The organism is Streptomyces sp. NPDC092296, assembly GCF_044755465.1.
Taxonomy (GTDB): Bacteria; Actinomycetota; Actinomycetes; order Streptomycetales; family Streptomycetaceae; genus Peterkaempfera.
In genome coordinates, this window is record NZ_JBIVRB010000025.1 from 1 (window position 1) to 49,815 (window position 49,815).

Genomic DNA, 49,815 nt, shown 5'->3' on the forward strand with positions numbered 1-49,815 from the left:
ACCGAAGGACGTCGAACTCGCCGCATAACCTCAGCAACCCCGAACCACCCCAAACCCGACAGGAGCGCCTTGACGAAAGACATAGAGGCACCCCCCCGTTGGAGGCCCTGATGACCTCGTCCGAGGATGTCGAGCGGCAGGTCCGCGACACCGTCCACGCCGAGCGGGACGCGTACACCGGCGGCTCCGACCATCCGCTGGGCGGCTATCTGGGCGCCATGGGCGTGTACGCGGCGTCGGTGGCGGCGCTGGCGGCGGCGGCGCGGCTGGCCGGGCGACCGCTGCCGGAGCCGACCGTGTGGGACCTGGCGCTCTGCACCGGGGCCACCCACCGGCTGAGCCGGCTGCTGGCCAAGGACCCGGTGACCAGCCCGCTGCGGGCGCCGTTCACCCGCTTCGAGGGCACCACCGGACCGGCCGAGCTCAAGGAGGGCGTCCGGGGCTCGGGCGCCCGCAAGGCCGTCGGGGAACTCCTCACCTGCCCGTTCTGCACCGGTGTCTGGATCGCCACCGGGCTCTCCGCCGGCCTGGTCTTCGCACCCCGCGCCACCCGTCTGGCGGCACTGACCCTGACCGCGCTGGCCGGCTCCGACCTGCTCCAGTTCGCCAGGGTGCGCATCCAGCGGGCGGCGGGCGAGTGACCGGCCGCCCCGCCGAGCAAGGCGCAGCGGCTGCACGACCTGGGCGGCGACATCGGCCCCGCCGACGACTCCGGTGCCCGGAGCCGGAAGGCGAGCGCCGACCGGGACGGGCCGCCCGCCGGGCCGGCCGGCATCGGCGTGGGCAGCGACGAGCGGCCGCCGGGGCCAGTGCCAGGTGTGCGGCCCCGGGAGGGCACCGCCCGCCCGGAGCACCGGCCGCCGCTGGAGGCAGACCGGCCGACCGGGGACGCCATGCCCCGGGACGCCGTGGGCGGCCCCGGGGCGGTACGGCGGCGGAAGGAGCACGGCGGCCCCCGAGCGCCCCCGCTCCGCCGCCGCGCACCCCGCGTGTCCGGGGTGCGCGGCGCTGGCGCGCCGCCCCGGCGTGGGCGAGGATCGCTCTCATGAGGCGGCGTTCGCGGGCGACGGTGCGCGTGCGGTGGCACGGTGCGCGCCGGGGCGTGTCCCGGTGGCGGGAGGTGGCGCGGTGAACCGCGCGCCCTCCGCCACCGTCCTGGTCGTCGACGGCCCCGGTCCGGGCCGCCGGGCCGTCGCGGGCTGGCTGCGGCAGGCCGGGCACCGGGTGGTCGAGGCCGCCGACGGCGCCCAGGCGCTGGCCGCGCTCGCGGACCCGGCCGACCCGCCGGACGCGGCGGTGATCGGCGTACGGCTGCCCGACATGAGCGGGTACGAGGTCTGCGAGTACATCAAGAGCCGCCCCGGCACGGCGGCGCTGCCGGTGGTGCACATCTCGGCGACGGCGACCGGCGCGGCCGACCGCACCCAGGGTCTGGACCGGGGCGCGGACGCCCATCTGACCGAGCCGATCGCCCCGGAGGAGCTGCTGGCCACCGTCGCCGCCGTGCTGCGGTACGCGCGGGCCCGGCGCCGGGCCGAGCGGCTGGCCGCCCGGATGACCCAGCTGAACCGGGCGACGCTGGCGGTGTACGGGGCCACCCGGGTGGAGTCGCTGGCCGCTGCGGCGGCGACCGGCGCCGCCCAGCTGATGTCCTCACCGGCGAGCGCCCTGGCGCTCTCCCCCGGCGGGCGGGTGCTGCGGATGGTCTGCCCGGCCGAGGCGTTGCGGCCGGAGCCCCGGATGGCACGCCCGGGGCTGCTGGACTGGCTCTCCGGCTGGGCGCTGGGCGAGCGGATCGGCGCCGACCTGGCGGTGGTGCCGCACCACGTGTGGAAGGAGCAGCTGCCCGACACCGAGCTGGGCGGCGACGTCTGCCTGGTGCTGGCCCGTACCAAACGGGCCCGGCCGCCGGTCTGCCTGGCGGTGGAGGCGGCGGCCGTGGCGGACGCCGAGGACCGTGAACTGCTGAGCCAGCTGGCGCACGGCGCCGCCCTGGCCCTGGAGGCGCTGCGGACGTACTCCGAGGAGCACTCGCTGGCGCTGACCCTCCAGCGCAGCTTCCTGCCGACCCGCTTCCCGCAGGTGCCGGGGGTGGAGCTGGCGGTGCGGTACGTCCCGGCGTCCTCGCAGGCGGAGATCGGCGGCGACTTCTACGAGGCGGTGGAGACCGACGGCGGGTTGCTGCTGGCGATCGGTGACGTGGCCGGGCACTCGCTGGAGGCGGCGGCCGTGATGGGCGAGCTGCGGCACGCGCTGCGGGCGTACGCGGCGGAGGGGCACGGGCCGCGCGAGGTGCTGGACCGGCTGGACGCGCTGCTGGTGCGGTTCCAGCCGGGGGTCACCGCGACGGTCTGCCTGGTGCTGGTGGAGCCCGGGGGGCGGCGGGTACGGGTGGCCAACGCCGGCCACATCCCGCCGCTGCTGCTGGCGCCGGACGGCGGCGCCCGCTACTCCAAGGCGCGGGGCACCCTGCTGGGGCTGGGCCTGCGGCACCCCGAGCCGCTGGCCGAGGACGTGGCGGCGGGCACCCGGGTGCTGCTGGTCACCGACGGGCTGGTCGAGGTCCGGGGCATCGACCTGGGCGACAGCCTGGAGGAGCTGCGGCGGGCGGCGATCCTGGGGCCGGCCGGGCTTGAGCACCTGTGCGACACCCTGGTGACGGCCTTCGGCGAGGGCAAGGGCGACGACATCGCCCTGCTCGCCGCCCGCTGCGGCTGAGCCCCTCCCGGGGCGGGCAGCGCCCTGCACCTCCTGAGGCCGTGCGCGGTTGCTGACCGGTTGCGGGCCGGGGGTCGAGGTGGGTTGTTCGCGCAGTTCCCCGCGCCCCTGAGGCCCTGCCGGGTTGCCCACCCGTTGGCGGCCAAGGGTCGAGGTGGGTTGTTCGCGCAGTTCCCCGCGCCCCTGGGGCCCTGCCGGGTTGCCGACCCGTTGCGGGCCGAGGGTCGAGGTGGGTTGTTCGCGCAGTTCCCCGCGCCCCTGAGGCCCTGCCGGGTTGCCGACCCGTTGGCGGCCGAGGGTCGAGGTGGGTTGTTCGCGCAGTTCCCCGCGCCCCCGAGGCCCTGCCGAGTTGCCCACCCGTTGACGGCCAAGGGTCGAGGCGGGCTGGTCGCGCAGTCCCCCGCGCCCCTGAGGCCCTGCCGAGTTGCCCACCCGTTGCGGGCCAAGGGTCGAGGCAGGCTGGTCGCGCAGTCCCCCGCGCCCCTGAGGCCCTGCCGGGTTGCCGACCCGTTGACGGCCAAGGGTCGTGGCGGGCTGGTCGCGCAGATCCCCGCACCCCCGAGGCCCTGCCGGGTTGCCGACCCGTTGACGGCCAAGGGTCGAGGTGGGTTGTTCGCGCAGTTCCCCGCGCCCCTGAGGCCCTGCCGGGTTGCCGACCGGTTGCGGGCCGAGGGTCGAGGTGGGTTGTTCGCGCAGTTCCCCGCACCCCTGGGGCCCTGCCGGGTTGCCCACCCGTTGCGGCTCAAGGGTCGAGGCGGGCTGGTCGCGCACTTCCCCGCACCCCCGAGGGGGTGCCTCTGGGGGCGGCGGTGGGTCAGGGGGTGGGGAGCCCGGCGCGGCGGGCGGCGCGCAGGGCGCGGCGGCGGCGGAGGCCGGTGAGGTGGTCGAGGAAGAGGCCGCCGTCGAGGTGGGCGGCCTCGTGCTGGAGGCAGCGGGCGAAAAACCCGGTGCCCCGGACCCGCAGCGGCCGCCCGACCAGGTCGACCCCCTCGACCACGGCGTGGTCCAGGCGCGGGGTGCCGGCCCGTACGCCGGGGACGGAGAGGCACCCCTCCTCGCCGGTGATGCTCACCCCGTCCGCCACCGTCAGCACCGGGTTGACAATGCTGCCGAGGTGCCGCACGTCCTCGTCGTCCGGGCAGTCGTACACGAAGACCCGCAGCGGCACGCCGATCTGGTTGGCCGCCAGGCCCACCCCGTCCGCCGCGTACATGGTGGCGAACATGTCCTCCACCAGTCGGCCGAGGTCGGCGTCGAATGCGGTGACCGGCGCGCAGGGCTCGCGGAGCACCGGGTCGCCCAGCAGCCGCAGCGGGTGGACGCTGCCGGAACTGCCGGGGATTCGGACGTACGAGCTGCCTGCTGCCATGGAGTCGAGCCTAGCCGGGGCAGCGCGCGGCGGGTCGGCCGGGCGGGTGCCGGGAGGGCCGCGTGATCTTGCGGAGGGGTGCGGCGCGCGGCGTCGGCTCCGGGAGTCGGTAGGCTGACGGCGTCCCTGTTGCCCCAGTGGCCGCGATGCGGCCCAAGGGCGGCGCCGCACCGAGGAGGAACCACTGACGATGCCAGGCACCGGTCCGGAGGCCCCGGCGCAGGGCGGGCGCGACGCGTCGCTGCCCGCGCGCGCGAAGATCGCCGTCACTGCGGGCCGGGTGGCGGCCGCCGTCTCCCGCACGGCGGGTCGCGGCAGCGGCTCGGTCATCGGCGGCAAGGTCGCGCTGAGACTCGATCCCGACCTGCTGGCGAAGCTCGCCGACCACCTGGACGTGGTCCTGGTGAGCGCGACCAACGGCAAGACGACGACGACCCGCCTGATCGCCGAGGCGCTGCGCGCGGCCGGCCCGGTGGTCTCCAACGCGCTGGGCGCCAACATGCCGGCCGGCATCACCGCCGCGCTGGCGGGCGGCGGCGACGCCCGCTACGGCGTGATCGAGGTGGACGAGAAGTACCTGGCCGGCGTGGCCCGCGACACCCACCCCAAGGCCATCGCGCTGCTGAACCTCTCCCGCGACCAGTTGGACCGCGCGGCGGAGACCCGGATGCTCGCGGAGAAGTGGCGCGAGGGGCTCCAGGACACCGAGGCGGTGGTGATCGCCAACGCCGACGACCCGCTGGTGACCTGGGCCGCGTCCTCCTGCCGCCGGGTGGTGTGGGTGGCCGCGGGGCAGGCGTGGAAGGAGGACGCCTGGTCCTGCCCGGCCTGCGGCGGCGTCATGCAGCGCCCCGGCGACGACTGGTACTGCGCGGAGTGCGGCTTCCGCCGCCCGCAGCCGCACTGGGCGCTCTCCGGCCAGCATGTGTACGACCCGCAGGGCGCGGCCTGGCCGATCCAGCTCCAGCTGCCGGGCCGGGCCAACCTGGCCAACGCGGCCACCTCGGCGGCGGTGGCGGCGGTGTTCGGCGTGGCGCCGCAGACGTCGTTGCAGCGGATGCAGTCGGTGACGGCGGTGGCCGGCCGGTACGACGTGGTGACGTACCAGGGCCGTCAGGTGCGGCTGCTGCTGGCGAAGAACCCGGCGGGCTGGCTGGAGACGTTCTCGCTGATCGACGGCCCGCCGGCGCCGGTGGTGCTCTCGGTGAACGCGCTGGACGCGGACGGTACGGACACCTCCTGGCTGTGGGACGTCGACTACGAGCGGCTGGCGGGGCACCCGGTCTTCGTGATGGGGCAGCGCAAGCTCGACCTCGCGGTCCGCCTGGAGGTGGCCGGGCTGAACTTCCAGGTGGTGGACTCGCTGGCGGAGGCGGTCCGGGCGGCACCGGCCGGCCGGATCGAGGCCATTGCCAACTACACCGCGTTCCAGCAGCTGCGCCGCGCGGTCGCGGGCTGAGGGCGGACGGTCCGATGAGCGTGGGAAATCGAGGGACGAGGATGAGTGACAGCAGTCTGCGTCTGGTGTGGGTCTATCCGGACCTGCTGAGCACCTACGGCGACCGCGGCAATGTGCTGGTGGTGGAGCGGCGGGCCCGGCAGCGCGGCCTGGACGTGACCCGGATCGACGTCCGCTCCGACCGGCCGGTCCCGACCAGCGGCGACATCTATCTGATCGGCGGCGGCGAGGACCGGCCGCAGCGGCTGGCCGCCGAGCGGCTGCGCCAGGACCCGGGTCTGCCCCGGGCGGTGGAGAACGGCGCCATCGTCTTCTCGGTGTGCGCGGGCTACCAGATCCTGGGCCATGAGTTCATCAACGACCTGGGGCAGCGCGAGCCGGGCCTGGGCCTGCTGGATGTGCACAGCACCCGTGGCGAGGGCGCCCGCAACGTCGGCGACATCCTGGCCGAGGTGGACCCCCGGCTGGGGCTGCCGCCGCTGACCGGGTTCGAGAACCACCAGGGCGTCACCCATCTCGGCCCGGGGGTGGCTCCGCTGGCGACCGTCCAGCTGGGCGGCGGCAACGGGACCGGCGACGGCACCGAGGGCGCCTGGCGGGACACCGTGTTCGGCACCTATCTGCACGGCCCGGTGATGGCCCGCAACCCCGCGATGGCGGATCTGCTGATCAAGCTGGCGCTGGATGTGAGCGCGCTGCCGCCGGTGGACTCCAGCTGGTACGACGCCCTGCGGTCGGAGCGGATCTCGGCGGCCCGGCAGCAGCAGAACGCCTGACGCCGGGGGTGCCTCCGTCGGGGGGGGGCGGTGACCGGTGGGTGGGACGACCGGTCACGGGGGTCGCGCACCCGGAGCCTCGCAAGGCAGGCTGGGTGTACGAGACAACTGCATACGGGGTGCCCGTGCGATCCGCGGGCGCTCCGATGTCCTCCTGTGCGGGGGTGCCGACGGCGCCGCCTCCGCGGCTGCCCCCGTCTGGCCGGACGCTGGGGCCGGTATGATCGGATGACTCGATCCGACCGTTCCGTCACTTCGCGGCAACCTCCTCGCCAGACCGGCGCCGGAGCGGCCCGCTACGCTGGCGGGATTCGTTCCAATGTGGTGGTCCGGCCGTCCGGTTCTGCTCGGGAGTTGCAAAGCGATGCGTATTGGTGTGCTGACCAGCGGCGGTGACTGCCCTGGTCTGAACGCCGTGATCCGTTCCGTGGTCCACCGCGGAGTGGTCGACCACGGCGACGAGATCATCGGGTTCGAGGACGGCTGGCGGGGACTGCTGGAGGGCGCCTACCGCCCGCTCACCCTGGACTCGGTGAGCGGCATCCTGGCCCAGGGCGGCACGATCCTCGGTTCGACCCGGGTGCAGCCGAGCCACCTGCGCAACGGCGTGGCCAAGGCGAAGCAGTACTGCGAGGACCTCGGCCTGGACGGAATCATCCCGATCGGCGGCGAGGGCACCCTCAAGGCCGCCCGGCTGCTGAGCGACGGCGGGCTGCCGATCGTCGGCGTGCCCAAGACCATCGACAACGACATCGCCTGCACCGACGTCACCTTCGGCTTCGACACCGCCGTCTCGGTGGCCACCGAGGCGCTGGACCGGCTGAAGACCACCGCCGAGTCGCACCAGCGGGTGATGGTGGTGGAGCTCATGGGCCGCCACACCGGCTGGATCGCGCTGCACGCCGGCATGGCGGCGGGCGCGCACGCCATCGTGGTGCCCGAGCGGCCGTTCAACATCGAGAAGGTCACCCAGGTCGTCCGCGAGCGCTTCAACCGGGGCAAGAAGTTCGCCATCGTGGTCTGCGCGGAGGGCGCCAAGCCCGAGCCCGACACCATGCACTGGGAGGCGGGCACCACCGACATCTACGGCCACGAGCGGTTCACCGGGGTCGCCACCCAGCTCTCCCGCGAGCTGGAGCACCGCCTCGGCAAGGAGGCCAAGCCGGTCATCCTGGGCCACGTCCAGCGCGGCGGCACCCCGACCGCGTACGACAGGGTGCTCGCCACCCGGTTCGGCTGGCACGCCGTGGAGGCGGTGCACAAGGGCGCGTTCGGTCACATCACCGCACTCCAGGGCACCGACATCAACCTGGTCCCGCTGGCCGACGCGGTCGCCGACCTGAAGACGGTCCCGGCCGAGCGCTACGCCGAGGCCGAGACGGTCATCTGAGGCACCGCCGCACACCGTCCGCGACACGGTCCGCGACACCGTACGGGCCCCGGCGGGCCGCCCCCACGGGGTGGTCCGCCGGGGCCCGTCGCCGTCCGCCGCACCGCCCAGGGGGGCGGCTGCGGACGGCGGCCGGGGCGGCTCTAGTCTGGTGGGACGAAAGTCGGACGAAGCGGACCCGGCGGGTGCGCGCTTCGCCACCAGGGCTAGCTAGGGAAAGCGGGTTCCGCCCATGGGCGACGGCATGGCTGGAATGCACCACCACGGGGGGGTGCTGAAACCGTATTCGCTGTCGAGCGCCCTCGCCTGGTCGCCGGACTGGGTCTTCCTGCTCGGCTGCGTGGCGCTGCTGCTGCTCTACGGGGCGGGAGCGGTGCGGCTGTGGCGGCGCGGCGACCGCTGGCCGGCGGGCCGGGTGATCGCCTGGGTGGCGGGGCTGGCCACCGTGGTGCTGACCACCTGCACCGGCGTGAACGACTACGGGATGGTGCTGTTCAGCGCCCATATGCTCCAGCACATGGTGCTGAGCATGCTCTCACCGATCCTGCTGCTGCTCGGCGCCCCGATCACCCTGACGCTGCGGGCGCTGCACCCGGCCGGCAAGGGGCGCCGGGGGGTGCGGGAGCTGGTGGTGGCGCTGCTGCACAGCCGGTACGTACGGGTGATCTCGCACCCGGCGTTCACCATCCCGCTCTTCGTCGCCAGCCTGTACGGGCTCTACTTCACCCCGCTGTTCGACACCCTGATGAGCAGCCGCACGGGGCACATCGCGATGATGGTGCACTTCCTGGCGGTCGGTCTGGTCTTCTTCTGGCCGATCATGGGCGTGGACCCGGGGCCGCACCGGCCGGGCTATGTGATGCGCATCCTGGAGCTGTTCATGGGGATGCCGTTCCACGCCTTCTTCGGCGTGGCGGTGATGATGGCGAGCAATCTGCTGGTCGACACGTTCGCGCACCCGCCGGCCGGGCTGGGCGTCAACACGCTCGACGACCAGAAGATCGCCGGCGGCATCACCTGGGCGTTCGGCGAGATCCCGACCGCGCTGGTGCTGATCGCGCTGGTCTTCCAGTGGGCGAACTCCGAGGAGCGGCAGGCGCGGCGGCGCGACCGGGCGGCGGAGCGGGACGGCGACGCCGAGCTGGTCGCGTACAACGCCTATCTGGCGTCGCTGGAGGCGCGGTCCCAGGGCGGTGCGCCGCGCGCTGCCGCTGCGGCGGTGCAGCCGGTCGACGGACCGTAGCGGCGTCGGGTTCGGGACGGCGGCCGCCCGCGGCGCGCCCACGGTCGGGTGACCGGGCGCGCGGCGGGCGGCCGTCTGCGGTAGGTGTGGCTGCGAGACCTGTCCTGTGCCCCACCTCGCCCCCGTACCGTCCCGTTCCCGGAGGAACCCGCCATGCCCTGGAGCCGTGCCCTGCCCGCCGCCGCCCTGGCCGCAGCCGCCGCCCTGGTGGCCGTCCCGGCCCCGGGCGCCGCGGCCGACTCCCCCGGCCCGGCCGGCTCCCGGCTGGTGCTGACCCTGCACAGCGGCGAGAACGCCGCCGGGCGGGTGCTGGGCTCGGTCTCGCTGGAGTGCGCCCCGGACGGCGGCTCGCACCCCCGCCCCGGCGACGCGTGCGCCGCGCTGCGGGCCGCGCACGGCGATCCGGCGGCGGTGCGGGCCCAGCGGGGGGTGATGTGCCCGATGCTGTATGCCCCGGTCACCGGCCGCGTCGTCGGCAGCTGGGACGGCCACCCGGTGGAGTTCATCCGCACCTACGCCAACCGCTGCGTGGCCGGCGGCGAATCCGGCGGCGTCTTCCAGTTCTGACCCGGGCCCGTCCGCACGGGGCGCGGGTAGCTGCCGCGAACAGTCCCGCACCCCCGTGGCGGGCTGGGCGCGCAGTCCCCCGCGCCCCTGGCCGGCGCCCGGCCGGGCATCTGCCGCCCCGGGGCGGATCTCAGTGGTGGAAGGGGGCGTCGGACTCCCGGACGACGCGGAGGTGGCCGAGGACACTGCGGCCGGTGATCCGGATGACGGGGCCGTCCGCCCGGCCGGGGTGGTCGCCGGGGGTGGACCGCTTGCCGAGGAGCGCCGTGCCGGTGTCGTACACCTGGGCGTCGTCCGGCACCACCATCTCGACCTTGCCGCAGAAGGACCCCGCCTCGATCACCACCTCGCGCCGGGTGAAGACGGCATGGCTCAGGTCCAGGACCAGCGCGCCGAAGCGTGCCCGGAAGGCGCTCAGCGGCGGCACCGGCCACTGGCCGCCCCGGCGCAGCTTGCTGAGCACCACGACCACCGGCTCGCCGTCCCCCGGGGCCACGGGCGCGGTCGGGCGGCCGTCGGTCTCGGCGGGGAGGTCGCGGGTGAGCGGTGCCAGCTCGGCCAACGTACGGGCGCTGTAGGCGGCCTCCAGGCGCTCCGCGTGCTCCTCGGGGGTCAGCCGGCCCTGGGCGAGGGCGTCGGCCAGCCGGGCGGCCGTACGGTCGCGGTCGTGGTCGGCCGCGCGCAGGTCGGCGGCGGGCAGATCGGCGGCGGGCAGATCGGCGGCGGGCAGGTCGGCGGCGCTCGGATCGATGGCGGCGTCGGACCAGGGGCGGGTGGGCTTGGAAGCGGTCACCGGGCACTCCTGCTGCTGCTCTGCATGGAGAAACACGATATATCGCGTCTTGACACCGGTCAACACGCCCATCGCCACGGCAGCGGGTGCGAACGGCTGCGAAGGGGCGCGCGGTGAGCCGGTCGCGCCGGGCGGCTGACCGTCCCTCACCCCCTGGCCAGCGCATCCTCCCCTGACAACGCGTCCGCCGCCGATGCGTAGCGGGGCAGTTCCACCGAGCGACCCGGACGGGTGAGCGGACCACCCGTCCGGGCGCAGCGACGGCGTGTCGCCCGCGTGCCGTAGCCCGCTCCCCCGAATGCAGGAACGAACGCTCGTCGAACACTCCGCCGAGCGCCCCGTGAGCCCCCGTCGTGCCCCCGGTGACGCAGGTGTATTTCCGCAGGTGAAAGGAGAGTTGGGAATTGCGTACCAGGGTTCTGAGGGGTTGAAACCTGATCTGCCGAACAAGGCTTCAGCGGCCCCCGTCGGGCGGGTGACAAGAGTCACAAATAGCCGTCTCAAGATGAAGACGGGTCAGAAATCTGCCAATACTGGCGGCCGAACGCGACAAGTCCCCGTCACCGAGGCGGGGCGGTCCGGGCGGACGCCAAATCCCGCCACCGACCCGGATGCCAGGCGCGAGCTGTTTGCGGCGGGAGCGGGAGACCCAGGTACGGCGGGGTGCGTGAGCCCGGTCGCGGCAGTGCCGCGGCAAAGGTTCATCAGTGCCCCTTGGGGTGAAGCCACTTCGGTGGCCGGGCAGCTTTCGGTGCCCGAATCCGACAGGTCATCTTTCGCAGGCGGTTCCGGAAGGACTCGCATGTCTGCGACGTCTCGCACCCATGCCGGCAGGGCTGCCCAGCTCGCCGCCGACGCTGCCCCCGCAGCGCCGGTCGGCGCCGAGGAGGACGGTAGTACCCCCTCCCACCAGGGCGGTCGTCCGGGCTGGCAGCGTGGCCGGCTGATCAACCGGGTCGGCGCCACCGCCGTCCTGACGGCCGCCGCGATGGCCGGGGTCGGGCTGGCGCCCGGCTTCGCCACCCCGGCGGAGGCCGCGACGCTCTCGGCGAAGGCGCTGAGGATCGCCGCGACCAAGAAGGGGGCGCCGTATGTGTACGGCGCCGCCGGGCCGACCCGGTTCGACTGCTCGGGTCTGGTGATGTGGTCGTACCGGAAGGCGGGCAAGAAACTGCCGCGCACCGCACAGGCGCAGTACAACAAGGCGCACCACATCAAGAAGAGCAGCCTCAGGACCGGCGACCTGGTCTTCTTCCACCACGGCTCCAGCGTCTACCACGTCGGCATCTACGCCGGGAAGGGCAAGATCTGGCATGCCCCGCACAGCGGTGCGCGGGTGCGGCTGGAGAAGATCTGGGACAAGAGCGTCTGGTACGGCCGTATCGGCTGACCGGTAAATCCGGTAATCAATCCCGCCCGGCCGCCCTTCGGCGGAAGCGGTCGGGCGGGATTGCCGGTTATCCGAACGCATTCTCCGGAGCCGTCCGGGAAAGCACCTCGACGGCCCGGGTGAGCTGTGCGTCGGTCAGATCGGCGCGGGCGGTCAGCCGCAGCCGGGACTGGCCGTCGGGTACGGACGGCGGGCGGAAGCAGCCGACCCCGACCCCGGCCGCCCGGCAGTCGGCGGCCCAGGCGACGGCCTCCTCCGGGGAGGGGGCGCGTACCGAGACCACCGCCGCGTCCGGTCGGCCGGCCCGCAGCCCGGCGGCGGTGAGGCGGTCGGCCAGCAGCCGCGCGACCTCGCGGGCGCGGGCGGCGCGCTGCGGCTCCTCGCGCAGCAGCCGCAGCGCGCCGAGGGCCGCTCCGGCGGCGGCGGGGGCGAGCCCGGTGTCGAAGATGAAGGTGCGGGCGGTCTCGGTGAGGTGCCGGATGACCCGGCGCGGGCCGAGCACCGCCCCGCCCTGGGAGCCCAGCGACTTGGAGAGGGTGACGGTGACCACGGTGTCCGGCGCCCCCGCCAGGCCGCTGCCGGCCGCCGCGCCCGCCCCGCCGGGGCCGAGGACGCCCAGCCCGTGCGCGTCGTCGACCAGCAGCGCCGCGCCGTACTCCCGGCAGGCGGCGGAGAGGTCGGCCAGCGGTGCGGCGTCGCCGTCGACCGAGAAGAGGGAGTCGGTGACGACCAGCGCCGGGCCGCCGCCGTGCCCGGCCAGCGCGGCGCGCACCGCGCCGGGGTCGCGGTGCGGCACCGGGCGGACCTGGGCCCGGGAGAGCCGGCAGCCGTCGATCAGCGAGGCGTGGTTGTAGGCGTCGGAGACGACCAGCGTGCCCGGGGCGGTGAGCGCGGTGAGCGCGGCGAGGTTGGCCGCGTAGCCGGAGGAGAGGACCAGGGCCGCCTCGGTGCCGCAGAAGGCGGCCAGCTCCGCCTCCAGCTCGGTGTGCAGCTCGGTGGTGCCGGTGACCAGCCGGGAGCCGGTGGCGCCGCCGCCCCAGCGCAGCGCCGCGTCGGCGGCGGCGCGGGTCACCCGGGGGTGGCGGACCAGGCCGAGGTAGTCGTTGCTCGCCAGGTCCAGTACGGGGTCGTCGCTGGCCCGGCTGCGCAGCGTCCGGGTCAGTCCGGCGCGGGCGCGCTGCTCCGCCCGGGTGTCCAGCCAGTCGAAGACGGCGGCCGGGTCGGGGTGGGCGGGGCCGGCCGGGTGGGTCGGCGGGGCCTGGTCGGCGGCGGTGGGGTGGGCCATGCCGGGCACTCTGGCACGGCCCGGCGCGGGGCGGCAACGCGCCGCCGGTCACCCGGGCGGCCGGTGTCGCACCGGGTGGGGCCGCCGAGTGCCGAGCTTTGCCGGGTACCGGGCCGACCAGGCAGTATGGGGCAGTGACCCTCATCGACGAGCTGCCCGGCAGCGCAGATCCTGACACCCTGTTCGAAGTCTTCGCCGGCTGGGCCGCGGAGCGGGGGATCACGCTCTACCCCCACCAGGAGGAGGCGCTGATCGAGATCGTCTCCGGGGCGAACGTCATCCTCAACACGCCGACCGGCTCCGGGAAGAGCCTGGTGGCGGCGGGGGCGCACTTCACCGCGCTGGCGCGCCGGGAGCGGACCTTCTACACCGCGCCGATCAAGGCGCTGGTGTCGGAGAAGTTCTTCGAGCTGGTGAAGATGTTCGGCACCGCCAACGTCGGCATGATGACCGGCGACGCCAGCGTCAACCCGACGGCGCCGGTGATCTGCTGCACCGCCGAGGTGCTGGCCAGCATCGCGCTGCGGGACGGCGAGCGGGCGGACATCAGCCAGGTGGTGATGGACGAGTTCCACTTCTACGCCGAGCCGGAGCGGGGCGTGGCCTGGCAGGTGCCGCTGATCGAGCTGCCGCAGGCCCAGTTCCTGCTGATGTCGGCGACGCTGGGCGACGTCCGCCGCTTCGAGGCGGATCTGCGGCGCCGCACCGGGCGGCCGACCACGGTGGTGAAGTCGGTGGAGCGGCCGGTGCCGCTGTTCTACGAGTACCGCCGCACCACCATGCACGACACGCTGGAGGAGCTGCTGACCACCGGGCAGGCGCCGGTGTACGTGGTGCACTTCACCCAGGCGGCGGCGGTGGAGCGGGCGCAGTCGCTGATGAGCATCAACATGTGCAGCAAGGCGGAGAAGGACGCCATCGCCACCCTGATCGGCAACTTCCGGTTCACCACCAAGTTCGGCCGCAATCTGTCGCGTTTCGTCCGGCACGGCATCGGGGTGCACCACGCCGGGATGCTGCCCAAGTACCGGCGGCTGGTGGAGCGGCTGGCGCAGGCGGGCCTGCTGAAGGTGATCTGCGGTACGGACACCCTGGGCGTCGGCGTCAACGTACCGATCCGCACCGTGCTGTTCACCGCGCTCAGCAAGTACGACGGGCAGCGAGTGCGGCTGCTGCGCGCCCGGGAGTTCCACCAGATCGCCGGGCGGGCCGGCCGGGCCGGCTTCGACACCGTCGGCCAGGTGGTGGCGCAGGCGCCCGAGCATGTGGTGGAGAACGAGAAGGCGCTGGCCAAGGCGGGTGACGACCCGAAGAAGCGCCGCAAGGTGGTCCGCAAGAAGGCCCCCGACGGGTTCGTCAACTGGGGCGAGGAGACCTTCGAGCGGCTGATCGCCGCCGAGCCGGAGCCGCTGGTCTCCCGGTTCCGGGTGACCCACGCGATGCTGCTGTCGGTGATCAGCCGGCCGGGCAACGCCTTCGAGGCGATGCGGCGGCTGCTCACCGACAACGACGAGGAGCGCCCCGCGCAGCGGCGGCACATCCGCACCGCCATCGCCATCTACCGCTCGCTGCTGGACGCGGGCGTGGTGGAGCGGCTGCCCGAGCCCGACGCGGAGGGCCGGATCGTCCGGCTGACCATGGAGCTCCAGGAGAACTTCGCGCTCAACCAGCCGCTCTCCACCTTCGCGCTGGCCGCCTTCGAGCTGCTGGACCCGGCGTCCCCGACGTTCGCGCTGGATGTGATGTCGGTGGTGGAGTCCACGCTGGACGACCCGCGGCAGATCCTGGCCTCGCAGGAGAACAAGGCGCGCGGCGAGGCCGTGGCCCAGATGAAGGCGGACGGGGTCGAGTACGAGGAGCGGATGGAGCGGCTCCAGGAGATCAGCTACCCCAAGCCGCTGGAGGAGCTGCTCCAGCACGCGTACGACGTCTACCGCCGCGCCCACCCGTGGATCGGTGACCACCCGCTGCGGCCCAAGTCGGTCGCCCGCGACCTGTACGAGCGGGCGATGACCTTCGCGGACTACGTGGGCCACTACGAGCTGGCGCGCGGCGAGGGGCTGGTGCTGCGCTATCTGGCGGGCGCGTACAAGGCGCTGGAGCAGACCGTGCCGGAGGACGTGAAGACCGACGACCTCAAGGACCTGATCGCCTGGCTGGGCGAGCTGGTGCGGCAGGTCGACTCCAGCCTGCTGGACGAGTGGGAGCAGCTGGCCAACCCGGTGGGCGAGGACGGCGCGCCCGTGGCGTTCGAGGAGCGGACCGCGCCGGTGACGGCCAATGCGCGGGCGTTCCGGGTGCTGGTGCGCAATGAGCTGTTCCGGCGGGTGGAGCTGGCGGCGCTGGAGCGGTACGGCGACCTGGGGGCGCTGGACGGCGAGTTCGGCTGGGACGCGGACCGGTGGGCGGACGCGATGGACGGCTACTGGGAGGAGCACGACGACCTGGGGACGGGGCCGGACGCGCGGGGGCCCAAGCTGCTGCTGATCGAGGAGGAGCGGGGGCTGTGGCGGCTGCGGCAGATCTTCGACGACCCGGCGGGTGACCACGACTGGGGGATCAGCGCCGAGGTCGACCTGGCCGCCTCCGACGAGGCGGGGCACGCCGTGGTCCGGGTGACCGGGGTGGACCGGCTCTGAGCCGGGGCGGGGGCGGGGTTCCTCGCGCCCCCGGGGGCTGTGCCGGGGTCGATCCGCTACGCGGGGGATCGACCCGGCCGGTCCCCCGGCGGTGCGGGCGGGGGTCAGAGCCAGACGAACTGGCTGCCCGCGGCGTGGGCGACGGTGCGGGTGGCCTGGGCCAGCTGCTCCTGGTCGACGGCGGTGGGCTGGTGGCCGTCGCGGAAGGCGGAGCTGGTGACGGTGACGTAGCTGCGCACCGCCGCGACCCGGCTGAAGCGCGCGTTGGCGGGCGGCATCACCGGCGGCGGGGTCTCGTCCTCGTCGGTGGCGGTGGTCTCCGGGAGGACGAAGGCGACGTCCGAGGCGTTGCCGGTGAGCACTTCGGCGGCCTCGCGGGCGCTGGTGTCGTCCTTGAAGCGCAGCACCGTGACGGTGGTGAAGACCTCGCCGTCCGTCCGGGTGTAGGTGGCCCCGATGTAGCCCGCGCAGCCGATCTTCCGCACCCGGGAGGCGCTGCGGCCCGTCACGACCTTGGCGCAGTCGGTGCCCTGCTGGGCGGCGGAGCGCGCGGCCTTGGCGGTCCCCACGCCCAGGGTGTCCTTCGCCGGGAAGTACTGCTCGACGGCGAAGCCGTCCGGCGCGGCGGAACCGGTCGGCGCGGCGGCGGCGCCGGCCGTCGGACGGGTGCCGGCCGCGTCCTGGGAGTCACCGAAGCCGCCGAGCAGGCTCTCGCCGCTGCGGTCCATCCAGAGCACCACCGCGAGGCTCCCCACCAGCAGGAAGGAGACCGCCGCCCACAGCCGGGGCGAACCCCGGCGCCGAGACCGGGCGTGCCCCCGGGGGCCGCCCTCCCCGGCGGAACCGGCCTGGGCTGGATCACGGTGCGGGGCGGTGCCCTCCCCCTGCTGTGTCATGGCACCGGAGTCTATGCGGACTGATCTTGAACGGCCAGGCGGGGCACTCCCCGGCGCGCAGGGGGGCGTTCGTGAGCTGGGTCACTACTGTACGCGGTGACACTGTGACAACCGGTCAAAGGTCGCGGTGGATCTTCTGGAAGGTTCCGTACTGGCGCGGCCCGCACCCCGAAGGCAGGATCTGGCCCATGGATCTCCTGGACACGCTGGTCACCAAGGGTCTCCGCCGCGAGCTCCCCACCCGGGAGGAGGCCCTCGCCGTACTGGCGACCTCGGACGACGAACTGCTCGACGTGGTGGCGGCGGCGGGGCGGGTGCGGCGGCAGTGGTTCGGCCGCCGGGTCAAGCTCAACTACCTGGTCAACCTCAAGAGCGGCCTCTGCCCCGAGGACTGCTCGTACTGCTCGCAGCGGCTCGGCTCCGAAGCCGGAATCCTCAAGTACACCTGGCTGAAGCCGGCCCAGGCCGCCGAGGCCGCCGCCGCCGGGGTGTCGGGCGGCGCCAAGCGGGTCTGCCTGGTGGCGAGCGGGCGCGGGCCCACCGACCGGGACATCGACCGGGTCGCGGACACCATCGCCGCGATCAAGGGGCAGCACGAGGCGGTGGAGGTCTGCGCCTGCCTGGGGCTGCTCTCCGACGACCAGGCCGAGCGGCTGCGGGCGGCGGGCGCCGACGCGTACAACCACAACCTCAACACGGCGGGCGACCGGTACGCGGACATCTGCACCACCCATGACTTCCAGGACCGGGTGGACACCGTGCGGCAGGCGCAGGCGGCGGGTCTGTCGGCCTGCTCCGGGCTGATCGCGGGCATGGGCGAGAGCGACGCGGACCTGGTGGACGTGGTCTTCTCACTGCGCGAGCTGGACCCGGACTCGGTGCCGGTCAACTTCCTGATCCCGTTCGAGGGAACGCCGCTGGCCAAGGAGTGGAACCTCACCCCGCAGCACTGCCTGCGCATCCTGGCGATGGTCCGGTTCGTCTGCCCGGACGTGGAGGTGCGGCTCGCCGGAGGCCGTGAGGTGCATCTGCGCACCCTCCAGCCGCTCGCCCTGCACCTGGCGAACTCGATCTTCCTGGGCGACTACCTCACCAGCGAGGGCCAGGCCGGGCAGGCCGACCTCGACATGATCGCGGACGCGGGCTTCGAGGTGGAGGAGAGCGGCCGCACCACCCTGCCCCGGCACCGGGCCGAGGCGGCCGCCGATGCCGCCGATGCCGGCTGCGGCAGCGCCGGCGGGGGCTGCGGGCCGTGCGGCGGCGCGGCGCAGGAGCCGGCGGTGGAGCCGGCCGGGGTCGCGGTGGCGGCGCAGCCCGGGGAAGCGCGTACCGATCTGGTGCAGGTGCGGCGGCGCGGTGCCGGTACCGACCTGCCGCCGAACGCCTGACCGATGCACCAGGGAACCATGGCACACGGCAAGGAGCGGGACGTGGCGCCGCTGACCCCGAGCGCGCTGCTGGAGCTGGACCGGGCGCATGTCTGGCACCCGTACGGCGCGATGCCGGCGGCGGTGCCGCCCTATCCGGTGGAGTCCGCCTCGGGGGTGCGGCTGCGGCTGGCCGAGCCGGTCGAGGGCCGACGGGAGCTGGTGGACGGGATGTCCTCCTGGTGGGCGGCGATCCACGGGTACCGGCACCCGGTGCTGGACGCGGCCGTCCAGGACCAGCTGGGCCGGATGAGCCATGTCATGTTCGGCGGCCTGACCCATGAGCCGGCGGTCCGGCTGGCGGCGACGCTGGCCCGGATCGCCCCCGGTGACCTGGAGCACGTCTTCCTGGCCGACTCCGGTTCGGTGGCGGTCGAGGTGGCGGTCAAGATGTGCCTCCAGTACTGGCGCTCGCTGGGGCGGCCCGGCAAGCGGCGGCTGCTGACCTGGCGCGGCGGCTACCACGGCGACACCTTCCACCCCATGTCGGTCTGCGACCCGGACGGCGGGATGCACCACCTGTGGGGCGGGGTGCTGCCCCGGCAGGTCTTCGCCGGGGAGCCGCCGGCCGGCCATGACGCGCCGGTCGACGCGGCGTACGCGGCGGAGCTGGCCGACCTGGTGGAGCGGCACGCGGACGAGCTGGCGGCGGTGATCGTGGAGCCGGTGGTGCAGGGGGCCGGCGGGATGCGGTTCCACTCCCCCGGCTATCTGCGGGTGCTGCGGGAGGTCTGCGACGCACACGGCGTGCTGCTGGTGTTCGACGAGATCGCGACCGGCTTCGGCCGGACCGGTGAACTGTTCGCGGCCGACCACGCGGGCGTCGTACCCGATGTGATGTGCGTGGGCAAGGCGCTGACCGGCGGCTATCTCACCATGGCGGCGACGCTCTGCACCCCGGCGGTGGCGGCGGGGATCAGCGGCGGCGAGGTGCCGGTGCTGGCGCACGGGCCGACGTTCATGGGCAATCCGCTGGCCGCCGCCGTCGCCAACGCCTCGATCGGGCTGCTGCTGGCGCAGGACTGGCGCGGCGAGGTCGAGCGGGTGGCGGCCGGGCTGCGGACCGGTCTGGCCGGGGCCGCCGAGGTGCCCGGGGTGGCGGACGTACGGGTGCTCGGCGCGATCGGCGTCGTCCAGCTGGACCATGAGGTGGACGTGGTCGCGGCGACCCGGGCGGCGGCGCGGCACGGCGTCTGGCTGCGTCCGTTCCGGGACCTCGTCTACACGATGCCGCCGTACATCACCGGCGACGACGACCTGGCCCGGATCGGGGCCGCGGTCACGGCCGCGGCGGCGGCCGGTTAGCGAACGGAGCGGGAGATGGGCGTACTCGTCGTCACGGGTACCGGGACCGAGATCGGCAAGACCGTCGTCACGGCGGCCGTCGCGGCGCTGGCGCTGGCCGCCGGGCGGCGGGTGGCCGTGCTCAAGCCCGCCCAGACCGGGGTGGCCCCCGGCGAGCCCGGGGACGTGGACGAGGTGGCGCGGCTGGCCGGTCCCCTCACCCGCCGCGAGCTGGCCCGGTACCCCGAGCCGCTGGCCCCCGACACGGCCGCGCGGCGGTCCGGGCTGCCGCCGGTCGACCCGGCGCGGACCGCCGAGGCGGCGGCGCGGCTGGCCGCCGGGCACGATCTGGTGCTGGTGGAGGGCGCGGGCGGGCTGCTGGTCCGCTATGACGAGCGGGGGCGGACCCTCGCGGACGCGGCTCGGGCGATGGTGGACGCGGGCCTCCCGGTGGACGTCCTGGCGGTGGCCCCGGCCGGGCTGGGGACGCTCAACGGTACGGCGCTGACGGCCGAGGCGCTGTCCACCCGGGGGCTGCCGCTGCTGGGCGTGGTGGTCGGCTCCTGGCCCGCGCACGCCGATCTGGCGGCGCGCTGCAACCTGGCCGACCTGCCGGTGGTGGCGGGGGCGCCGCTGCTGGGGGCGCTCCCGGCGGGCTGCGCGGCCACCGGCGGCCCCGCCTTCCTGGCCGCCGCCCGCTCCGGCCTCGCCCCCTGCCTCGGCGGCCTCTTCGACCCGGGGCGCTTCACCGCCCACCACGCCGCGCCGCTCCCGGCGGGGGTGGGGTGAGTCGGCGCGGGGCGGGGGCTTGTGCGCCACCGGGTGCGGGGGTGTACGGGGGCGGGGGGTTGGTCGCGCAGTTCCCCGCGCCCCTGCCGACGTACGGCACCCGTAACAGGGGCCGGGCCGGTGCGCCACCCGGGGGCGGGGGTACGGCAGGGTTCAGCGTTCTACGCAGTGGGGGGGTTGGTCGCGCAGTTCCCCGCGCCCCAGCCGGGGTGCGGCACCCGTAACAGGGGCCGGGTCGGTGCGCCACCCGGGGGCGGGGGTACGGCAGGGTTCAGCGTTCTACGCAGGTGGGTGGTTGGTCGCGCAGTTCCCCGCGCCCCTGCCGGGGTGCGGCATCCCCGCCTCGAGGGCCGGGTCGGTGCGCCGCCCGGGGGCGGGGGTACGGCAGGGTGCGGGGATGTACGCGATGGTGGTGGGCTGGTCGCGCAGTTCCCCGCGCCCCGGCCAGGGTGCGGCATCCCCGCCTCGGGGGCCGGGTCGGTACGCCGCCCGGGGGCGGGGGTACGGCAGGGTTCAGCGTTCTACGCAGTGGGGTGGTTGGTCGCGCAGTTCCCCGCGCCCCTGCCGGGGCGGGTCAGGTCGCAGGGTCGGCAGAGTCGACCTCGGTGGTGCCGAGGCGGGCGTACACCTCCGGGCGGCGGGAGCGCATCCGCAGCGCGACGGCGACGCCGACCAGGAAGACGACGGGCACCAGGGCGATCAGCGGCCAGTTGACGGCCGGCCCCCGCCCGGTGAACAGGTCGAACTTCCAACACACCAGGGCGGTCGCGCCGCAGAGCAGCACGGTGGCCGCCAACGGGGCGACCACGGAGCGCAGGCGTCCGACGCCGTGCCCGTCCTCGCGGCGGAAGAAGGAGAACACCGCGAAGGCGGCGAGCGCCTGGAGCAGCAGGATGCCGACCACACCGGGCGAGTTCACCCAGAGGAAGAACTGGTTGTACGGGTCGATCCCGGACGCTGCGGCGGCCAGCACGGCGAGCGCCGCCACCACGGACTGGATCGCACCGCCGATCCACGGTGAGCGGTGCTTGGGGTGGACCCTGCGGAACACGGCCGGGGCGGCCTGCTCGCCGGCGAGCGCGTAGCCGTAGCGGGTGATGGTGTTGTGGAAGGCCAGCAGCGCCGCCAGCAGGCTGGTCACGATCAGGATGCGCTGGAGGTCGGTCGCCCAGCCGCCGACGTACCGGGTCATGGCCGTGAAGAACATCCCGGACGGGTCGTCCGCCGCTGCCTTGACCACGCCCTCGTCGCCGAAGGCCTGCACGATGGCCCAGGTGATGAAGGTGTAGAAGAGGCCGAGGAAGGCGATGGCGGCGTAGGTCGCGCGCGGCACGGTGCGGTTCGGCTGCCGGGCCTCCTCGCGGTAGATGGCCGTCGCCTCGAAGCCGATGAAGGCGGCGAAGGAGAGGCCCAGCACGCCCCCCATGCCGCCCCGGAAGACATGCGACGGTGCGAACGAGGCGAAGCTCAGCCCATGCGCACCGCCCTTGACCAGCACTGCCACCGCGAGCAGCGCCAGGACGCCGGTCTCCGCGATCAGCAGCGCGCCGAGCACCTTGGCGCCGAGGTTGATGCTCCGGTAGCCGAGGAACCAGACCAGCGCCACCCCGATCAGCGCCCACACCGGCCACGGCAGGTCCAGGCCGACCAGGTCGGCGGCGGTGACCTTGGCGAAGTAGCCGAAGGCGCCGAACATGCCGATCTGGATCGCGTTGTAGGAGAACACGGCGAGCAGCGCCGCGCCCAGCCCGGCCGGTCGGCCGAGGCCCCGGGTGACATACGCGTAGAACGCTCCGGCGTTCCTGATGTGCGCCGTCATGGCGGTGAAGCCGATGGCGAAGACCGCCAGCACGATGCCGGTGGCGAGGTACGCGGCGGGGGCGCCGATGCCGCCGAAGAGGATCGCCAGCGGCGCCACACCGGCCATCACGGTGAGCGGGGCGGCTGCGGCGACCACGAAGAAGACGATGTCGCCGACGCCGAGGACGCCGCGTTCCAGCCGGGGACCGGCGGCGGCCGCCGCGCCGTCGGGCGCGGACGCGGCGCCGCTGCGGGCGGCGGGGGCCGACGGGGGTGCGGCCGAGTCGGGGTGCAGGCTCATGGGCTCTCCCTTGGCGGACGGGTGCGGGTGTCCGCTGTGACGGGTGCGGGTGCGGGCCGGTGGGGCCGGCCCGTACCTCGGGGCTGTCGACGGCCACCGGAGGCGGTGGCGACGGCCCGGCGGACGGGGGCTCGCCGGGGTGCGGTGGGGGCGTACGCGGTCAGCGGGGTCGTGCGGTCAGGGGAGGCGTGCGGTCACGGGGTGCGCGGTCCGTGGGTGCGGGTGCCGCCCAGCCAGGTGCCCAGCACCGCCACGGCCGGCAGGTCGGCGGCGGGGACCCGGTACGGGTCGGTGGCCAGCTGTACCAGGTCGGCGCGCATTCCGGGGCGAAGCACGCCCCAGAGATCTTCCTCGTACGCCTGGTGGGCGACACCGGCGGAGTAGGCGGCGAGGGCGTCCCGCAGCCCGATCCGCTGCTCGGGGAGCCAGCCGCCGGCCGGGACGCCGCCGGGGGTCTGCCGGGTGACGGCGGTGGCGATGCCGGGCAGCGGCTCATAGGGGGTGACCGGCCAGTCGCTACCGAAGGATACCTGGGCGCCGCTGCGCAGCAGTTCGGCGATCTGGTATTGGCGGCTGCCTCGGACGTCACCGATCCGGGGCAGGGTGAGCTGGGTCATCAGCTCGTCGGGCTGCGCCCAGAGCGGTTCGAAGTTGGCGGTGACGCCCAGCGCGGCGAAGCGCGGCAGGTCGGCGGGGTCCACCAGTTGCAGATGGGCGAGCACGGGTCGCCGGTTGCGCGGGCCGTTGCGCCGGGCGGCGGCTTCGACCGCGTCCAGCGCGATGCGGACGCCGTGGTCCCCGATGGCGTGGATGTGGGCCTGGAAGCCGAGTGCGTCCACGGCGGTGACGGCCTCGGCCAGCTCCTCGCCGGTCCAGTTGGCGGCGCCGTGGGAGTGCGGGCAGTCGGTGTACGGCTCCAGCAGGGCGGCGGTGCCGGACTCGATCACGCCGTCGGCGAAGAACTTGACGCTGCGCGCGGTGACCAGGCCGGCTCCCTCCGCCGCGACGCGGGCGCGGTCGGCGGCCAGTGCGGGCAGCCGGTCGCGCCAGCCGTCCGGGGCCAGCAGCAGCGCGAGGTTGGCCCGGACGCGGAGCACCCCGGACCGGGCGGCGGCGGTCCAGGCGGCCACCTGGGAGTGCTCCACCCAGGCGTCCTGGACCCAGGTGAGTCCGGCCGCCGCCAGCAGTCCGGTGACCTCGGCGAGGGCGGCCACCTGCTCGTCCAGGTCCGGCTCCGGGACGAGGCTCAGCAGCGGGTCGAGCGCGCCGAACTCGCGCAGGGTGCCCAGCGGCTCGCCGTCCGGGCGGCGCACGATCTGGCCGTGCGCCGGGTCGGGGGTGTCCGCGCTGAATCCGGCGCGCCGCAGTGCCTCGCTGTTCGCCCAGCCGGTGTGGTGGTCCATGGTGCGGAGCAGGACGGGCCGGTCGGCCACCGCCGTGTCGAGCACCCGGGCGTCGAACAGGCCGCCCTCGACCAGCCAGGGGTCGAAGGCGTCACCACGGACCCACTCGGCCTCGGGGTGCTCGGCGGCCCATCGGCGTACGGCTTGCAGGATCTCCTCGACGCTGGTGCAGTCGCGCACCGGTACGCCGCGCAGGCCGATGCCGCCGAGCAGCGGGTGGATGTGGCCGTCGCCCCAGGAGGGGAGCAGCGCGCCGCCGGCCAGGTCGACGAGTCGGGTGCGCTCGCCGCGCAGCGCGAGGGCGTCGGCGCCGAGTGCGGTGATCCGGCCCGCGGTGACCGCCAGGGCGTCGGTCACGGGCTGGTGCGGGTCGCCGGTGTGGACGGTACCGCCACTGAAGAGCACGTCGGCGTGCATCGGGGCCGCCCTCCTCTTGTTACTGAACCAGATTCGGTTAAGTTAGGCGGGCAGCTCGACTGCGGGCAAGAGTTTTATTGAAAGTAATTCAGTAAACTTTCGGTTACAAGGGGGATGATCATGGGCCGACCGCGGACACCGCTGCTCGACCGCCAGCGCATCGTGGACGCCGCACTCACGCTCGCCGACGAGGCGGGCGACCTGACCATCCCGGCGCTGGCGGGGGCGCTGCGGGTCAGCCCGTCGGCGCTCTACCACCATGTGGCCGGGCGGGCGGAGATCATCGCCCTGATGCGGCGCGAGCTGGCCCAGCGGATCGGTGACCCCGGCCTGTGGGAGCTGCCGTGGGACCAGGCGCTCGACGCCTGGGCGCACGCCTATCGCGATGCCTTCGCCGAGCACCCGGGGATCATCCGGCTGCTCGCCACCGCGCCGCTGTCCGAGCCCTTCATGCACACCCTCTACGAGGGGGCCGTCACGGTCCTCGACGAGGCCGGCTTCGAGACCGCCCAGGTGATGGGGATCATCACGGCGCTGGAGAGCTTCGTCCTCGGCTCGGCGTTGGACCTGGTGGCCCCGTCGGCCATGGTCGACGCGGTGGTCCGGGACACCACCCCCCGGCTGGCCGCCGCCCTGGACGCGGGCCCGGCCGGCCGCAGCCGCGCGGACCACGCGTTCGAACTCGGCCTGCGGGCACTGATCACCGGCTACCGCAGCCTGCTCGTACCCGTCCCGGAGCACCCGACGCCCACCACCACCCCGGTCGTACCCCCGGCGGCACGCACCGCCGCGCCCGTCCCCGGCGACGCCGTGACCGCATAGGTTCGCCGGCGGCCGTCCTGCGGTGTCGGCGTCGCGTAGGTCTCCGTGACACCGGGAGCGGCTTTCGGGCAGTCGGTAGCTGCCCTTGATCGCCCGTCACATCGGGGCGGATATTCGCTGGACAGTACCCAGGCCGGCGGTCAGCATGGGCCGGATGCAGCAGGGGAAGATCTGGGGCGCGGAGACCGCACAGCGCTATGACACGCCCGGTTCCGGCATGTTCGCGGCTGAGGTCCTGGGGCCGACCGTGGACCGCCTCGCCCGGCTCGCGGGCGAGGGAGCAGCGCTTGAGTTCGCCATCGGGACCGGCCGGGTAGCCGTCCCGCTCGCGGGGCGAGGAGTCCCGGTCACCGGCATCGAGTTGTCACCGGCGATGGTGGCGCGGCTGCGCACCAAGGCGGACGAGGCGGTGATCCCGGTGGTCATCGGTGACATGGCGACCACGGCCGCCCCCGGCGAATACACCCTGGTCTACCTCGTCTACAACACGATCTCCAACCTGCTCACCCAGGCCGAGCAGGTCGAGTGCTTCCGTAACGCCGCCCGGCACCTCGCGCCCGGTGGCCGGTTCGTGGTCGAGCTCTGGGTGCCTGAGCTGCGCAGGCTTCCACCGGGCCGGACGGCCACCGTCTGGCAGTCCGAGCCCGGCTACATCGGCTTGGACACCTACGACGTCCTGCGTCAGCACGTCGTGTCGCACCACTTCCGATTCGACGAGACCGAGCAGGCCGAGCTGTTCCGCAGCCCGCACCGCTACATCTGGCCGGCCGAACTCGACCTGATGGCGCAACTGGCCGGGTTCGAACTGGAGGCCAGGCATGCGGACTGGAGCGGCGCGGAATTCACCGCCGAGTCGCGCTCCCACGTCTCCGTGTACCGCATTCCGTCGGCGCGGTGACGCCGCGAGGGAAGTGAACCGCCCGTTTCGCCGGCGGGCCGGACGGGCGGTGGGCCGCCGCTGACAGCGGCGGCCCGCCGTCAGCACCGTCAGTGCTCGGGGACGGCAAGGGGCTTGGTCCACCTGGTCCACTGCGCGTTCGCCGCGTATCCGGCGGCCTGCCAGGTCGTACGGCCGAGCCCGTTGCGGTCCAGCACCATGGCGTCGGCCCGGCGCCCGCCGAGGGTGCGGAAGCGGGACTCGGCGGCGTCCAGCAGGGCGGTGGCGACACCCTGACGGCGGTGGTCGGGGTGGACGGCCAGCCGGTAGAGGTGGCAGCGCCAGCCGTCCCAGCCGGCGATCACGGTGCCGACGATGCGGCCGGCCCGCTCCGCGACGATCAGCGCTTCGGGGTCGCGGGCCAGCAGCCGGGCGAGGCCGTCCTCGTCGTCGGTGACGCTCCTCCCCTCGGCCGCCAGCGCCCAGAAGGCGAGCAGTTCGGCGTTCTCGGCGGGACGGGCGGAGCGGATCAGGATGTCGTTCACCCCCGTAGGTCTACCAAGGACGCCAAGCGCCCGGCCAGGGGTTTTCCACGCCCCGCCCGGCGCGGAGAACCCGGTTGCGCCACCGCCGCCCGGCCCGCGACGGTGGGCGCGCGGCTCCGCCCCGGCCGCGCACCCCCGCCGTACCCGTCCGCCCGGGGCCGCGCCGGGAGCTGCCGGCGTATCTGACCGGCCGGACGTTCCGCCCCGGCGCCGTCCACACCGAGGGCGAGGTCGACATCGCCATCGCGCAGTACTGGGACGACTGCGCGGCACTGCGCCGCCACCTGGTCGACGGCGGTCTGCTGGTCCGCACCGCCGACGGCAGCCGCTACCGCCGGGCGGCCTGACCCCGGCTCGGGGGCGCCCGCCGCTCGGTACGATGCCGGGGAACGGTGGCGGTGCGGCAAGTCGAGGGGGACGCGCGGGTGGCGGCGGAGAGGCCCGGTCCGGCGGCCGACGGCTCCGGCGGGTGGAGCGGCGACCCCCTGCTGTCCGAGCTGATGCCCTGGTCGGTGCCGGGCCCGCGCACCGGACGGGACTGGGTGCGGGCGCCCGCCGCCGACACGCTGCGGGCCCGCTGGCGCCTGCTGCTCGCCGCCGGCGAGGAGGCCGAGCGGGCCGCGCTCTTCCGGCCCAGCCGCTCCCGTACGCTGCGTACCGCCGTCGCCCAGCTGCCCGGCCGGCCGTCCTCCACCGTCCGACTGGCCCGGGAGCAGGGGCCCTGCCCCGAGCCGGTGCCGATCCGGCACGGCGCCTTCGACCGCCAGTGGCTGCTGGCCGACCACCGGCTGCTGGACGCCGCCCGCCCCGAGCTATGGCGGGTCGCGGACGACGCGCAGCTGTTCGCGGTCGTCCAGGAGCCGCCGGGCCCGGCGGTGGTCTTCAGCGCCGAACTCCCCGACGGCCACCGCCCCCGGGGCCGGGGCGCGGTCCATCCGCTGCACCGCCGCCCCGGCGGCCGGGAGGCCAACCTCGCCCCCGGGCTGACCGCGCTGCTGGCGGCGCGGCTCGGCACGGCCGTGGCCGCCGAGGACATGGCCGCCTGGATCGCGGCGGTGGCCTGCCATCCGGCGCCGCCGCACCGCCCCGGCCCCGTCGCACCGCCCGCCGTACCGCTGCCCGCCGACCCGGCGCTGTGGCGGCGCGGCACCGCGCTGGGCCGCCGGGTGCTGTGGCTGAGCACCTTCGGCGCGCGCTGCGCCGACCCGGCCACCGACCGCCCGGCCGGACGGCCCCGGATGCCCGGCGGTCAGCGGCCCTTCGTCCGGCGGCCGGTCCCCGACACGCCCGGCGGCTTCCCGGAGCAGCTGGCGTACGACGCCGAGGAGCGGGCGCTGCTGCTGGGTGACGGCCGGATCGCCCCGGTGGCGGCCGGGGCGTGGGAGTACCGGGTCGGCGGGGAGCGGGTGCTGGAGGCGTGGTTCGCGGAGCGGGCGGCCGCTGCCGCCGGGGCGCCGCCCGGCTCGCTGGAGGCGGTGCGGCCCGCCGGGTGGCCGCAGGCGTGGACGACCGAGCTGATCGACCTGGCCACGGTGCTGTCGCTGCTGGCCGCGCTGCACGGCGACCAGGCGGCGCTGGTCCGCGACCTGGCGGCGGCGCCCCGGATCGGCTCCGCCGAGCTGCGGGCCGCCGGGGTGCTGCCCGCCCCGGCGTGGGCGGTCCGGCCGGCCTCGGTGCTGAACCACCGCGAGGAGGGCCCGGACGGGCAGTTCGCCCTGCTGTGATCCGGCGGCCCGCGCCGGGCGGGGTAGGGTCGTGGCCTGCCGGGGATCAGTCGCGGAGGGGCCGTTGTCGAGCGTCATGGGAGTACCGGCCGAGCTGCGGCCTGCGGAGTTCGTCCGGGCGCACACCCGGTTGGCGCCCGCCCCGTACGTACCGGAGGTGCGGCTGCACCAGGCCGACGAGGCGATCGGGCTGTGGGAGCGAACCGAGCAGTACGGCGGGGTGCGGATGCCGCCGCCGTTCTGGGCGTTCGCCTGGGCCGGCGGGCAGGCGCTGGCCCGCCATGTGCTGGACCGGCCGCAGACCGTCGCCGGGCGGACGGTGCTCGACCTCGCGTCCGGGTCGGGGCTGGTGGCGGTGGCCGCCGCGCTGGCCGGGGCGGCGGCGGTGACGGCGAGCGACATCGACGGGTTCGCGGCGGCGGCGACGGAGCTCAACGCGGCGGCGAACGGGGTCGCGGTGGCGTCCCGCCTCGGTGACCTGCTGGACGGGGACGGCGCGGGCGCCGAGGTGGTCCTCGCGGGGGACGTCTTCTACGAGCGGCCGATGGCCGAGCGGGTGCTGCCGTTCCTGGAACGGGCCCGCGACCGGGGCGCCCTGGTGCTGGTCGGTGACCCCGGGCGGGCCTATCTGCCCCGGGACCGGTTCGAGGCGCTGTCGGTGCACGACGTGCCGGTGGTGGCCGACCTGGAGGACCGCGCGGTCAAGGCCACCACCGTCTGGCGGCTGCCCGCTTCCTGACCGGCCGTCAGCGCCCCAAGGAGCACCCCCGCCGCCACCAGCGCGCTGCCCGCCAGCTGCACCGGGCCCAGCGATCCGGTGCCGGCCGCCGGGGCGGTGAGCGCGGCGGCCACCGGGATCAGCCCGGAGAAGAGGCCGGCGCGTTCGGCGCCGAGCCGCCGCACGCCGGTGTACCAGCAGCAGAAGGCCAGTACGGTGACCGGCAGCGTGTACCAGGCGAGGGCCGCCGCCTCCACCGCACTGGGGAGCCGCAGCACGGCGGCGCCGTCGAGGGCGGCGCCGAGCACCGATGCCTGTACGGCGGCGACGGCGCAGGCCGCCGCCGCCAGCTGCACCGGGCCGAGCACCCGCAGCAGGTCCACCGCGAGCAGCGCGAACGCCACCTCCCCGGCCAGCGCCAGTACGGAGAACAGCAGCCCGGCGCCGTCGGTGCGGCCGAACCCCTGCACCACGGCCGCTCCCCCGGCGACCAGCAGCCCGGCGCCGGCCAGTCGGGCGGACGGCCGGCGGCCGGCCGACAGCGGGGCCAGTACCGCGATCACCAGCGGCGCGCAGCCCACCAGCACCCCCGGCACGGCGGGCTCGGCGGTGCGCTCGGCGGTCAGTACGGCGATGTTGAACCCGACCATGCCGGTGGCCGCCAGCAGGGCCAGCCGGACCAGGCGGCGCGGGTTCAACCGGCGCAGCGCGGCGGGCAGTCCGTCGCCCTGGCCGGCGGCGATCACGGCGAGCAGCAGCGCGGCCAGGCCGTAGCGCACGGCCTGGCCGCCGAGGAAGGGGTAGTCGGCGAGCAGGCTTCCGGCGGTGAAGGAGGTGCCGACGAGCACGGTGCCGAGGGCGGCGAGCAGGGCGGCGGCCGAAGCGCCGACCGGGGTGGCGGTGGGGTGCATGGTCCGATGCTGGCGGGGTGGCCGGTCTATCGTGAGGTCCAATCCGGGGGGCTTTTGCTGGACCAGTGGGAGGGCGCGGCGGTGCCGGAGGAGACGGGGCGGCCCTGGGCGGGCGCGGCGTGGGAACTCCTGCTGCCGGCGGCGGAGGCGCCCGTCCGGCGGCGCGGGCGGCTGCTTCAGTCGGCGTTCCGGGAGGCCGTGCGGTCGGGGCGGCTGCGGGCGGGCACGCTGCTGCCGTCCAGCCGGGAGCTGGCCCGCGACCTGGGGGTCTCACGCGGCCTGGTCACCGAGGCGTACGGCCAGCTGCTGGCCGAGGGGTACCTGACCAGCCGCCAGGGCGCCGGCACCTGGGTCGCGGGGCTTCCCGGTACGACGGCCGACGCGCGGACGAACGGCGGGTCGTACGGCGCGCCCGGCACGGCCACCGGGCCACGTACCGGGCCCGACACGACACCGGGCCGCACACCCGGCACAACGACCGACGCACCCACGAACGGCAGATCGCCCGGCGCACCCGGCACGGCCGCGCGTATCGGCGCCGCCCCGCGCGCCGGGGCCGCCGCGCCGCCCACCCAGCGCCCCGGCCGCAGCCCCGACCCGGCGCCGGTGGGCGGGCGGGCCGTGGTGGACTTCCGGCCGGGGCTGGCGGATCTGGCGGCGTTTCCCCGGGCCGGTTGGGCGGCGGCGCTGCGCGGGGCGCTGGACCGGCTGCCGCACGCCGCGCTGGACTACCCGGACCCGCGCGGCCTGCCGGAGCTGCGGGAGGCGCTGGCCGAGCTGCTGGCCCGGCGGCGCGGCGTCGCGGTGGACCCGGACGGCCTGGTGGTGTGCTCCGGCGTCGCCCAGGCGCTCGGCCTGCTGGGCCGGGTGCTGTACGGGCGCGGGCAGCGTGCCGTGGCGTTGGAGGACCCGGGCAGCCCCGGCCAGCTGCCGCTGTTCACGGCGGCCGGGCTGCGCTGCCTGCCGCTCCCGGTCCGGGAGGACGGGCCCGACTTGGCCGTACTGGAGCACTCCGGGGCGCGGGCTGTCGTGGTCACGCCGTCGCACCAGTTCCCCACCGGGGTCGCCCCGGGGCCGGTCCACCGGGCGGCGCTGCTCGGCTGGGCGGAGCGGTGCGGCGGGCTGGTGGTGGAGGACGACTACGACGGTGACTTCCGGTACGACCGGGCGCCGGTGGGGGCGTTGCAGGGCCTGGCGCCGGACCGGGTGGCGTACACCGGGTCGGTGAGCAAGTCGCTGGCGCCGGGGCTGCGGCTGGGCTGGCTGGTGCCGCCGCCGGGGCTGCTGGCGGAGGTGGTGGAGGCCAAGCGGGTCACGGATCTGGGCAATGCGGTGCTGGAGCAGGCCGCCTTCGCGGAGTTCGTCCGCTCCGGGCGGTACGACCGGCAGTTGCGGCGGTGCCAGCGGCACTACCGGCGGCGGCGGGATGTGCTGATCGGGGCGCTGGGGCGGGAGCTGCCGGCGGTGCGGGTGGCGGGGATCGCGGCGGGGCTGCACCTGGTCGCGCGGTTCCCGGCGGAGTACGGGGACGCCGGGCGCGTCCGGGCTGCGGCGGCCGGGGCCGGGGTGCGGCTGCGGCCGATGGCCGACCACCGGCTGGAGGGCCATCGGCTGGACGGCGGCGGCCCGGCCGACTTCGTGCTGGGCTACGCGCATCTGACGCCGCCGGAGATCGAGCGGGCCGTGACGGCGGTGGCGGCGGCGCTGCACCGCTCCCGCACCGGAGTGTGACGCACGCCATACTGCGTGGCGGCCGGTCGGCGCATACGATCCCGATCACTGGTGAATCGATTCGACGCATCATCGAATCGATTCACCAGTGATCACCAGCCGAGTCGGTCGCAAGGGAGCGGCATGACCACCATCAAGGACGTGGCCGAGCGGGCGGGCGTCGCGCCCAGCACCGTCTCCTACGTGCTGAACGGCTCCCGCAGCATCTCCGCCGAGACCCGCGAGCGGGTCCGGCGGGCCGTCGACGAGCTCGGCTACCACCCCCGGGCCAGCGCCCGCACCCTGCGCTCCACCCGCACCGATGTGCTGGCCCTCGCGCTGCCCCGCACCGACGGCGGCCAGCGGGCCGTGGACGGCCGCTTCGCCATCGACGTGAGCGACGCCGCCCGGCGGCTCGGCTACGACCTGCTGCTGACCACCGCCGAGGAGAAGGCCGAGGGGCTGCGCCGGGTGGCGCGCAGCGGCCTGGCCGACGCGGCGGTGCTGATGGCGGTCGACATGGAGGACGCCCGGATCGAGGTGGTCCGGGAGCTGGCCTTCCCCGCCGCCCTGCTCGGCCGCCCCGCCGACGAGGACGCCCTGCCGTGGACCGATCTGGACTGGGAGGCCGCCGCCTCGCTGGCCGTACGGACCCTGGCCGCCGCCGGGCACCACCGGATCGCATACCTGGCGCCGACCGAGCGGGAGGTCCTGGCCCGGCGCAGCTATGCGCTGCGCGGCATCGCCGGGGCCCGCCGGGGCGCCCGGGAGACCGGCGCGGCGGTGCGGGTGATCCGCTCCACCGGCAACCCGGCCCGGCTCGCCCGCAAGCTGCGCGCCCTGCTCACCGGCGCCGAGCCGCCGACCGCGCTGGCCGTGCAGCACGCCTCGGCGCTGCCGCACATCCTGGCCGCCGCGACCGCCGAGGGGCTGCGGACCGCCGACGCCCCGGCCATGGTGGTGATCGGCTCGCTGCCCGACGACCCGGCCGCCCGCGACCTGCCGCGCATCGAGCTGCCGGTGGAGACCATGGCCGCCGAGGCCACCCGGCTGGCCGTCGCCGCCGCGGAGGCACTGCGGGCCGCCGAGCCGGACGGCGGCGGTGACCGGCTGCTGGCCGGCGCCATCGGCCATCTGCTGATCCCCCCGGCGCTGCTGCCGGGGGCGCGGCCCCTCGCGCCGCCCCGCTCGCCCTGACCGGGCCGCAGCCCCGCACCCGCACCCGCACCCGCACCCGCACCCGCAGAACCCTCACCCGTACGAGCAGGCAAGGTCCCCCATGAAGTTCACCGACGGCTTCTGGCTGATGCGCGAAGGCGTCCGCGCCTCGTACGCCACCGAGACCCGGGACGTCGTCGTGCAGCACGACCGTCTGCTGCTGCACGCCTCGGTACGCAAGGTCACCGGGCGCGGTGACACCCTCAACACCCCGCTGATCGGCATCGAGTGCTGGTCGCCCGCCGAAGGCGTCATCGGGGTGCGGAGCGTGCACCACGCGGGCGGCCGGCGGCCGGGCCCGGACTTCGCGGTGCGCGTCGACCCGAGGTGCCCGGCCCGCACCACCCGCAGCGGGTCGGTGGTGGAGCTGGTCAGCGGCCCGCTGACGCTGCGGGTGGACACCTCGGGGCCGTGGGCGCTGGAGTTCCGCGACACCGCCACCGGCCGCCCGGTCACCCGCTCCGGCGGCCGGGGCACCGGCTTCGCGGTGGACGGCGACGGCAGCCACCACATGGTCTCCCGGCTGTCGCTGGGGGTGGGCGAGCTGGTGTACGGGCTGGGCGAGCGGTTCACGCCGTTCGTCAAGAACGGCCAGACGGTGGACATCTGGCAGGCCGACGGCGGCACCAGCAGCGAGCAGGCGTACAAGAACGTGCCGTTCCACCTCTCCAACCGGGGGTACGGCGTCTTCGTCAACCACCCCGGCCGGGTCTCCTACGAGATCGGCTCGGAGTCGGTGGGCGAGGTGCAGTTCAGCGTCGAGGACCAGGAGCTGGAGTACTTCGTCGTCCACGGCCCCACCCCCAAGGAGGTGCTGACCCGCTACACCGGGCTGACCGGCCGCCCGGCGCTGCCGCCGGCCTGGTCGTTCGGGCTCTGGCTGACCACCTCCTTCACCACCTCGTACGACGAGGAGACGGTGAACTCCTTCATCCAGGGCATGGCCGACCGGGAGATCCCGCTCAGCGTCTTCCACTTCGACTGCTTCTGGATGCGCGAGTACCAGTGGTGCGACTTCGTCTGGGACCCGGCGGTCTTCCCCGACCCGGAGGGCATGCTGGGCCGGCTGAAGGAGCGCGGACTGCGGGTGTCGCTCTGGATCAACCCGTACATCGCGCAGAAGTCGCCGCTGTTCGCGGAGGCCGCGGCGGCCGGCCATCTGGTGCGGCGGCCCGGCGGCGAGGTGTGGCAGTGGGACCTGTGGCAGCCCGGCATGGCGCTGGTGGACTTCACCAGCCCGGCGGCGCGCGCCTGGTACGCGGGCAAGCTGCGGCCGCTGCTGGCCATGGGCGCGGACTGCTTCAAGACCGACTTCGGTGAGCGCATCCCCACCGACGTGGTCTGGCACGACGGCTCGGACCCGCAGCGGATGCGCAACTACTACACCCAGCTGTACAACGAGACCGTCTTCGAGCTGCTGAAGGAGGTGCGCGGCGAGGGCGACGCGGTGGTGTTCGCGCGGTCCGCGACCGCCGGCGGGCAGCAGTTCCCGGTGCACTGGGGCGGCGACTGCGACGCCACGTTCTCCTCCATGGCGGAGAGCCTGCGCGGCGGGCTGTCGCTGAGCGCCTCGGGGTTCGGCTTCTGGAGCCATGACATCGGCGGCTTCGAGGGGACGCCGTCGGACGCGCTGTTCAAGCGCTGGCTGGCCTTCGGCCTGCTGTCGTCGCACAGCAGGCTGCACGGCTCCACCTCCTACCGGGTGCCGTGGCGGTTCGGCGAGGAGGCGGTGGCCGTCGCCCGCGACTTCGCGCGGCTGAAGAACCGGCTGATGCCGTATCTGTACGGCGCGGCCATGGAGGCGGCCGCCACCGGGGTGCCGGTGATGCGGCCGATGGTGGTGGAGTTCCCCGACGACCCGGGCTGCGCCCAGCTGGACCGGCAGTACATGCTCGGCCCGGACCTGCTGGTGGCGCCGGTGCTCGACGAGAGCGGCGAGGTGGAGTACTACGTGCCGGACGGCACCTGGACCCATCTGCTCAGCGGCGCCACGGTGACCGGCCCCGGCTGGCGGCGGGAGCGGTACGGCTTCGACAGCCTGCCGCTGCTGGTCCGCCCCGGTGCGGTGCTGCCGTTCGGCGCCCGCGACGACCGCCCGGACCACCCGTGGGCCGACGGCGTCACCCTGCGGGTCCACCGCCCGGCGGACGGCGTCACATCGGTGGTCCGGGTGCCGGACGGGCAGGGCGGCACCGCCGCTGTCTTCACCGTCCGGCGGGACGGCGACCTGGTCCGGGTGGCCGCCGAGGGCGACGGCGCGCCGCAGGAGTGGCAGGTGCTGCTGGCCGGTGAGACGGCCGCCGGACTGTCGGAGGGCGTGGCGCGGCTGGAGCGTACGGAGGGCGGCACCCTGGTGCGGGTGCCGGCCGGCGGGCGCGCGGTGGCGCTGCGGCTGGCGGCGGGCTGACCCAGCGGTCCCGGTTTTCTCTCCTTTCGATACCGAAGCGGTGATGAGCTGCGGCAACGCTCGCGGCGCGCCCGTCACCGCCGGTACGATCCCGGTCACGCCGCCCGGTTCGAGAACCGGTCGCGGTGACGGGCGGACGTGGGCGAAAGGGCGGCTTGGTGCATCGGCTCACCGGAGGTGACTCCTCGCTGCTGCGCCGGATCAACGCCGCGGTCACGCTGCGGGCGCTGCGCGACGGCCAGGCGCTCACCCTCACCCGGCTGGTCGGTGACACCGGACTGTCCCGCCCCACCGTGGAGGGCGTGATCGACCAGCTGATGGAGTCCGGCCTGGTGGTCGAGGTCGAGCAGGGCCAGGACAGCGCCCGGCCCCGGGGGCGCCCGGCCCGCTGGTTCCGGTTCCACGCGGAGGCGGGCCACACCATGGGCGTGGAGGTCGGCGTCCACTCGGTACGGGCGGTGCTGGCCGACCTCGGCGGGCGGGTACTGCACTCCTCCGCCCGGCCGGTGGACGAGGGGCTGGAGGCCGACGAGCGGCTGCACGCCGCCCGGGGGGTCGTCGCGGAGCTGCTGCGCCGCGCGGGCGTCTCCCGGGACAGCCTGTGGGCGGTCGGCATCGGCACCCCGGGCATCGTGGACGACCAGGGCACCGTACGGCTGGGGACGGCCATGCCGGGCTGGACGGGCCTGGAGCTGGGGGCCAGGCTGCGGCGGTCGTTCCGCTGCCCGGTGCTGGTGGAGAACGACGCCAATCTGGCCGCCATCGCGGAGCACTGGCAGGGCGCGGCGGTGGGGATGGGCGATGTGGTCTTCGTCCTGGCCGGGCTGAGCCCGGGGGCGGGCTCGCTGATCAACGGGCGGCTGCACCGGGGCTTCGGCGGCGCGGCGGGCGAGATCGGCGCGCTGCACCTGCTGGGCCGGGAGGCCACCCCGGAGCGGCTGCTGTCGACCACCGGCAAGCCGCTGAACCCGCTGGACGAGGCGGCGGTGGCACGGGTGCTGCGGCTGGCCCGCGAGGGCGACGCGGTGGCGCAGGACGCCATGGACCGCTTCCTGCACCGGCTGGTGCACGACGTGGCGGCGCTGGTGCTGGCGATCGACCCGCAGATCGTGGTGGTGGGCGGCTGGGCGGCCGGCCTGGACGGGGTGCTGGAGCCGCTGCGCGAGCAGCTGGCCCGCTTCTCCCTGCGGCCGCCGGAGGTGGCCCTGTCGGCGCTGGGCGAGGAGGTCATCGCGATGGGCGCCCTGCGGGTGGCCCTGGACCAGGTCGAAGCCCAGCTCTTCGCCGTCGAACCCCCCGCCGCCCAGCCCCGGGCCTGACCCCCCGGGGCGTACGGGGCCACGCCCCCAGGGGCGCGAGGAACCGCGCGAACAACCCCGCACATCGCAGAGCACCGCACAGGACAGCACCCGCACCCTGGGGTGGTGGACCCGACGAACGGCCGACCCCCTCAGGAAGCCCGGACCCCCGCCAGCGCACTCTCCACCGGAGCGACCTCCACCAGCCCCGTCTCACCGAAGCTGAGCCGGCAGGTGTCCGCACGGTAGGTGGAGACGGCCAGCGCCGCGATCCGCCCCCGGGCCGCGTACTGGGTGGTGACGACCAGCACCGGCGTCCCCGGCGGCCGCTGCATCAGCCGGGCCTCCTCCGCCTCGGCCACGCCCAGCTCGACCGCCCGCGACTCCCCCGCCAGCTCCAGGTGCTGCAACTGCCGCAGCACCGAGCGCCCGCTACCCGCGCCGCTGACGATGCCGGGCAGGTGCGCCACCGTGGAGTCGGGCACGTGCAGCGACTCGGTGCCGACGACCTGGCCGCCCGTCACCCGCAGCCGCCGCACGGTGTGCACGCTCTCCCCGGCGGGGACGCCGAGCGCCTGGGCGAGCCGGTCGGTGGCGGGGGCGGTGGTGCAGTCGACGATCCGCCACGCGGTGTCGGGGGCGGCGCCGGGCCAGCCCTCCTCGGCGCGGCTGACCGGCACGGTCGTACGGGGTGCGGCGACCAGTGTGCCGATGCCGCGCCGGCGGACCAGTCGGCCTTCCAGCTCCAGCTGGTCCAGCGCCTGGCGCAGGGTCGCGCGGGCGACGCCGAAGCGGGCGGCGAGCTCCCGCTCGTTGGGGATCACCTGCCCGATGCCGAACTCCGAGTCGATGGCGCGCAGCAGCACGGTGCGCAGGTGCCAGTACTTGGGCTCCGGTGCCGCCGGGGCGTGCTCCGTGGTCTCCACCATGTCCTCCACCTGGACGGCCGACCGCGGGCCGGGCTTTATGCGTTCTTCTTTATTAAAGGTGTTTGCAGTAAGTGACCCTAGGGCGCGGGTCGGGAGATGGTCAAGACCAATGCCCCGGGCCGGGCCGGGTGCCGCGCCCGGAAATATCCCCGGATACGCCGCCGGGATCGGGCCACGCCGCACGGCCCGATGTGGCAACATCACCAGCCAGGGGGTGCATGGACATGGCACAGCAGACGCCGCCGGCCGGACCGGTCGGCAACCCGCCCGGCCCGACGCAGGGCGACGAGGCGCAGGGCGGGGAGCAGAGCGGCTGGGTACCGCGGATGAACGCCGCCGGTGCGCTGCTGGCCGGGGCCGCCGCGCTGGTCGGCGCCTTCGGTACGCTGCACGGCTGCCAGGCCGACGACAAAGCCTCGGCGGCGCCCACCGCCACGGTGACCGTGACGGTGACCGCGCCCGCTGCGGGCGGTGCGGCGGACGGTGCGGCCGACAGCGGTGATCCGCCCGCCGCGTCGGCCACTCCCGCCGCCGCGACGTCCGACAGCGCCGCGCCCGGCCACCCGGGCGGCCGGGCCGGCAAGCGGATGACGCTCGTCTTCGAGGCGCTGAGCCCGGCCAAGGACCTGGACGCCGATCCGCCGGCCGGCGGCGACTTCGGGCCCGCGACGGACATCGGCTACGACAGCATCAACAACCGGATGCAGGCGCTCAGCGGCAGTCTGGCACCGGTCACCGGCACCCCCTCCGAGCAGGAGTGCAAGGACGCCGCCACCACCGGTTCCTCGAACAGCGACCCGCTGAAGGTCGGTGACGAGCTGTGCGTGGTGACCAGCGAGGGTTCGGTGGCCCTGCTGCGGCTGGCCGGCCTCAAGCAGGACAGCAGCTACCTGGCCAAGGCGACCTTCGACGCCACGGTCTGGCACCCCTGACGGCGGCCACGGCCCCCCGGCGGCCGGGCCGGATCGCGGCGGAGCGCGCATGTGTGCCGGATCCCCGGGTACCCGAGCCCACTGGAGCGCGCAACCCGAGGAGGACCACCATGACCGACAACTCCACCGCCGACGGCCGCCTGCCCGGCGAGGCCGCGCTGCACGAGATCGCCCACGGCGGTGACCGGCAGGCCGCCATGACCACGCTGGCGCAGAGCGAGGTGCTGCTGCCGGTCGCCGAAGACAGCGGCGAGGCCGGCGAGCCGGACCCGCAGGTCGTCCAGCTCCCCGTGTACGAGCAGCAGGACGGCACCCGGCTGGTGCCCGTCTTCACCTCCGAGACCCGGTTGGCCGCCGCGATGCCGGACGTCCGCCAGTACCGCAATGTGCCGATGTCGGCGCTGGGCGGCGGCTGGCCGTCCGACGATCTGTGGCTGGCCGTCGACCCGGGCTCCCCCGATGCGCTCAACCTGCCGGCCGACAACGTCAAGGCCCTGCCGGCGCTGGCCGGCGCCTGAGGAGGCGGTATCCCGGGCAGGTGGCGGGGGCGGTCCACCCGGACCGCCCCCGCCGTCCGCCCGGGTTCTGGCATGATCGCCGCCATGACGGCTGAAGCGGTACGGGAAGAACCCGGCGGGGAGCAGCTGCGGACGACCTGGGACGGGCTGCCGGTGGCGGCCGACCTGCCGAACGGCGCGGCGGTGGTGGTGCGGCGCCGCAGCGGCGACGACTTCGAGTACCTGCTGCTGCACCGGGCGTACCGGGGTCCCGACTACGAGGGCGACTGGGCGTGGACGCCGCCGTCCGGCGCCCGGCAGCCGGGCGAGCCGCTGCTCACCGGGGCGCTGCGGGAGCTCCAGGAGGAGGCGGGGCTGACCGGGCTGGATGTGCACGCCATCGACCTCTCCGGCCGTTGGGCGCTCTACCTGGCCGAGGTGACCGAGCACGCCGTCGCCCTGATCGATCCGGAGCACGACCGCTACGCCTGGGCGAGCGCCGAGGAGGCGTTGCGGCGGTGCGCCCCGGAGACGGTACGGGAGAACCTGCACCGCACCGCCGGGCTGCCGTCGGTCGGCATCGCCTTCGCCGGGGCGGGCGAGGGGGCGTCCACGCTGCTGGTGGACGGCGCGGCGAGCGGCGAGTTCGGGCATGTCCCGGTGGGTGCGGACGGGCGGCGGGTGCTGCTGCGGTGGACGGTCGGCGACGCCGTCCGTACGGCGCCCCGGCTGGTCACCCGGGCGCTCTGGTGCTATCTGCGGGATGTGCTGGTGGCGCGGGAGCCGGGCGTGCTGGAGGTGGCCGTCGAGCCGGACCGGCCGGAGGACGCCCTGACCGCCGAGACGGTGGGCTTCCTGCCCGCCGCCGAGCCGGGCGGGCCGCTGCTGCTCGACGTCCGCCGGGTCTTCGGCGGCTGACGGCCGCCCGGGGGGCGGTCAGCCGTCGCGGCTCTCGCGGCCCGCCGCGTAGCCGGCCAGATAGGTGCGCAGGCCGTGGCGGCCGCTGCGCATCATCAGCGCGTGGTTGGCGGTGAAGGCCGGGCGGGCGGGCAGCGCGAGGCGGCGCATCAGCGGCTTGCCGGGGCGTACGTCCTCCTCGAACAGGGCCTGGCTGCCGCCGCCCGGACGGGCGGTGACGGTCCATCGGGACCAGCCCCGCAGGTCGCCGGTCAGGGCGGCCTCCAGCACCCCGGCCGCCCGGTCCTGCCGGATCTCCGCGACGGTGAACACCAGGTCGTACGGGAGGACGGAGCGCACGGTCAGCTCGCCCCGGTGGTCGTCCAGCCGCGCGACCCGGCGGACCTCGGGCCACCACTGCGGGTAGCGGGCGACGTCCTGGAGCACCCGGTAAACGTCACCGGGGGCGGCGGGCAGCTCCCAGCGGTCGGCGAACCGGTAGCGGTTGAGTTCCACGGCGGCCAGTCTGCCGCACGGCCCGGCCCGGACGGGGGCAGTCAGGGCAAGTCGAGTCGGCCCTCCGGTGTGAGGGGGAAGAAGGGGTTGTGGGCCAGCTCCCACAGATGGCCGTCCGGGTCCTCGAAGTACCCGGAGTAGCCGCCCCAGGTCGTGCGGATCGGCGCTTTGACGACGGTGGCCCCGGCGTCCACCGCGCCTTGCAGGGCGCGGTCGACGGCGGCCTCGTCCTCCAGGTTGACGGCGAGGGTGACGCCCCGGAAGCCGGACTCCGGCTCGGAGGGCACCCCGGCGTCGGCGGCCAGCTCGTCCACCGGGAAGAGGCCGAGCGCCGAGTCGGCGGTGTGGAACCAGACGATCTCCGGGCTGGAGGCGCTGGAGCGCTGCCAGCCCAGGGCCTGGTAGAAGCGGGCGCTGACGTCGAGGTCGCCGACGCCCAGCGTGACGATGCTGATCCTGGCGGGTACGGTCATGCTCCGCAGCGTAGGCGGGGGGTCCGACAACCGCCTCCGCTCCGCGTCCCGGTGACCGGCCGGGGCCGGCCTGAGCAGCGGAGCGGGATGGCGGCGGCGGGCTCAGTGGCCGGAGGTCAGCTTCAGGCCGATGATCGCGACCACCAGCAGACCCAGGAAGGCCAGCCGGGCGGGGGTCGCGGACTCACCGAGCAGGACGACGCCCAGCAGCGCGGAGCCGGTGGCGCCGATGCCCACCCAGACCGCGTAGGCGGTACCGATCGGCAGCGTCCTGGCGGCGAGCGACAGCAGGGCCATGCTGGCGACGATCCCGCCGCCGGTGAGCAGGCTGGGGAGCGGCCGGGTGAACCCGTCGGTGTACTTCAGGCCGATGGACCAGCCGACTTCGAGCAGGCCGGCGACGACGACATACAGCCACGCCATGGCGGGGCACCTCCGGAGAGACGGATCGCGTACAGGAATCCGCGTCGTCTTCGCTTGACCGGGTACGGCGCGCCTCGTCCGGGGCCCGCAGGGCGGGTCCGCCTCCAGTCTGCCCGGTCCGCCCGGGTCGGTGGCAAGGCGGCCGCGCGGTGATCCCGGTCACCGGACGGCGGGATCGGCTGCGGCCCGGCGCGGTCGGGAGCGTACGGATATGAGGATCATCGGCGCCATGGAGAACACCACCGCACCCGCGTACCGCAGTTTCGTCGCCGTCGGCGACTCCTTCACCGAGGGCATGTGCGACGAGCTGCACCCGGACGGCAGCTACCGGGGCTGGGCCGACCTGGTCGCCGCCCGGCTCGCCGCCGCGACGCCCGGCTTCCGATACGCCAACCTCGCGGTGCGGGGCAAGCTGATCGGCCAGATCTGCGACGAACAGGTCGGCGTGGCCGCCGCGATGGGCGCGGAGCTGGTCACGCTGGCCGGCGGGCTCAACGATGTGCTGCGGCCGGGCTGCGATGTGGCCGAGGTGTCGGCGCGGCTGGGCGACGCGGCGGAGAAGCTGGCCGCCGGGGCGCGCCGGGTGGTGCTGTTCACCAGCGCCGATCCCAGTCGGCGGCTGCGCGGCAGCGCGCGGCTGCTGCCCGCCATCGTGCGGATGAAGGAGTTCGTGGCGGAACTGGCCCGGCAGCGGCCGGAGTTCGTGGTGGTGGACCTGTTCTCGGCGCCCTGCTTCGACGATCCCCGGCTGTGGGCCGAGGACCGGCTGCACCTCTCCCCCGAGGGCCACCGCCGGGTGGCCGAAGCGGTGCTGGAGGCGCTGGGCGCGCCGGCCGGGTTCGACTGGCGGGCGCCGCTGTCGGCTGCTCCGGCGCAGCGGTGGGCGGCCCGGCGGCGTTCCGATCTGCGCTGGGTGCGTATCCACCTGGGGCCCTGGGTGGTCCGGCGGCTGACGGGGCGGTCCTCGGGGGATGGGCGGGCTCCCAAGCGGGCGGAGTTGGCGGCGTACGAGGGGTAGGGCTTTCGCCTTTGCGGGGGTGTGGGTGGGGTTCACCACTCGGGGATGGTGGGGGCTGTCCTGTGGGGGTGCTCTACGGGGGTGGGGGGGTTGCTCGCGCAGTTCCTCGCGCCCCTGGGGGGTGGGGGGTCGGACTTGTGGGGGCACCTCTACGGGGGTAGGGGGTTGCTCGCGCAGTTCCTCGCGCCCCAGGTACTTCCGCAATTCGCACGACAGTGCGAGGCGGGAGTGGAACCATGAACGACATGCTCACCACCGAGTACGACGGGTGCGGCTGTTGCCTGGTCGGTGTGCGTCGCTTGAGCCGGAGGACCGACGCGACCAACAGCCCGGAGCGCCAAGCGCAACAGATTGTCGCGTCCGCAACGGATGCAGGCGGACACATCATCGCGTGGGCCGACGACTGGGAGGTGTCCGGCGCCACGGACCCCCTGACGCGCAAGGGGTTTGGTCCCTGGCTCCGCAATGAAGCGGGCCCGTACGACGGAATAGTTGCGGCGAGCGTGGACAGGGTGGGCCGCAACGTCAGGGACACGCTCAACACTCAGGCGCTTCTGACCGGTCAGGGCCACTTGATCATCACGGCCGACCACGCCGGGGTATGGGACTTCTCCGACCCCAACCAGGAGAATGACTGGATGATCAAGGCGTGGGGCAGTCAGATGGAACTCCGCGCCATCCAGAAGCGGAACCGGGACGAGACGCTTCGGGCCCGTGCCGCAGGTCAGCCCAGGCAAATGCCCAGCTATGGCTACATGTACATACGGCTCGTGCCGATGGGCAAGGTCGATCACGTCGAGGTGGATCAAGTCGCGTACGCGGTGATAACCGATGTTGCGCAGCGGATCTTGGCGGATCAGACAGGAAAGATCACGTGTTCCTCAGAGGCCGCGCGGTTGACCCGTGCGCGGGTGCCGTCGCCGTCAGATCGACGCGCGGAGCTGTACGGCCGTCCCAAGAAGGGCGGGCCGTGGACCGCCAAGAGCCTGCGCAGCATCTTGATCAGCCAGGCCGCTTTGGGGTACCTCATGCACCGGGGCCGACCGGTGCTCGGGCCCGATGGCCGACCCCGGCGCATCGCCCCCGGCCTGTGGGACCACAAAACGCATTTGGCGCTGGTGGAGAAGCTGTCTCGCAAGAAGGCGGGAAGCCGGACCCCGAAGGGCGTGCATCGGCTGTCGGGACTCGGCTTCTGCGGTAACTGCGGAACACGGCTGTACATCGCCGGGCGATCGGGTACGGACATGGCCTACGGCTGCACGGCCCGCGTGCGCGGAATCCCCTCCGCCCTGCACTGCCAGCCTGCGCCGATGATGGCTATTCCGTTGCTCGATGCAGCGGTGGAGGCGTGGTTCCTCGCCCGCTACGGCGCTGGCGAGGTGATGAAGCGGATCTACGACCCGGGCACTGGCTACGCCAGCCAGATAGCGGCGCTTGAGGCCGACCGCGCCCGGCTGCGTGAGGACCGAAAGGCAGGACTGTACGACGCCGCCGACGACGTCGAGTGGTTCCGGACGGAGTACGCGCGGATGGGACGCGAGATCGCGGAGCTGAAGGCGCTGCCCGAGCAGGCCCCCGGCATGCGGATGGTGCCGACCGGCCGCACGATCGAGGAGGACTGGTACAGCGCCCCCGACGACGCGGCGCGGCGCGAAATCTTGAACGAGTTCGATGTGCGCGTTGTCCTCTTCCCCCAGGGGGCCGCACAGCGGTACACGATCACGGGAGCCAACCTGTACGCGCCCGCCGCTTAGCACGCTAGTAGCCCCGGAGGGGGAAACCCTCCGGGGCCATTGCGTCGCCGGGCCCGTTACACCAGCGCGGGGACCACGTAGCGCACAGTCCGGCCGTTCAGTGTCGTGAAGTCCTGTACCCGCGCAGCCAAGCCCACCAGACCGGGCAGGGCCGCAGCCTCTTCGCCCAGCACGTCTACCAGGCACCAGGGGGAGAACCGCAGCTCGAACGCACCCAGTGCCGGGAGACCTTCAAGCCTGAACCGCAAGGCATCGTTGGTCAGGCCCACGCGGAGCACCGCAAGGACGGACGCCGCTGTGACGATCTCCCAGCCTCCGCCGCCCACCTGCGGCACACCGCCGAGGAGGCCCGCCACCGCCGACGCCGCATCACCGGACGCCACAGCGAACCGCCACACGGCCACTTCCCCGTGAAGACCATGGGCTGAGGCACGCCCCACGAGATCAGCCATCGTCGGCCGTCCCCGCGTGCCCACCCCCGCCAGCCCGCCATGGCGCCCGCCGCGCCCCACCCACCCACCCGAAGGGCAGGTGGTCACGGGCAATCTCACGGGTCCGCTTCAGGTCGTCAGCGATTCCGGCAGCGATCAGCATTTCTGCCGGCCCGAGCCCGGAACCGACGAAACGCCAGCTTCCCACGGTCACCGCTTCGTCTGAGGTGAACAGCGCCCGCCCCGACACCGCACGCGCATGTTCCGCCCGCTCCCCCCGCAGTTCCCGGAACGTGGTGGAGTACCGGCGGGTCTTGGTCAGGCAGTGGCCCCGGTAGCCGAGCATGTGCGCCCAGAGTTTCAACCGAAGGTGCCCCAGCTCCAGCAGGCCGCCCAGGCGCCAGCACATGCCCACCAGGGCCCGCACGTGAGCGGACACCCGCAGCGCGCGGATCTCTGCAACACTCGTCACCCGCCGGTCAACCGCCCCGGCTTCAGCCGCGCTCTTGGTCGTGTACTTCGCCACATACCCGGCCACCCGCTCATCACTGAGGACACCGTCGCCGCCGGTGATCGGGTGAGCGTCCAACTGCTCACCGAAGCGCAGCCGCCGAGACCCGTAAGCCGCCGACTCCGGAGCCCGAAGCGCCACGGCCGCAGCCGCCGAGCGCACCGCCTCCAGGAGCAGGGCCACCGTTGCCCAGGGCGCAGGCGCTTCACCAGGGCCGTCCGGACCGTCCAGCCGCAGCACCGCGTGAAAGTGGACCACGCCCCGCCGCTGATACTCAGCAACCTTCGCCGCCGACACCCGGACCAGCTTGCGCACCGCCGACCGGCCGACACCCGCCCGCACCGCAAGGTGGTGGTACAGGTTGTCCCCGAACGCCTTCCACAGCGCCGAAGCATGGCCGTTCCACAGCACGTGCCCCGCGTAGTCGTAGCACCCCGGGCACAACGGCTGCCCCACCACCGGATCGGCGTCCCGGTGGACACCCCCGCACCCGAGCGAGGCCCCGTGCCCGCACCCACCCGGCCGGGCAGCGTGGCACTCGCCCGCACGGTGAACCCGACCGAACGAGGGAGCGGTCAAGGTCAGGAACACCATCGGATGCGTTCGCACATCGGCCGGCACGCCCTTGCCCCCTGCCAACCCCGCCCGCACGAGCTGCCAGGTGTCGCCCTGGTACTGCCACGAGCACGGCTCACAGCGGGCGGCCCGGCGGTTCCGGCACCGCACGGCCAGCCGCTCTCCGGGCTCATCCCGGGTGGTGTAGCGCCGCAACACCTCACCCGTCACCGGGTCGTACGTGGTGGACTCCCCGGCCAGGTAGACCGGCTGCGCACACCCGCCGGTCGCGGTGATCTGCTCCACCCACCGGGCCAAGTCGGGCATCTGGCCCAGGCGGAGGAGACCCCGCTCCACCTCACCCAGGGTCCGCATCCTTTCCTCACGAACGAGGTAGACCCGGCGGGCGGCGGCGCTCTCGAAGGGATTCGCATGGAGAAGGGGCTTGTCAGTCATGGCGGATGGCTCCAAGGAGGAGGACGCAGCAGCCCCGGCCACACCGAGCGAAACTCGGCATGACCGAAGGCGGCGGAGACGATAGGGACGGGACGCGGCACGCGTGGTCGAAAGAACAGCATGGGAACTCCAGTTCGATTAGGTGTGGGTAAGGCCCGCGACCAACCACGTCACGGCAGAGGCGATCGGATCGGCCAGATGGGTCCGGTCCAGGTAGAACCCGAACAAGCCAACAAGGACCACCTGCCAGATGCGCAACTCACCAGCACGCACCAGCACGAAGACCAGGATCGCCAGGAGCGCCACCAGAGGCGCGGTAGCCGTGGCCGTCACGAGGCACTCCCCAGCTCAGCGAAGCTCGGCGCGAGCGCTGCGTGCCGCTCAGCCACCCGCCGGGCCTGCCCGGGAGTGGTCAGCAGCGACCGGGCGCGCATCCAGCCGCCATCATCCCCGAAGGCCACAGCCACTCCCGGCTGATCGGCGGTGATCTCCTGCGCTGCCGTGACCGCTCCCGGGTCGAGATCCCCGAGTGCCATCTCGGCAGTGCCCTTGTCCATCACCCTGTGGCACACCCGCCCGGCCAGCTGAGCCCGCAGCGCAGTGACCCCGGGGCCGAGATCCGAACCCACGCGCTGACCGGCCACCACCAGGTGAACCCCCAGCGCGGCCCCGAGCTGCGCCAGCCGGAGCAACGCCGTGGACACCTGCGCCACCTCCGCCTTGTCCGCGCTGCTGGCCATCAGGTACAGCTCCGCCACTTCATCGACCAGCACCACCACCGGGACGGGACGGGCCTTGCCCGGCAGCTCCCACACCGAACGGACGCCCGCCGCCCGACACCGCTCCATCCGGGCCGTGGTGATCTCCACCAACCGCCCCAGCAGTTCGGCCGCCTCATGCCGGCTGGTGGCCAGCGCCGACAACCGCGCGCCGAACAGAGACAGTTCCATGCCTCCCTTCAGATCGATTCCGACCAGCGCCACCCGCTGCGGCGCCCACTGCGACACCAGCGACGCCATCAGCGTGGACTTGCCCGAACGGGTCGCCCCCACGATCAGCCAGTGCGGCACCCGCCGCAGGTTCACCACCCACGCCCGACCGTCCTCCCACTGGCCCACCGACGCCGACAGCAGCGGCCCCGGCCGCACCAACGGCAGCGACGGCGACGCCAGCGGGTCCCACGCCGTTGCCGTCAGCACCACGAACCCCCGAGAATCGGAGGCCACCCGCACGGCGAACACCCGCCAGGCATGGGCCATCGCCTCACCGGCGACCGCGTACGCCTCCGGGATCTGCCCAGGGTGCAGCCGCACCCGGACCACCAGGCCCCCGCGCTTCCACCGGGGCAGCCCCATCCGAGGCTTGACCGGCTTCAGCGCCCGACCCTTCAGCACGACACCCCCCAGCAGCGCCAGCGGCGGACGCTTCGCCACCGACAGCCCTTGCAGGTCCGCCAACCGCCGCCACGTCCACATCACCCGGACCGCCCCCGCCGGGTAACCGCACATTCCCCACCACACATACGGCGCACGCCGCCGCAGCACCGGAGACGACAGCGCCAGCAGCACACCCAAGCCCGCCAGCGCCCCCAGCACGTACACCCCGTACGGCACATGGTGCTGCACCTCAGCGGCAGCCAGCCCCCGCGCATCAGCCGTCACTTCCCCACCTCCGCCAGCCCTTGATCACGTGCATCTCGACCACCACCGTTGACCACGGAACGCCCATCACTCCGGATCACCGCCCGACTCCAACGGCGGCAGGTCTACTCCGTTCTCCGCCATCTCCCGAAGGATGTGCTCCTCCAAGTGCCACGCCAGCAGAGCAGCATCTGCCGCCAGCGACGCGATGATCGCGGAACCGGCGCGCACTCGGCGGCGTGTCCGGCTTCAGCTCCTCCGCCAGATCGGCCAGGTCCGCCAACCGCTCCCGAAGATCCGTCCAGTCGCGTCTGGTCACTTCGCACCCCCGCGCCCACGCGGCTCGCCTTCAGCAGCCGAAGCCGCCCCGACGACCGCAGGAGCCGTAGGCGCAGCCACGGCAACCACGGACGCCGCCCGGTAGGAGATCCCGGCCCGGCCGCCCATCTCCCACCAGAACGCCTCCAGGCCCACCAGGCGCACGTACTGCCCGATGTCCAAGCCCACCGGCTCACCCGAAACGGCCACCTCGATCAACGCGGCCTTGCGACCCTCCGGCCTTACCGCCACACCGACCGCCCACACCGGCGCACCGTCACGGTCGGCCTTGACCGCACCCGTTTCCGGGTCCGTTTTCGCCTCCACCGAGACGCACAGCGCCGACCCCAGCCTGTCCACGTCCAACGGCAGGTTCTTCAACGTCATGTCGCTTCCCTCCGTCGAAGACCACCGACACATAGGTCAGTCGTCATGATGAATTTCCTTGGCTCGATCATGCGCCCCGCTTGACGCGAGAGGCAAGCACATTCATCCTGACGACTGCTGAATCAACCCCGGGGAACGCGCACTGAGCAGCGCAAACGCACCCGAATATCTGTTCTATAACGCTCTCAAGCGAAGCTGGACAAACCGCCATATAAGGGGCACAAGAGATGGCAGTGATCAAGGCAGGGGCGCTGTATCAGCAAGTCGCCCAAGAGATGCGCAAGGCCATCGCCGCAGGCCGATGGTCGCCAGGCGAGAAGATCCCGACCGAGGACAAGCTGACCGCTCTCTACTCCGTCTCCCGCCCCACCGTCCGACAGGCCGTCGCCGCTCTCCGGGCCGAGGGCTTGCTAGACGTACAGCAGGGCCGCGGCACCTTCGTCCGCGCCCAAGAGGCGGCAGAGCCCATCAGCCTCACCCGCGTGATCACCCGCGCGGGCAAGCGGTTCATCACCGACTCAGACGGATGGGCGGAACAGGGAACACCCACCGTCTACCGGGTCCGACTGGAACCGAGCGCCGCTGTACTCCTCCACACCGACGGCGGCGAAGCCGCCTATCTGGTGGAGCGCATGCTCATCCACGAGCCCGGCGGGACCCGGGCACGCCACGGCACGCTCATGCCCATGGAGCAGCTGACCGGAACCCCGCTCGCCAAGGACCCGGCCGTACCCACCGCCCAGGCATACACCCAACTCACCGCCGCCCACGGCGTCCTCGAATGGCGCGAGACGGTCAACGCCCGGATGCCCCAGCCCGACGAGCGCGCAACCCTCAACCTGCCCGAGTTCACCCCCCTGCTGATCTCCCAGCGCGTCACCCGGACGCAGGCCGACCACCGCCCGCTCATGCTGGAGACCATCGCCATGGGAGCGGGTACAGCCCAGATGGCGTTCACCGTCCGCCCTACAACCGTCCGCGCCCACCAGGGGTAAGCCAGGCACCCGCTCACGCGTCGAAAACTGTCTTCACTTCCTCAAGGGCGGTGCTCCGCGCCGCCGGGCGGCAGCCACCCAGGGCACGCGCTTCGAAGATCACCCAGTCATGCCGGCCGAAGTCGCCTGGCCATCACACGCGCCGCCGAAGCGCGATCGACCCCTGGGCCCACCTGCCGCGCTTCATCATCCGTTCCAGTACCACTCCGAGCCTGCGCGCCCCCAGCGGCGTACCTTCCAGGAAGACGACGCCGCGCCCGTCGTCAGCCCAACCGGCTTGCGCCCGCACCAACGCAGGCCCCCGCAAGCCCAGCCTTCCAAGCACCGCGTTCAAGCTGTCCGCCGCCGCCCGCGCCTCTAACCACGCCGCCTCATAATCCACCCCCTCCAACACCGGACCCCCACCCAGAAAGACCCCGATCTCTTCGCCGTAGTCCTGATCCCCTGCGTGCTCGCCCATAAAGGTCCGTCCCTCCCGATCACCGGAACCGCACCGGCGCATTGGCATATGCCAACAGCAACGTTCAAAACCAGCCGGACCCAAAGCGTTACACACAGCAGGCAACCTCACACGCCCAGTCGCGTAACAAAGCTGACCCAGTACCCCTAGTGATCAGCCGCCCCAGCAGCGATATATAGGGGCACGCTGCCCAGACCGGGCGCCAGACCGGGCACCCCCGTCGCACCCTAGGTGCGGCGAGACCCCACTTGATGCGCTGCGCTTCGATCTCGGGTCTATCAGGAATTAAGTGTGGTTCGTCTGTTTGGCCTACAGGTTGTTCGGTGGGCTGTTCGGCTCACACTCGTCCGGCGGTAAGGCGGCCGTCGAAGAGGACGTCGAACTCGTTGAGGGCGGATTTCCAGCGGTTGTTCCAGCGCTGGCGACCGCGGCCGGTGGGGTCGAGGG

45 protein-coding genes and 2 riboswitches are annotated in these 49,815 nt (G+C 74.1%); of the genes, 27 read left to right on the plus strand and 18 right to left on the minus strand.

The annotated features are described in order from the left end of the window. Positions 1 to 110 precede the first annotated feature (110 nt). On the plus strand, positions 111 to 641 hold the full coding sequence (locus ACIQGZ_RS28900) for a DUF1360 domain-containing protein (protein ID WP_402607544.1): 531 nt from the start codon (positions 111 to 113) through the stop codon (positions 639 to 641). 487 nt (positions 642 to 1,128) lie between these two features. Beyond that, entirely contained in the window at positions 1,129 to 2,718 is a 1,590-nt protein-coding gene (locus ACIQGZ_RS28905; RefSeq protein WP_402607547.1) for a SpoIIE family protein phosphatase, read from the plus strand. Positions 2,719 to 3,532: 814 nt separating this feature from the next. Here the strand turns inward: ACIQGZ_RS28905 and def are convergent. Continuing rightward, entirely contained in the window at positions 3,533 to 4,087 is a 555-nt protein-coding gene (gene def / locus ACIQGZ_RS28910; protein ID WP_402607550.1) for a peptide deformylase, read from the minus strand. 190 nt (positions 4,088 to 4,277) lie between these two features. Here def and ACIQGZ_RS28915 point away from each other — a divergent pair, with 190 nt between their 5' ends. The 5 genes from ACIQGZ_RS28915 to ACIQGZ_RS28935 all read left to right on the plus strand — a co-directional run bounded on the left by ACIQGZ_RS28915 (position 4,278) and on the right by ACIQGZ_RS28935 (position 9,522). Continuing rightward, complete coding sequence (locus ACIQGZ_RS28915) at positions 4,278 to 5,546, plus strand: MurT ligase domain-containing protein (RefSeq protein ID WP_402607552.1); 1,269 nt, start codon at positions 4,278 to 4,280, stop codon at positions 5,544 to 5,546. A 41-nt stretch (positions 5,547 to 5,587) separates the two neighbouring features. Continuing rightward, positions 5,588 to 6,322, plus strand: a complete 735-nt coding sequence (locus tag ACIQGZ_RS28920; RefSeq protein WP_402607555.1) for a type 1 glutamine amidotransferase — start codon at positions 5,588 to 5,590, stop codon at positions 6,320 to 6,322. A 364-nt stretch (positions 6,323 to 6,686) separates the two neighbouring features. Beyond that, positions 6,687 to 7,712, plus strand: a complete 1,026-nt coding sequence (locus ACIQGZ_RS28925; RefSeq protein ID WP_402607558.1) for a 6-phosphofructokinase — start codon at positions 6,687 to 6,689, stop codon at positions 7,710 to 7,712. Positions 7,713 to 7,965: 253 nt separating this feature from the next. Further along, the gene (locus ACIQGZ_RS28930) at positions 7,966 to 8,955 is read left to right on the plus strand and encodes a cytochrome c oxidase assembly protein (protein WP_402607647.1); all 990 of its coding nucleotides are present in this window, start codon (positions 7,966 to 7,968) and stop codon (positions 8,953 to 8,955) included. Between the two features lie 153 nt (positions 8,956 to 9,108). After that, positions 9,109 to 9,522, plus strand: a complete 414-nt coding sequence (locus tag ACIQGZ_RS28935; RefSeq protein WP_402607560.1) for an SSI family serine proteinase inhibitor — start codon at positions 9,109 to 9,111, stop codon at positions 9,520 to 9,522. Positions 9,523 to 9,652: 130 nt separating this feature from the next. Here ACIQGZ_RS28935 and ACIQGZ_RS28940 read toward each other — a convergent pair whose 3' ends face one another. Then, entirely contained in the window at positions 9,653 to 10,315 is a 663-nt protein-coding gene (locus ACIQGZ_RS28940; protein WP_402607563.1) for a DUF1707 domain-containing protein, read from the minus strand. A 577-nt stretch (positions 10,316 to 10,892) separates the two neighbouring features. Then, positions 10,893 to 11,115: riboswitch (cyclic di-AMP (ydaO/yuaA leader) on the plus strand. 2 nt (positions 11,116 to 11,117) lie between these two features. Between ACIQGZ_RS28940 and ACIQGZ_RS28945 the strand changes: the two genes are divergently transcribed. Next, positions 11,118 to 11,705, plus strand: coding sequence for a C40 family peptidase (locus ACIQGZ_RS28945; protein ID WP_402607566.1), 588 nt, complete (start codon positions 11,118 to 11,120; stop codon positions 11,703 to 11,705). 67 nt (positions 11,706 to 11,772) lie between these two features. Here the strand turns inward: ACIQGZ_RS28945 and ACIQGZ_RS28950 are convergent, their stop codons facing one another. Beyond that, a complete protein-coding gene (locus tag ACIQGZ_RS28950; protein ID WP_402607569.1) occupies positions 11,773 to 12,990 on the minus strand; it encodes an 8-amino-7-oxononanoate synthase in 1,218 nt (405 codons plus the stop codon). A gap of 134 nt (positions 12,991 to 13,124) precedes the next feature. Between ACIQGZ_RS28950 and ACIQGZ_RS28955 the strand changes: the two genes are divergently transcribed. Beyond that, positions 13,125 to 15,629 carry a DEAD/DEAH box helicase gene (locus ACIQGZ_RS28955; RefSeq protein ID WP_402607571.1) on the plus strand — a complete coding sequence of 835 codons (2,505 nt, stop codon included), beginning with the start codon at positions 13,125 to 13,127 and terminating at the stop codon, positions 15,627 to 15,629. 104 nt (positions 15,630 to 15,733) lie between these two features. Here the strand turns inward: ACIQGZ_RS28955 and ACIQGZ_RS28960 are convergent, their stop codons facing one another. Further along, on the minus strand, positions 15,734 to 16,525 hold the full coding sequence (locus ACIQGZ_RS28960) for a hypothetical protein (RefSeq protein WP_402607574.1): 792 nt from the start codon (positions 16,523 to 16,525) through the stop codon (positions 15,734 to 15,736). A 188-nt stretch (positions 16,526 to 16,713) separates the two neighbouring features. Between ACIQGZ_RS28960 and bioB the strand changes: the two genes are divergently transcribed. The 3 genes from bioB to bioD are packed head-to-tail and all read left to right on the plus strand — an operon-like array spanning position 16,714 to position 20,025. Further along, the gene (bioB, locus tag ACIQGZ_RS28965; protein ID WP_402607577.1) at positions 16,714 to 17,913 is read left to right on the plus strand and encodes a biotin synthase BioB; all 1,200 of its coding nucleotides are present in this window, start codon (positions 16,714 to 16,716) and stop codon (positions 17,911 to 17,913) included. Positions 17,914 to 17,931: 18 nt separating this feature from the next. After that, entirely contained in the window at positions 17,932 to 19,257 is a 1,326-nt protein-coding gene (locus ACIQGZ_RS28970) for an adenosylmethionine--8-amino-7-oxononanoate transaminase (protein WP_402607580.1), read from the plus strand. A gap of 15 nt (positions 19,258 to 19,272) precedes the next feature. Continuing rightward, the gene (bioD, locus tag ACIQGZ_RS28975) at positions 19,273 to 20,025 is read left to right on the plus strand and encodes a dethiobiotin synthase (protein ID WP_402607583.1); all 753 of its coding nucleotides are present in this window, start codon (positions 19,273 to 19,275) and stop codon (positions 20,023 to 20,025) included. A gap of 574 nt (positions 20,026 to 20,599) precedes the next feature. Here bioD and ACIQGZ_RS28980 read toward each other — a convergent pair. Together ACIQGZ_RS28980 and ACIQGZ_RS28985 are read right to left on the minus strand one after the other, a co-directional pair. Further along, the gene (locus tag ACIQGZ_RS28980; RefSeq protein ID WP_402607586.1) at positions 20,600 to 22,126 is read right to left on the minus strand and encodes an APC family permease; all 1,527 of its coding nucleotides are present in this window, start codon (positions 22,124 to 22,126) and stop codon (positions 20,600 to 20,602) included. Positions 22,127 to 22,320: 194 nt separating this feature from the next. Beyond that, positions 22,321 to 23,946, minus strand: a complete 1,626-nt coding sequence (locus ACIQGZ_RS28985) for an amidohydrolase (protein WP_402607589.1) — start codon at positions 23,944 to 23,946, stop codon at positions 22,321 to 22,323. Positions 23,947 to 24,066: 120 nt separating this feature from the next. Here ACIQGZ_RS28985 and ACIQGZ_RS28990 point away from each other — a divergent pair, with 120 nt between their 5' ends. After that, positions 24,067 to 24,768: a TetR/AcrR family transcriptional regulator gene (locus ACIQGZ_RS28990; RefSeq protein ID WP_402607592.1), complete on the plus strand. Its 702-nt coding sequence runs from the start codon at positions 24,067 to 24,069 to the stop codon at positions 24,766 to 24,768. Positions 24,769 to 24,922: 154 nt separating this feature from the next. Then, positions 24,923 to 25,666: a class I SAM-dependent methyltransferase gene (locus ACIQGZ_RS28995; RefSeq protein ID WP_402607595.1), complete on the plus strand. Its 744-nt coding sequence runs from the start codon at positions 24,923 to 24,925 to the stop codon at positions 25,664 to 25,666. A gap of 89 nt (positions 25,667 to 25,755) precedes the next feature. Here ACIQGZ_RS28995 and ACIQGZ_RS29000 read toward each other — a convergent pair whose 3' ends face one another. After that, positions 25,756 to 26,190: a GNAT family N-acetyltransferase gene (locus ACIQGZ_RS29000; RefSeq protein ID WP_402607597.1), complete on the minus strand. Its 435-nt coding sequence runs from the start codon at positions 26,188 to 26,190 to the stop codon at positions 25,756 to 25,758. 74 nt (positions 26,191 to 26,264) lie between these two features. Here ACIQGZ_RS29000 and ACIQGZ_RS29005 point away from each other — a divergent pair, with 74 nt between their 5' ends. From ACIQGZ_RS29005 to ACIQGZ_RS29015, 3 genes are all read left to right on the plus strand, one after another. Beyond that, positions 26,265 to 26,537: a DUF2087 domain-containing protein gene (locus ACIQGZ_RS29005; RefSeq protein ID WP_402607600.1), complete on the plus strand. Its 273-nt coding sequence runs from the start codon at positions 26,265 to 26,267 to the stop codon at positions 26,535 to 26,537. Between the two features lie 153 nt (positions 26,538 to 26,690). After that, positions 26,691 to 27,914 carry a type ISP restriction/modification enzyme gene (locus ACIQGZ_RS29010; RefSeq protein WP_402607649.1) on the plus strand — a complete coding sequence of 408 codons (1,224 nt, stop codon included), beginning with the start codon at positions 26,691 to 26,693 and terminating at the stop codon, positions 27,912 to 27,914. 64 nt (positions 27,915 to 27,978) lie between these two features. Then, positions 27,979 to 28,653, plus strand: a complete 675-nt coding sequence (locus tag ACIQGZ_RS29015; RefSeq protein ID WP_402607602.1) for a class I SAM-dependent methyltransferase — start codon at positions 27,979 to 27,981, stop codon at positions 28,651 to 28,653. Here the strand turns inward: ACIQGZ_RS29015 and ACIQGZ_RS29020 are convergent. Further along, on the minus strand, positions 28,539 to 29,543 hold the full coding sequence (locus ACIQGZ_RS29020) for a DMT family transporter (RefSeq protein ID WP_402607605.1): 1,005 nt from the start codon (positions 29,541 to 29,543) through the stop codon (positions 28,539 to 28,541). The genes ACIQGZ_RS29015 and ACIQGZ_RS29020 overlap by 115 nt on opposite strands. Before the next feature lie 129 nt (positions 29,544 to 29,672). Here ACIQGZ_RS29020 and ACIQGZ_RS29025 point away from each other — a divergent pair, with 129 nt between their 5' ends. From ACIQGZ_RS29025 to ACIQGZ_RS29040, 4 genes are all read left to right on the plus strand, one after another. Further along, positions 29,673 to 31,274 (plus strand): PLP-dependent aminotransferase family protein, encoded by a 1,602-nt coding sequence (locus tag ACIQGZ_RS29025; RefSeq protein ID WP_402607651.1) that lies wholly within the window; start codon positions 29,673 to 29,675, stop codon positions 31,272 to 31,274. Between the two features lie 123 nt (positions 31,275 to 31,397). Then, a complete protein-coding gene (locus ACIQGZ_RS29030) occupies positions 31,398 to 32,450 on the plus strand; it encodes a LacI family DNA-binding transcriptional regulator (RefSeq protein WP_402607608.1) in 1,053 nt (350 codons plus the stop codon). Positions 32,451 to 32,532: 82 nt separating this feature from the next. Next, complete coding sequence (yicI, locus tag ACIQGZ_RS29035) at positions 32,533 to 34,878, plus strand: alpha-xylosidase (RefSeq protein WP_402607610.1); 2,346 nt, start codon at positions 32,533 to 32,535, stop codon at positions 34,876 to 34,878. A 158-nt stretch (positions 34,879 to 35,036) separates the two neighbouring features. Further along, positions 35,037 to 36,197, plus strand: a complete 1,161-nt coding sequence (locus tag ACIQGZ_RS29040) for an ROK family protein (RefSeq protein WP_402607613.1) — start codon at positions 35,037 to 35,039, stop codon at positions 36,195 to 36,197. A gap of 131 nt (positions 36,198 to 36,328) precedes the next feature. Here the strand turns inward: ACIQGZ_RS29040 and ACIQGZ_RS29045 are convergent, their stop codons facing one another. After that, positions 36,329 to 37,105, minus strand: coding sequence for a GntR family transcriptional regulator (locus ACIQGZ_RS29045; protein WP_402607615.1), 777 nt, complete (start codon positions 37,103 to 37,105; stop codon positions 36,329 to 36,331). A 224-nt stretch (positions 37,106 to 37,329) separates the two neighbouring features. Between ACIQGZ_RS29045 and ACIQGZ_RS29050 the strand changes: the two genes are divergently transcribed. The 3 genes from ACIQGZ_RS29050 to ACIQGZ_RS29060 all read left to right on the plus strand — a co-directional run bounded on the left by ACIQGZ_RS29050 (position 37,330) and on the right by ACIQGZ_RS29060 (position 39,452). Continuing rightward, on the plus strand, positions 37,330 to 38,037 hold the full coding sequence (locus ACIQGZ_RS29050; RefSeq protein ID WP_402607617.1) for a hypothetical protein: 708 nt from the start codon (positions 37,330 to 37,332) through the stop codon (positions 38,035 to 38,037). A 110-nt stretch (positions 38,038 to 38,147) separates the two neighbouring features. Next, a complete protein-coding gene (locus ACIQGZ_RS29055) occupies positions 38,148 to 38,555 on the plus strand; it encodes an SseB family protein (RefSeq protein WP_402607619.1) in 408 nt (135 codons plus the stop codon). 84 nt (positions 38,556 to 38,639) lie between these two features. Then, complete coding sequence (locus ACIQGZ_RS29060; RefSeq protein WP_402607621.1) at positions 38,640 to 39,452, plus strand: NUDIX domain-containing protein; 813 nt, start codon at positions 38,640 to 38,642, stop codon at positions 39,450 to 39,452. Positions 39,453 to 39,470: 18 nt separating this feature from the next. On the opposite strand, the gene ACIQGZ_RS29065 is transcribed toward ACIQGZ_RS29060, so the two are convergent. From ACIQGZ_RS29065 to sugE, 3 genes are all read right to left on the minus strand, one after another. Then, positions 39,471 to 39,947 carry an SRPBCC family protein gene (locus ACIQGZ_RS29065; RefSeq protein ID WP_402607623.1) on the minus strand — a complete coding sequence of 159 codons (477 nt, stop codon included), beginning with the start codon at positions 39,945 to 39,947 and terminating at the stop codon, positions 39,471 to 39,473. 41 nt (positions 39,948 to 39,988) lie between these two features. After that, positions 39,989 to 40,420: a VOC family protein gene (locus tag ACIQGZ_RS29070; RefSeq protein WP_402607625.1), complete on the minus strand. Its 432-nt coding sequence runs from the start codon at positions 40,418 to 40,420 to the stop codon at positions 39,989 to 39,991. 102 nt (positions 40,421 to 40,522) lie between these two features. Then, positions 40,523 to 40,843 carry a quaternary ammonium compound efflux SMR transporter SugE gene (gene sugE / locus ACIQGZ_RS29075; RefSeq protein ID WP_402607627.1) on the minus strand — a complete coding sequence of 107 codons (321 nt, stop codon included), beginning with the start codon at positions 40,841 to 40,843 and terminating at the stop codon, positions 40,523 to 40,525. Between the two features lie 38 nt (positions 40,844 to 40,881). After that, a riboswitch (guanidine-III (ykkC-III) riboswitch) is annotated at positions 40,882 to 40,945 on the minus strand. 109 nt (positions 40,946 to 41,054) lie between these two features. On the opposite strand from sugE, the gene ACIQGZ_RS29080 reads away from it, so the two are divergent. Together ACIQGZ_RS29080 and ACIQGZ_RS29085 are read left to right on the plus strand one after the other, a co-directional pair. Further along, positions 41,055 to 41,861 carry an SGNH/GDSL hydrolase family protein gene (locus ACIQGZ_RS29080; protein ID WP_402607629.1) on the plus strand — a complete coding sequence of 269 codons (807 nt, stop codon included), beginning with the start codon at positions 41,055 to 41,057 and terminating at the stop codon, positions 41,859 to 41,861. Between the two features lie 236 nt (positions 41,862 to 42,097). After that, positions 42,098 to 43,615, plus strand: a complete 1,518-nt coding sequence (locus tag ACIQGZ_RS29085; protein WP_402607631.1) for a recombinase family protein — start codon at positions 42,098 to 42,100, stop codon at positions 43,613 to 43,615. A 56-nt stretch (positions 43,616 to 43,671) separates the two neighbouring features. Here ACIQGZ_RS29085 and ACIQGZ_RS29090 read toward each other — a convergent pair whose 3' ends face one another. From ACIQGZ_RS29090 to ACIQGZ_RS29110, 5 genes are all read right to left on the minus strand, one after another. After that, entirely contained in the window at positions 43,672 to 44,067 is a 396-nt protein-coding gene (locus tag ACIQGZ_RS29090; protein WP_402607633.1) for a hypothetical protein, read from the minus strand. Continuing rightward, positions 44,060 to 45,568, minus strand: coding sequence for a replication initiator (locus tag ACIQGZ_RS29095; RefSeq protein WP_402607635.1), 1,509 nt, complete (start codon positions 45,566 to 45,568; stop codon positions 44,060 to 44,062). The genes ACIQGZ_RS29090 and ACIQGZ_RS29095 overlap by 8 nt, the downstream gene beginning before the upstream one ends. Positions 45,569 to 45,706: 138 nt before the next feature. Next, the gene (locus ACIQGZ_RS29100; RefSeq protein ID WP_402607637.1) at positions 45,707 to 45,901 is read right to left on the minus strand and encodes a hypothetical protein; all 195 of its coding nucleotides are present in this window, start codon (positions 45,899 to 45,901) and stop codon (positions 45,707 to 45,709) included. Beyond that, entirely contained in the window at positions 45,898 to 47,163 is a 1,266-nt protein-coding gene (locus ACIQGZ_RS29105) for an FtsK/SpoIIIE domain-containing protein (protein ID WP_402607639.1), read from the minus strand. The genes ACIQGZ_RS29100 and ACIQGZ_RS29105 overlap by 4 nt, the downstream gene beginning before the upstream one ends. Positions 47,164 to 47,523: 360 nt before the next feature. After that, entirely contained in the window at positions 47,524 to 47,913 is a 390-nt protein-coding gene (locus tag ACIQGZ_RS29110) for a hypothetical protein (RefSeq protein WP_402607641.1), read from the minus strand. 227 nt (positions 47,914 to 48,140) lie between these two features. Here ACIQGZ_RS29110 and ACIQGZ_RS29115 point away from each other — a divergent pair, with 227 nt between their 5' ends. Then, positions 48,141 to 48,908, plus strand: coding sequence for a GntR family transcriptional regulator (locus ACIQGZ_RS29115; RefSeq protein ID WP_402607643.1), 768 nt, complete (start codon positions 48,141 to 48,143; stop codon positions 48,906 to 48,908). 133 nt (positions 48,909 to 49,041) lie between these two features. Here the strand turns inward: ACIQGZ_RS29115 and ACIQGZ_RS29120 are convergent, their stop codons facing one another. Further along, complete coding sequence (locus ACIQGZ_RS29120; protein ID WP_402607645.1) at positions 49,042 to 49,368, minus strand: hypothetical protein; 327 nt, start codon at positions 49,366 to 49,368, stop codon at positions 49,042 to 49,044. Positions 49,369 to 49,815: the final 447 nt, after the last annotated feature.

Coding starts and splice junctions, on each gene's coding strand:
- ACIQGZ_RS28930 (WP_402607647.1), top strand. CDS start 7,966: ATGCACCACCACGGGGGGGTGCTGAAACCGTATTCGCTGTCGAGCGCC.
- ACIQGZ_RS29115 (WP_402607643.1), top strand. CDS start 48,141: ATGGCAGTGATCAAGGCAGGGGCGCTGTATCAGCAAGTCGCCCAAGAG.
- bioB (WP_402607577.1), top strand. CDS start 16,714: ATGGATCTCCTGGACACGCTGGTCACCAAGGGTCTCCGCCGCGAGCTC.
- ACIQGZ_RS28960 (WP_402607574.1), bottom strand. CDS start 16,525: ATGACACAGCAGGGGGAGGGCACCGCCCCGCACCGTGATCCAGCCCAG.
- ACIQGZ_RS29020 (WP_402607605.1), bottom strand. CDS start 29,543: ATGCACCCCACCGCCACCCCGGTCGGCGCTTCGGCCGCCGCCCTGCTC.
- ACIQGZ_RS28945 (WP_402607566.1), top strand. CDS start 11,118: ATGTCTGCGACGTCTCGCACCCATGCCGGCAGGGCTGCCCAGCTCGCC.
- ACIQGZ_RS29120 (WP_402607645.1), bottom strand. CDS start 49,368: ATGGGCGAGCACGCAGGGGATCAGGACTACGGCGAAGAGATCGGGGTC.
- ACIQGZ_RS29055 (WP_402607619.1), top strand. CDS start 38,148: ATGACCGACAACTCCACCGCCGACGGCCGCCTGCCCGGCGAGGCCGCG.
- ACIQGZ_RS28925 (WP_402607558.1), top strand. CDS start 6,687: ATGCGTATTGGTGTGCTGACCAGCGGCGGTGACTGCCCTGGTCTGAAC.
- ACIQGZ_RS29080 (WP_402607629.1), top strand. CDS start 41,055: ATGAGGATCATCGGCGCCATGGAGAACACCACCGCACCCGCGTACCGC.
- ACIQGZ_RS29110 (WP_402607641.1), bottom strand. CDS start 47,913: ATGACGTTGAAGAACCTGCCGTTGGACGTGGACAGGCTGGGGTCGGCG.
- ACIQGZ_RS29010 (WP_402607649.1), top strand. CDS start 26,691: ATGCCCTGGTCGGTGCCGGGCCCGCGCACCGGACGGGACTGGGTGCGG.
- ACIQGZ_RS29095 (WP_402607635.1), bottom strand. CDS start 45,568: ATGACTGACAAGCCCCTTCTCCATGCGAATCCCTTCGAGAGCGCCGCC.
- ACIQGZ_RS28990 (WP_402607592.1), top strand. CDS start 24,067: ATGGGCCGACCGCGGACACCGCTGCTCGACCGCCAGCGCATCGTGGAC.
- yicI (WP_402607610.1), top strand. CDS start 32,533: ATGAAGTTCACCGACGGCTTCTGGCTGATGCGCGAAGGCGTCCGCGCC.
- sugE (WP_402607627.1), bottom strand. CDS start 40,843: ATGGCGTGGCTGTATGTCGTCGTCGCCGGCCTGCTCGAAGTCGGCTGG.
- ACIQGZ_RS29060 (WP_402607621.1), top strand. CDS start 38,640: ATGACGGCTGAAGCGGTACGGGAAGAACCCGGCGGGGAGCAGCTGCGG.
- ACIQGZ_RS28995 (WP_402607595.1), top strand. CDS start 24,923: ATGCAGCAGGGGAAGATCTGGGGCGCGGAGACCGCACAGCGCTATGAC.
- ACIQGZ_RS28985 (WP_402607589.1), bottom strand. CDS start 23,946: ATGCACGCCGACGTGCTCTTCAGTGGCGGTACCGTCCACACCGGCGAC.
- ACIQGZ_RS29030 (WP_402607608.1), top strand. CDS start 31,398: ATGACCACCATCAAGGACGTGGCCGAGCGGGCGGGCGTCGCGCCCAGC.
- ACIQGZ_RS29085 (WP_402607631.1), top strand. CDS start 42,098: ATGAACGACATGCTCACCACCGAGTACGACGGGTGCGGCTGTTGCCTG.
- def (WP_402607550.1), bottom strand. CDS start 4,087: ATGGCAGCAGGCAGCTCGTACGTCCGAATCCCCGGCAGTTCCGGCAGC.
- ACIQGZ_RS29050 (WP_402607617.1), top strand. CDS start 37,330: ATGGCACAGCAGACGCCGCCGGCCGGACCGGTCGGCAACCCGCCCGGC.
- ACIQGZ_RS29070 (WP_402607625.1), bottom strand. CDS start 40,420: ATGACCGTACCCGCCAGGATCAGCATCGTCACGCTGGGCGTCGGCGAC.
- ACIQGZ_RS29090 (WP_402607633.1), bottom strand. CDS start 44,067: ATGGCTGATCTCGTGGGGCGTGCCTCAGCCCATGGTCTTCACGGGGAA.
- ACIQGZ_RS28935 (WP_402607560.1), top strand. CDS start 9,109: ATGCCCTGGAGCCGTGCCCTGCCCGCCGCCGCCCTGGCCGCAGCCGCC.
- ACIQGZ_RS28970 (WP_402607580.1), top strand. CDS start 17,932: ATGGCACACGGCAAGGAGCGGGACGTGGCGCCGCTGACCCCGAGCGCG.
- ACIQGZ_RS28920 (WP_402607555.1), top strand. CDS start 5,588: ATGAGTGACAGCAGTCTGCGTCTGGTGTGGGTCTATCCGGACCTGCTG.
- ACIQGZ_RS28900 (WP_402607544.1), top strand. CDS start 111: ATGACCTCGTCCGAGGATGTCGAGCGGCAGGTCCGCGACACCGTCCAC.
- ACIQGZ_RS28980 (WP_402607586.1), bottom strand. CDS start 22,126: ATGAGCCTGCACCCCGACTCGGCCGCACCCCCGTCGGCCCCCGCCGCC.
- bioD (WP_402607583.1), top strand. CDS start 19,273: ATGGGCGTACTCGTCGTCACGGGTACCGGGACCGAGATCGGCAAGACC.
- ACIQGZ_RS28915 (WP_402607552.1), top strand. CDS start 4,278: ATGCCAGGCACCGGTCCGGAGGCCCCGGCGCAGGGCGGGCGCGACGCG.
- ACIQGZ_RS28950 (WP_402607569.1), bottom strand. CDS start 12,990: ATGGCCCACCCCACCGCCGCCGACCAGGCCCCGCCGACCCACCCGGCC.
- ACIQGZ_RS29045 (WP_402607615.1), bottom strand. CDS start 37,105: ATGGTGGAGACCACGGAGCACGCCCCGGCGGCACCGGAGCCCAAGTAC.